Here is a 57,146-nt window from a genome sequence, read left to right as displayed (position 1 = left end):
GTGACGATCTTGTTGCCGTACACGAAGTACAGGTTCATGCCGCCGAGCTCCTCGACCCACTTGTGCTCCACGGCGTCGAGGTAGCAGACCTGGTCGCAGCCCTTGGCCGCGGCCTCGGCCTGGGCGAGCAGGGAGGCCGCGTAGTTGCCGCCGGTCTTGGCGTCGCCCATGCCGCCGGGGACGGCGCGGACGCGGTCCTCGGACGCCCAGATGGAGACGGGCTTCACGCCGCCCGGGAAGTAGGCGCCGGCCGGGGAGGCGATGACCAGGAACAGGTACTCGTTGGCGGGCTTGACGCCCAGGCCGACCTCGGTGGCGATCATGAAGGGGCGCAGGTACAGCGACTCCTCACCGCCGTGCGCCGGCACCCACGCCTTGTCCTGCTGGACGAGGAGGTCGCACGCCTCGATGAACGTCTCGACCGGCAGCTCGGGCATCGCGAGGCGCTTGGCGGAACGCTGGAAGCGCAGGGCGTTCATCTCCGGGCGGAAGGTGGCGACGGAGCCGTCGGGCCGGCGGTATGCCTTGAGGCCCTCGAAGATCTCCTGCGCGTAGTGCAGGACGTTGGTGGCCGGGTCGAGGGAGATCGGCGCGTAGGGGACGAGCTGACCGTCGTGCCAGCCCCGCCCTTCGGTCCACTTGATCGTCACCATGTGGTCGGTGAAGTGGCGGCCGAACCCGGGGTTGGCCAGGATCGCCTCCCGCTCCGCGTCGGAGAGCGGATTGGAGGAGGGCTTCAGCTCGATCGTGGGCGTCGTCATGTGTGGTTGTCCTTCACCGGTTGTCGTGACGGGCCGCGCTCGCTCCCGCACCGGCAGTGGCCGGTGCTAGGACGTCCGAGCATTCCCTCATTTCCGCGGCTCCGCGTTCGATTATGGCAAGCGGGTGAGGGATGGGGGCACCCCCACGCCTTTCGGGCTGCGGGGGTGAAACGGTGCGAATACGGCCCCAGGGGTGGCACAGGGGTGGGTCGATGGTGACACCCGGCGAGGGCATGGGAAAGCCGCCGGGTGCGTTGCGACCCGGCGGCCTCGACTCAGGGGGTGCGAGCAGGGCGGCGGGTCAGCCGGCTACTCGTACGGCGAGCGCGTCGCCGATCTCGTCGGTCGTGCGGGCGGGCTTGCCCGCGCGCTCCGCGAGGTCGACGGAGACGGCCTCCTCGATGCGGGCGGCCTCGGCCTCGTAGCCGAGGTGACGCAGCAGGAGGGCGACCGACAGAACGGTGGCCGAGGGGTCGGCCTTGCCCTGGCCCGCGATGTCGGGCGCCGAGCCGTGCACGGGCTCGAACATCGACGGGAACTCGCCGGACGGGTTGATGTTGCCGGAGGCGGCGACCCCGATGCCGCCGGAGATGGCGGCGGCGAGGTCGGTGATGATGTCGCCGAAGAGGTTGTCGGTGACGATCACGTCGAAGCGCTCGGGCTGGGTGACCAGGTAGATCGTCGCCGCGTCGACGTGCATGTACTCGGTGGTGACCTCGGGGAACTCCTCGGCCACCTTGTTGAAGATGTTCGTCCACAGGTGACCCGCGAACGTGAGCACGTTGTTCTTGTGGACCAGGGCCAGCTTCTTGCGCGGCCGCGCCTGGGCGCGGGCGAAGGCGTCCCGGACCACACGCTCGACACCGAAGGCGGTGTTCACGGACACCTCGGTGGCGACCTCGTGCGGGGTGCCCTTGCGGATGGTGCCGCCGTTGCCCGTGTACGGGCCCTCGGTGCCCTCGCGGACCACGACGAAGTCGATCTCGGGCTGGCCCGCGAGCGGGGTCGCGACGCCCGGCAGCAGCTTGGAGGGCCGCAGGTTGACGTGGTGGTCGAAGGCGAAGCGGAGCTTGAGCAGGAAGCCGCGCTCCAGCACGCCCGACGGCACCGAGGGGTCGCCGATCGCACCGAGCAGGATCGCGTCGTGCTGCTTGAGCTGCTCGAGGTCGGCGTCGGTGAGAGTCTCACCGGTGGCGTGGTAGCGCCGGGCGCCGAAGTCGTACTCCTTGGTCTCCAGCTTCACATCCTGCGGAAGGACGGCGGAGAGGACCTTCAGCCCCTGGGTCACGACCTCCTGGCCGATGCCGTCACCGGGAATCACTGCGAGATTGATGCTGCGAGACATGACGGCACCGTACTCCTTGTCCCACGCAATGACACGCGGCGTCCGCGATGCGGACATCGGCTGACCGGCGAGGTGCGGCGCGGCAGATGGCGCGGGACGCCCGGCCGCGCCGCACCTCGTGCGGGTGCGGCTCCCGGCTCATGGGTGCAGCCTCACGGGTGAGGGTGCGGGGTCGTACGAGTGAGGGCCCGGGACGCGGAGGCGGGGCTCAGTGGCCGGTCGCGCCGCCGTTGTCCCTGCGGTCGAGGGCGCGCTGGAGCGCTGCCGCGGCGTTCTTGCGGTCGGACTCGCTCGTACGGGAAACGTGACGGACTCGGCGGCGGGCGGTCGTCTCGGCCATGGGAAATCGACTCCTTCGGCATCCGGGAGTGCGGAAAGCGGGTTACGACACTCCCCCATTGCTCGACGCGTGGGAGGTGCCCCCAGCCGAGGCGTGGAGCGGTGCCGCAGGGGTTGCCTGCACGGGGCCCGGCTCACGACCGCCATTCGCTTGATCGAGCGAGACGTTCGGCTTCTACAAAAGTAAGTGAGGACCGGGCGTCTGTCTCCACAATTACTCGGACTTCCTACTATCTGAGACGGCGCAGGGGCCGTACGAGCGCGACCTGCGGAAACCGTCGCCGACGGTCAGAGGACGTCCCCGTCGCGCCAGTCGAAGACCAGCTTGCGCTTGAAGTCGAGCTCGCCCGCGGCCGCGGGGCGCACATAGGTGCAGTCCTCGTCGTCGCGCAGACGGACGACACCGCGGGGGCCGAGGCCGCACAGGCGGCCGCGCCAGAGCCGCCAGCCGCGGGCGGCGTAGAGGGGGGCGCCGTCGTCGCTGGCGGAGAGCGCGCCGAGGTCGTAGGCGCGGTCGACGATCCGCTCGATCTCCGCCATGACACGCCCGCCGAGGCCCTGGCGCCGCAGGTCGGCGCGGACGCCCACACCCTCGACGTACCCGACGCGCAGCCACCGCTTGCGATACCGGGCGCGCCGCTGGATGACGCACCCGTGTGCGGCGAGCCCCTGTTCGTCGCTGACGAGCACGTGCATCCCGCCGAGCGCGTGCTCCCAGTCGTCATCGTCGTAGTCGCCGTCGAACGCGGCGTCGAGCAGTGCGCGCACGGCCCGGAGCTCGGCGGGGTCGAGGTCGGCGGTGTGGGCGGTACGGACTCCGGCTGTCACGTGATCAGTATCACTCGCTCCGTCGCGTTCCCCCTGCCCGACGCCCCCTGCCGCTCCCTCGCGCGACGCGACCCCCTGCCGCTCCCCTGCACGACGCCCTTCCCTGCCCGACTCATGGTGTTCTTGGACATGACCCGTCACCACATGCTTGACCTCCAGTCCGATGTATCGGACCGCCATACGCCTTGACATGGACATATAGCACCTCCACTCTCACAGTCATCGGATGACTGCGACAGGGAGAGGTTCCGTATGACCGCCCGCCCACGGCTCCGCACCATCGTCCTGACCCTTTGCTCCGCACTGCTCGCCACCACCGCGTCGGCCCTCCCCGCACAGGCCGGCACGGCCGCACGGGAGGCGGCCTGGGAGGTGCGCGGCCCTCACGGCTCGCCGACGGCCGTCGTCGCGCTCGACCCGTCCGACGGGCACCCGACACTCGCCGTCGGACGCGACGGCCGCACGGTCCTGGAACCGTCGCCGGTCGGCCTGGTCACCCAGCGGACCGACTTCTCCAAGGGGCTGAGCCTGATCGGCCGCAGCAGTCGTGCGGTCTCGGAGGGGTACACGAGCACCGCGGGCAAGTCCCGGGTACGCGACGTCCGGATGACCGAGACCCGCTTCCGCTTCCGCACCGCGACGGGCGCCCGGATCGACCTGGTGACGCGGGTCGCCCCGGACGGCGTCGCTTACCGCTATGTGCTGCCGCGGAACCACGGTGACGTCCTGCGCGAGACCTCCGCCTTCACGCTCCCCGCCGGCGCGAGCGCCGTCCTCGGCGGCTACCGTGCCGACAACGAACTGCCCTTCAAGCGCTACGAGTCGGACGCGACGGCACCGGCGGGCGCGTACATGATGCAGTCCCTCTTCCGCACCGACGGCGGCTGGGCGCTGATCGCCGAGTCGGACGTCACCGGCGCCTACGCCGGGGCCCGCCTGACGCACGCGGCGGGCTCGCCGACGTACGGAGTGAGCCTCTACGACGACGCCCCGATCCACACCACCGGCGCTCTGACCACCCCCTGGCGGGCGGTCATCACCGGTGACCTGGCCACCGTCACCGGGTCCACCCTCGTGGACGACCTCGCCCCCGCCTCCCGCGTCCGCGACACCTCCTGGATCAAGCCGGGCCCTGCGCTGTGGACCTGGCTGGCCGGCGGCAAGACGGCCGGGCAGAGCCTCGCGGCGCAGGAGAAGTACGTGGACTACGCGGCCGAGCGCGGCTGGCCGTACGAAGTCGTGGACGCCGGCTGGTACTTCAGGTCCGACGCCTGGGACGTCATCGACCCGGACTGGCAGACGGACAGCTGGATGCCCGAGCTGGTGCGCCATGCGGCGGCGAAGGGCGTCGGCATCCACGTCTGGCTGCACTACACGCTCCTCACGGACCCCGCCGAGCGCGAGAAGTGGCTCGGCACGCTGGAGCGCTGGGGGGTGAAGGGAGTGAAGATCGACTTCATGGACTCGGAGTCCCAGGAGCGGATGCGCTGGTACGACGACGTCCTGGAGTCGACGGCCCGCCATCACCTCATGGTGAACTTCCACGGCTCGACGGTTCCCAAGGGCATCCAGCGCACCTGGCCGCAGGTCATGACGATGGAGGGCGTCGGCGGTGAGGAGAAGCGCAACAACACCGCGGAGCACCTGGCGTCCCTGCCGTTCACGCGGAACGTCATCGGGTCCATGGACTTCACCCCGGGCGCCTTCCACCGCCCCTACCGCCCCAACGCGGGCTCCGACGCGGGCGAGTTGGGGCTGACGGTCCTGTACGAGTCGGGCATCCAGAACCTCTCCGGCACCCCGGAGTCCTACGACGCCCGCCCCGAGGCCCGGCGCTTCCTGGAGCAGCTTCCGGCCCGCTGGGAGGAGACCCGGCTGCTGACCGGCGACCCGGCCGTTCGGCGGTGCTGGCCCGGCGCTCGGCGGACGGCCGCTGGTTCATCGGGGGCACGTTCGCCGGCGCGGCGCAGACGGCCGACGTGCCGATCCGGCTGGGGGCGGGGCCCTGGCTGGTGGAGACCCTCACGGACGGCCCCTCGGGCCTGGTGCGCGAGACGCACACGGTGCGCGGCGGCGACACCCTCGCGGTGCCGGTGGCGGCGGACGGCGGCTTCGCGGCCCTCGCCTGCCGTCCGTACGCGGGCCGTACGACGTGTGAGCGCTGAACCCCGGCCGGCCCGGCGCCCTCGTGCGGAAGACTGCTCGCACGAGGGCGCCGGGCACAGGCCGGGTCACAGCACGTCCGCGACCGCCTGACGGAATCTCCGCCCGGGCCCACCGTGGCACGGATCAGCGGATCGCCCCGGCCCGACCGCGCCGCCCACAGGTGTACGCCGTCGTCGGCGGTCACCGTCCGCTCGTCGATCATGCGACCAGTCTGCCCCGGGACGCACGCCAACGGGCCGGGTCCGCACAGGGACCCGGCCCGTTCCGGCCGTCGCGGGCGTCAGCCCATGTGCGGGTACGTGTAGTCCGTCGGCGGGACCAGCGTCTCCTTGATCGCGCGGGTCAGGGTCCAGCGCAGCAGGTTCTGCGGGGCGCCCGCCTTGTCGTTCGTGCCGGAGGCGCGGCCACCGCCGAAGGGCTGCTGGCCGACCACGGCGCCGGTCGACTTGTCGTTGATGTAGAAGTTGCCGGCCGCGTAGCGCAGCCTCTCGGCCGTGTACGCCGCCGCCGCGCGGTCGTTCGCGATGACCGAGCCGGTCAGCGCGTAGTCCGAGACCGACTCCATCTGGGTCAGCATCTCGTCGTAGCTGTCGTCCTCGTAGACGTGGACCGCGAGGATCGGGCCGAAGTACTCGGTGCGGAACACCTCGTTCTCCGGGTCGCTGCACTCGATGACGGTCGGACGGACGAAGTAGCCCACCGAGTCGTCGTAGGAGCCGCCCGCGACAATCGTGCAGGCGGGGTCCTCCTTGGCGCGGTCGATCGCGGCCTTGTTCTTGGCGAAGGCGCGCTCGTCGATGACGGCGCCGATGAAGTGCGACAGGTCGGTGACGTCACCCATGCTGATGCCGTCGACCTCGGCCGCGAACTGCTCCTTGAAGCCGTCGTTCCAGATCGACGCCGGGATGTACGCGCGGGAGGTGGCGCTGCACTTCTGGCCCTGGTACTCGAACGCACCGCGGGTGAGCGCCGTCTTCAGGACCGCACGGTCGGCCGAGGGGTGGGCCACGACGAAGTCCTTGCCGCCGGTCTCGCCGACCAGGCGCGGGTAGGAGCGGTACTTCTCGATGTTGTTGCCGACCGTCTTCCACAGGTACTGGAAGGTCTTGGTGGAACCGGTGAAGTGGATGCCCGCGAGGTCCCGGTGCTCCAGGGCGACCTTGGAGACCTCGATGCCGTCACCGGTGAGGAGGTTGATGACGCCCTTGGGAAGGCCCGCCTCCTCCAGGAGCTGCATCAGCAGGACGGCGGCGTGGGTCTGGGTCGGGGACGGCTTCCAGACCACCACGTTGCCCATCAGCGCCGGGGCCGTCGGCAGGTTGCCCGCGATCGCGGTGAAGTTGAACGGGGTGATGGCGTAGACGAAGCCCTCCAGCGGGCGGTGGTCGAGGCGGTTCCACACGCCCGGGGAGTTGGCCGGGGGCTGCTCGGCCAGGATCTGGCGGGCGTAGTGCACGTTGAAGCGCCAGAAGTCGACCAGCTCGCACGGGGTGTCGATCTCGGCCTGCTGGGCGGTCTTGGACTGGCCGAGCATGGTGGAGGCGGCCAGCGTCTCGCGCCAGGGGCCGGCCAGCAGCTCGGCGGCGCGCAGGATGATCGCGGCGCGGTCGTCGAAGGACATCGCGCGCCAGGCGGGCGCGGCGGCGAGCGCCGCGTCGATGGCGTCCTGCGCGTCCGCCTGCGTGGCGTTGCGGTAGGTGCCGAGGACGGCCTTGTGGTTGTGCGGCTGCACGACCTGGAACTCCTCGCCGCCGCCCATGCGCTGCACGCCGCCGATGGTGCAGGGCAGGTCGATCGGGTTCTCGGCCAGCTCCTTCAGCTTGGCCTCCAGGCGGGCACGCTCGGGCGAGCCGGGGGCGTAGCCGTGCACCGGCTCGTTGACGGGGGTGGGGACCTGGGTCACGGCGTCCATTAGCTACCTCTTCCGAGTGAATCCCTGGCCTCGGCCCGCTGGAGCCGAAGCCGCGTGCGTAGGTTGGGTGGCGGTCAGGGCTTGACCGTCACGAGCCCGCTGCGGCGAGCGAGTGAGAAGCCCCCATGGGGGCGGAGTCACGGGTTCCGTAACTCCTCCGGAACCGGGTCGGCCAGGCCGACCGATGAGTGGTAGCTGCCGTCACCCAGCACGCACCGGGTGCCGACAGCTGCTGCTCACCCTTTGCCGACCATCGAGCGGACGAAGAAGCGCAGGTTCGCCGGCTTCTCCGCCAGGCGGCGCATGAAGTAGCCGTACCAGTCGGTGCCGTACGCCGTGTAGACGCGCATGCGGTGGCCCTCGGCGGCCAGGCGCAGGTGCTCCTCGCTGCGGATGCCGTACAGCATCTGGAACTCGTACTCGTCCATCTTGCGCCCGGCGCGGTGGGCGAGTTCCTGGGCTACGGAGATCAGGCGCGGGTCGTGGGAGCCGATCATCGGGTATCCCTCGCCCTCCATGAGGGTCCTCAGGATGCGGACGTACGCCTTGTCGGTCTCGTGCTTGTTCTGGTACGCGACCGACGCGGGCTCCTTGTACGCCCCCTTCACGATACGCACGCGGCTGCCGCTCGCGGCGAGGCGGCGGGCGTCGGCCTCGGTGCGGAAGAGGTAGGCCTGGATGACGCAGCCCGTCTGCGGGAAGTCCTTCCGCAACTCCTCGTGGATGGCGAACATCGAGTCGAGGGTGGTGTGGTCCTCCGCGTCCAGCGTGACCGTCGTGCCGATCGCGGCGGCCGCCTCGACGACCGGGCGGACGTTCTTCAGGGCCAGCTCGTGGCCGTCCTCCAGCGCTTGGCCGAACATCGAGAGCTTCACCGACATCTCGGCGCGGGTGCCCAGCTCCAGGGGCTCCAGCCGGTCGATCAGCTCCAGGTAGGCGTCGCGCGCGGCCGCGGCCTGCTCGGCGGTCGTGATGTCCTCGCCGACGACGTCCATCGTCAGCTCCAGCCCCTTGCCGGTGAGGTCCTGGATGATCGGCACCACGTCGTCGACCGTCTCGCCCGGGATGAAGCGGTCGACGACCTGCTTGGTCACCGGGGCCGCCGAGATCAGGCGTCGCATCCGGTCGCTGCGCGACGCGGCGAGAATCACGGGACCCAGCACGGGGCACCTCCACAGAACGGGCAAGAGGCCGCGACCCGACCATTCGGGTACGGCACGGAGAACCACCGTGAAACCTAAGGATCCCCTCGATCGTCGGCCATCGACAGCTGTCACGCATCCGTGCCCTGGATCTCAGACAGATGTATGAGCGAGATGGGAAAATGGGGGAGAATGCCCGTGTGGCGGACGTTTTCAAGGCAGGGCGCGGCGATTACCAAGAGCTCGTCGACGAGATCTCCGCGCTGCTCGGCGCCCCGGCGACCCTGGAGAACCGGGACTTCGAGCTGATCGCCTTCGCCGCGTACGACAGCGAGGGCGACTTCGACGAGGCGTCCCTCGACCCCGTGCGCACCCGCTCGATCCTCACGCGCCGCTCCACGGCGGCGGTGCGGAAGTGGTTCGAGGGCTTCGGCATCGCGCGCGCCACCGGGCCGGTGCGGATTCCGCCCACTCCGGAGGCCGGCGTGTACCGGGGAAGGATCTGCCTGCCGGTACGCCATCGGGGTGTCGTCCTCGGCTATGTGTGGCTGCTGGCCGACGAGCCGGGTCCGTCCGAGGCGCAGCTGTCGGCCGCGATGGAGATCGCGGCGCGGATCGGCGACCTGCTCGCGGAGGAGGCGCAGGCGGGCGCGGAGGTGACCCGTGAGCTGCGCGCGGTGCTGACCGCGGAGCGCGGCTGGCCGCAGGACATGGCGGTGGCCGAGCTGCGGACGGCGCTGGGCCCGCGCGGCGAGGGCCTGCACACGGTGGTCTGTGTCGCGCCCTGGCCCTCGGCCGACCCGGACGACGCGCCGTCGGCCCGGACGATCCCGGCGGCCACCGCGCTGTGCACGGTGCCGTGGGGCACCACGGGTCAGAGTCTCGCGCTGCTGGTGCGGCTGCGCTCGGCGGACGTGCTGACGCCGGCGCTGACGGCGGCCACCCGGCTGCTGCGGGAGGCGGGACACCAAGGCGCGGGTTCCGCCGCGGGGGTGGCCGGCGCCCGGGGCTCCGCGGCCGGGGTGGCCGACGCCCGGCACGGCCTCGCCGAGCTGGGCGCGGCCTGGCAGGAGGCATCGGCGGCGGCCCGAGCGGCCCTGGCGGAGCCCCGGCTCGGCCCGATCGCCCAGTGGTCCGCCATCGGCCCGTACCGCCTGCTGACGTCGCTGCCACCGCAGGCGGCCCACGACCCGGCCGTCAGCGCCCTGCTGACCCCCGCCCACCGCGAACTGGCCCGCACCGCCGAGGTGTTCCTGGACTGCGCGGGCCAGGCGGGCCGGACGGCCGCCGAACTGGGCGTCCACCGCCAGACCCTGTACTACCGCCTCTCCCGCGTCGAGCAGCTCACGGGCCTGGACCTGGACGACGGCGAGGACCGCCTGCTGCTGCACATGGCTCTCAAGGGGGCGCGACTGTAGGGTCCGCCCTTACCCCTTCGGCGCGCGGGATCGGGCCGAAGCTGGTCTGCTGGGGGTGGTGGGGGAAGTCGTACCCGTTTCCGGGGAGAGCCCATGAGCACGTACCGAGTCGCGCAGGTGACCGCCGCCGGCGGTCCGTTCGAGGTCGTCGAGCGTGAGGTGCCGCAGCCTGGACCCGGCCATGTGCGGGTGGCCGTGGACGCGTGCGGGGTCTGCCACAGCGATGTCTTCTTCGTGAACGCCGGGCTGCCGGGGGTCACCTTCCCGGTGGTGCCCGGGCATGAGATCGCCGGGCGGGTCGAGGAGCTCGGCGAGGGAGTGGGGGACAGTGGCTGGCAGGTGGGAGACCGGGTGGCGGTGGGCTGGTTCGGGGGCAGCTGCGGCCACTGCACGCCGTGCCGGCAGGGCGACTTCGTCGTGTGCCAGAACCTGAAGGTGCCCGGATGGGCGTACGACGGGGGCTTCGCCGAGGCGGTGATCGCGCCGGCCGACGCCCTGGCCCGAATCCCCGACGCGCTGGCGGCGACCGACGCCGGGCCCATGGCCTGCGCGGGGGTGACCACCTTCAACGGGCTGCGGCGCAGCTCCGCCCGGCCGGGCGACCTGGTGGCCGTGCTCGGCATCGGCGGGCTCGGCCATCTGGGGGTGCAGTACGCGGCCGCCATGGGCTTCGAGACGGTGGCGATCGCCCGCGGGGCCGAGAAGGCCGAGCTCGCCAAGCAACTCGGCGCCCATCACTACGTCGACAGCACGGCGGACACCTCCGTCGCGGACGCGCTGCAGTCCCTCGGCGGCGCCAAGGTCGTCCTTGCCACGGCGGGCAACGCCGAGGCCATCACGGCGACCGTGGACGGGCTGTCGCACCGCGGCGAGCTTGTCGTCATCGGCGCGTCTGTCGATCCCATGGGGATCAGCCCGGTCCAGCTGATCCTGAGCGGCAGGGTCGTCCGCGGGCACCCGTCCGGCACCGCGCAGGACGTGCAGGACACCATGGCGTTCAGTGCCCTGCACGGGATCCGCCCGATGGTCGAGACCGTGCCCCTGGACCAGGCGGGCGAGGCGTACCAGAAGATGCTGTCCGGCGCCGCCCGCTTCCGGATGGTGCTGACCACCCGCTGACGGACGCGTCAGCCCTTCGCGGTCCCCGCGATGACGCGGCGCAGGCCCTCGGTGAGCCGGTCGGCGTCGGTCGCCGTTTCCGGGTTGAAGAGCCACTGCACCATGAGCCCTTGGAGGAGGGTCTGGTAGAAGCGGCCCTCAGTTTCGACGGTCTCCTTGTCGAGATCCGCTTCCGGGATGTCGCTGAACAGTGGCAGGAGCCCGGAGCGGCCCTGCCCCTCCGCCTCGATCATCAGCCTGCGCACCTCGGGAAGCCGGTCGCCCTGGAGGATCAGCTCGAAGCTCAGCAGGAAGATGGCTCGTGACTCGGGCAGCGCGCGGATGATGTTCCCCCAGACCTTGCGGAAGCGCTCCAACGACCCGGGGGGCTCGGACATCGCCTGCTGCGCCTCCCCACCGGGGTCGAACCGGTGCCCGGTCGCCTCGATCAGCGAGACATAGGCCTCCACCAGGAGCGCGTCCTTCGACCCGTAGTGGTAGCCGATCGACGCCAGATTGGTCCCCGACTCCTTGACGATGTCGCGCGCCGTCGTGCGCAGGAAGCCCTTCTGAAGCAGGCAGCGCTTGGCGCCCTCGAGCAGATCCTCACGGTGTCCCATGCCCACCGACCCTACCGCGATTCAGACGGCCGTCCTAGACGCTCGATTTATACGACCGTACTAGACAAGCGTTTAAGACGTCCGTACAGTCCCTGGCATGACGAATCCGACGAGCACGACCACGACCGCACCGCCCGCCGGAACCCGCGCCGGCCGCCGTGAATGGACCGCCCTCGGCGTCCTGATGCTTCCGCTGCTGCTGGTCTCGATGGACGTCTCGGTCCTCTACTTCGCGATCCCCGCGATCAGCGCGGACCTGGAGCCGAGCGGCACCCAGCAGCTGTGGATCTTCGACATCTACGCCTTCGTCCTCGCCGGGCTGCTGATGACGATGGGCTCGCTGGGCGACCGCATCGGCCGCCGCCGGCTGCTGCTGCTCGGCGCCGCCGCCTTCGGAGGCGCCTCACTGCTGGCGGCCTACGCCGACAGCGCCGAGACCCTGATAGCGGCCCGCGCCGTGCTCGGCATCGGCGGCGCAACCCTCCTGCCGTCGACGATGGCGCTGATCCGCACGATGTTCACCGACCCCGGTCAGCGCGCGAAGGCGATCGGCCTGTGGTCCGGCGTCATGACGGCCGGCATCGCGCTCGGCTCCGTGATGAGCGGCGTCCTCGTCCAGTACTTCTGGTGGGGTTCGGTCTTCCTGGTGAACCTGCCCGCGATGGCCCTGCTGCTCGTTCTCGGCCCCTTCCTGCTCCCCGAGTCGAAGAACCCCGAGCCCGGCCGCTTCGACCTGCTCAGCGTTCCGCTGTCGATGGCGGCGGTCCTGCCGGTGATCTACGGCCTGAAGGAGATCCCGGCCGAGGGCTGGCACGTCCAGTACGTGCTGGCGGTGACGGTGGGCCTGCTGTTCGCGGCGCTGTTCGTGTACCGCCAGCGCACCGCGGCCTCGCCGATGATCTCCCCGGCCCTGTTCCGCGGCCGGGGTTTCGCTCCCGCCGTGGTCCTCAACCTGATCTCTTCCTTCGGGATGATGGGCTCGGCCTTCTTCACCACGCAGTACCTGCAGTCGGTGCTCGGCAAGAGCGCGATGGAGGCGGCGCTGTGGGCGCTGCTCCCCTCAGTGCCGATCGGCATGGCGGCGCCGGTCGCCGCCCAGCTGGTGCAGAAGGGCGTCAACCGCGCCTACGTCGTCACGGCCGGGTTCACGATCGCCGCGGCCGGCTACGGAATGCTGGTCCTCGCCGGTACCGACTCCCTCTGGCTGGTGCTCGCGGCCTGCGGCGTCCTCGCCTCCGGGATCGTCGTCGCCATCTCCCAGATGACGGATCTCGCGATGAGCGCGGCCCCGGTCGAGCGGGCGGGCTCCGCGTCCTCCCTCCTGGAGACCGGCGCGGAGTTCGGCGGCGCGCTGGGGATGGCGGTCCTCGGCTCGATCGGCACGGCGGTCTACCGCCACGAGATCCCGGCCTCGGCCCCGTCCCCGGCCCACGAGACGCTGGGCGGCGCGCTCGCGGTGGCCCACGGGATGCCGGGTCGCGCGGGAGCGGAGTTGCTGGCCGCGGCGCGGGAGGCGTTCACCACCGGGATGCACGGGGCCGCGATCGCCGGGGCGGTGGTCCTGCTGGGGGCGGCGGCACTGGCGGCGACGGGTCTGCGCCGGATCCACGTACGCGACACCGAGGAGTGACACAGAGGGGAGACGAGCCGGGGCCCGGCCACCCTGAGGTGGCCGGGCCCCGGCTGTCGTGCGTGACCGCTGTCAGACCAGGTTCACCGAGCGGGCGGACGTCGCGCCGATCTCCTCCGCGACCTCCGTCAGCACGTTCTGCGGCACCGTGTCGTCGACCGTGAGGACCGCGAGAGCCTCGCCGCCGGCGATGTCACGGGCCACCTGCATGCCCGCGATGTTGATGCCTGCCTCGCCCAGGATGCGGCCGACGGTGCCGACCACACCGGGGCGGTCGGTGTAGCGGAGCACGATCATGTGGTCGGCGAGCGACAGGTCCACGTCGTAGTCGCCCACCGCCACGATCTTCTGGTGGTGCTTCGGGCCGGCCAGCGTGCCGGACACCGAGACCTCCTCGCCGTCGGCGAGCGTGCCGCGGACGGTGACCACGTTGCGGTGGTCCGTGGCCTCGGAGCTGGTGGTCAGACGCACCTCGACACCGCGCTCCTGAGCGAACAGCGGGGCGTTCACGTACGACACCGTTTCGTCCACGACGTCCTCGAACACGCCCTTGAGCGCGGACAGTTCGAGCACCTTGACGTCGTGCTGGGTGATCTCGCCGTACACCTCGACGTCGAGCCGGACCGCGACCTCGCCCGCGAGCGCGGTGAAGATGCGGCCGAGCTTCTCGGCGAGCGGCAGACCCGGCTTGACGTCCTCGGCGATGACACCGCCCTGGACGTTCACCGCGTCCGGCACCAGCTCGCCGGCGAGCGCCAGGCGCACCGACTTGGCGACCGCGATGCCCGCCTTCTCCTGCGCCTCGTCGGTGGAGGCGCCCAGGTGCGGGGTGCAGACGACCTGGTCGAGCTCGAACAGCGGGGAGTCCGTGCACGGCTCCTTCGCGTACACGTCCAGGCCGGCACCGGCGACGCGGCCCTCCTTGAGCGCCGAGTACAGCGCCTCCTCGTCGACGATCCCACCGCGCGCGGCGTTGATGATGCGCACGCTCGGCTTGACCTTGTGCAGCGCCTCGGAGCCGATCAGGCCGAGCGTCTCGGGGGTCTTCGGCAGGTGGACGGTGATGAAGTCGGAGACCTCGAGCAGCTCGTCCAGGGACAGCACCTTCACGCCCATCTGCGCGGCCCTGGCAGGCTGGACGTAGGGGTCGTAGGCGACGACCTTCATGCCGAACGCGGACATGCGCTGCGCGACCAGCGCGCCGATGCGGCCGAGGCCGACGACACCCAGGGTCTTCTCGGCCAGCTCCACGCCGGTGTACTTGCTGCGCTTCCACTCGCCGTTCTTCAGCGCCGCGTTGGCCTGCGGGATGTTGCGGGCGGTGGAAACGATCAGACCGCAGGCCAGCTCGGCCGCGGTCACGATGTTCGAGGTGGGGGCGTTGACGACCATCACGCCGGCCTTGGTGGCGGCGGAGACGTCCACGTTGTCCAGGCCGACGCCGGCTCGCGCGACGACCTTCAGCTTCCTCGCGGCGGCGATGGCCTCGGCGTCGACCTTCGTCGCGGAGCGGATCAGGATGGCGTCGACATCGGCGATCGCGGGCAGCAGCTCTGCCCGGTCGGCGCCGTTGCAGTGGCGGATCTCGAAGTCGGGGCCGAGGGCGTCGACGGTCGCGGGCGACAGCTCTTCAGCGATGAGTACGACGGGTTTCGAGCTCACGTGAGTCCTCACAAGTCCAATGCGGACGGCCGTCCCGACGGCCGCTGGCGGTGGAGGGGTGCTTGCCGCGTGGAAGACGCACGACGCTGTGGGCCTGACGCGATTGTTGTGCAGCAGTCTAGTGGCGCGGCGAGGGGCGTATTGCGCCTGCGCGGAAGGATCACCCGGACGTGGCTGGCCGGTGTGGACAACAAGAATAATGCGGCGGTGCCCCCGGCAAAGGGCACCGCCGCATCAGAGGTCACGCCTCCTCGTTCACCCACGACATGAGCTTGCGCAGCTGCTTGCCGGTGGTCTCCAGCAGGTGCTCGGAGTCCTGCTGCTTGTACTCGTTGTACTTCTTCAGACCGCCGTGGTACTCGTCCATCCAGGCCTGGGCGAAGGAGCCGTCCTGGATCTCGGCGAGGACCTTCTTCATCTCGGCCTTGGTGGCGTCGGTGATGATGCGCGGGCCGGTGACGTAGTCGCCCCACTCGGCGGTCTCGGAGATCGACCAGCGCATCTTCTCGAGGCCGCCCTCGTACATGAGGTCGACGATCAGCTTCAGCTCGTGCAGGCACTCGAAGTAGGCGATCTCCGGCTGGTAGCCGGCCTCGGTCAGCGTCTCGAAGCCCGCCTTCACCAGCGCCGCGGTGCCACCGCAGAGGACGGCCTGCTCGCCGAACAGGTCGGTCTCGGTCTCCTCGGTGAAGGTCGTCTTGATGACACCGGCGCGGGTGCCGCCGATGCCCTTCGCGTACGACAGCGCCAGGGCGAACGCGTTGCCGGAGGCGTCCTGCTCGACGGCGGCGATGCACGGAACGCCGCGGCCCTCCTCGTACTGGCGGCGCACCAGGTGGCCCGGGCCCTTCGGGGCGACCATGCAGACGTCGACGCCGGCCGGGGGCTTGATGAAGCCGAAGCGGATGTTGAAGCCGTGGCCGAAGAACAGCGCGTCGCCGTCCTTCAGGTTCGGGGCGATGGACTCCTCGTAGACCTGGGCCTGGATCGGGTCCGGCACCAGGATCATGATCACGTCGGCCTCGGCGGCGGCCTCCGCCGGGGTCACCACGCGCAGGCCCTGCTCCTCGGCCTTCGCCTTGGACTTCGAGCCCTCGTGCAGACCGACACGCACATCGACACCCGAGTCGCGCAGCGACAGCGCGTGGGCGTGGCCCTGGCTGCCGTAGCCGATGACCGCGACCTTGCGGCCCTGGATGATGGACAGGTCGGCGTCAGCGTCGTAGAACAGCTCGGCCACTTTGGGTTCTCTCCTTGAGTGCAGGTGTTGCGTCCACCGTATGACGGCGGGCGGAAGGGAAGTCTCGGGGTCTCGGAATACGGGCGGCCGGTTGTCCCCGGCCGCCCGGACACCGTCTTACGCCGACCGGTCGAGGGCCCGCAGGGACCGGTCCGTGATCGAACGGGCGCCGCGGCCGATCGCGATCGTGCCGGACTGCACCAGCTCCTTGATGCCGTACGGCTCCAGCATCTTCAGCATGGCCGACAGCTTGTCGCTGGACCCGGTGGCCTCGATGGTGACGGCCTCCGGGGAGACGTCGACCGTCTTGGCACGGAACAGCTGGACGATCTCGACGATCTGGGAACGCGTCTCGTTGTCGGCGCGCACCTTCACCAGAACGAGTTCACGCTGAACGGCCTGCGACGGCTCCAGCTCGACGATCTTCAGCACGTTGACGAGCTTGTTGAGCTGCTTCGTCACCTGCTCCAGGGGCAGGTCCTCGACGTTCACCACGATGGTGATGCGGGAGATGTCGGGGTGCTCGGTGACACCCACCGCGAGCGAGTCGATGTTGAAGCCGCGGCGGGAGAACAGGGCGGCGATCCGGGCGAGGATGCCGGGGGTGTTCTCGACCAGGACGGAGAGGGTGTGCTTGGTGGACATGGTTCTCGACTCAGCTCTCTCTCAGTCGTCCTCGTTGTCGCCGAAGTCGGGGCGGACGTCCCGAGCGGCCATGATCTCGTCGTTGGAGGTGCCGGCGGCGACCATCGGCCACACCATCGCGTCCTCGTGGACGATGAAGTCGACGACGACGGGGCGGTCGTTGATGGAGTTCGCCTCTTCGATGACCTTGTCCAGGTCGTCCGGGGACTCGCAGCGGATGGCGTAGCAGCCCATGGCCTCCGACAGCTTCACGAAGTCGGGGACGCGGGTTCCCCTGGCCGCCGGGTCGACGTCCTCGGGGCCGGAGTGCAGCACCGTGTTGGAGTACCGCTGGTTGTAGAAGAGGGTCTGCCACTGGCGGACCATCCCGAGGGCGCCGTTGTTGATGATGGCGACCTTGATCGGGATGTTGTTCAGGGCGCAGGTGGTCAGCTCCTGGTTGGTCATCTGGAAGCAGCCGTCGCCGTCGATCGCCCAGACCGTGCGGTCCGGGGCGCCGGCCTTCGCTCCCATCGCGGCCGGGACGGCGTAGCCCATGGTTCCGGCGCCGCCCGAGTTGAGCCAGGTCGCGGGCTTCTCGTACTGGATGAAGTGCGCGGCCCACATCTGGTGCTGGCCGACGCCCGCGGCGAAGATCGTGCCCTGCGGCGCGAGCTGCCCGATGCGCTCGATGACCTGCTGCGGGGAGAGCGTGCCGTTCTCGGGCAGGTCGTAGCCGAGCGGATAGGTCTCGCGCCAGCGGTTCAGATCGTTCCACCAGGCGGTGTAGTCGCCCTGGTGGCCCTCGCCGTGCTCCTTCTGCACGGCCTGGATCAGGTCGGCGATGACCTCACGGGCGTCTCCGACGATCGGCACGTCGGCAGCGCGGTTCTTGCCGATCTCGGCGGGGTCGATGTCCGCGTGGACGATCTTGGCGTACGGGGCGAAGCTGTCCAGCTTGCCGGTGACGCGGTCGTCGAAGCGGGCGCCGAGGGCGACGATCAGGTCTGCCTTCTGCAGGGCGGTGACGGCGGCCACGGAACCGTGCATACCGGGCATGCCCAGATGCTGCGGGTGGCTGTCGGGGAACGCGCCGAGCGCCATCAGGGTGGTCGTGACGGGCGCTCCGGTGAGCTCCGCGAGGACCTTCAGCTCGGCGGTGGCCTGCGACTTGAGGACGCCGCCGCCGACGTACAGGACGGGCCGCTTGGCGGAGGCGATCAGCTTGGCGGCCTCGCGGATCTGCTTGGCGTGCGGCTTGGTCACCGGGCGGTAGCCGGGCAGGTCCATCACCGGCGGCCAGGAGAAGGTGGTCCGCGCCTGGAGGGCGTCCTTGGCGATGTCGACCAGGACCGGGCCGGGGCGGCCGGTCGAGGCGATGTGGAACGCCTGCGCGATCACCCGCGGGATGTCCTCCGCCTTGGTGACCAGGAAGTTGTGCTTGGTGATCGGCATGGTGATGCCGACGATGTCCGCCTCCTGGAAGGCGTCGGTGCCGATCGCCTTGGAGGCGACCTGGCCGGTGATCGCGACCAGCGGCACCGAGTCCATGTGGGCGTCCGCGATCGGGGTCACCAGGTTCGTGGCTCCGGGCCCCGAGGTCGCCATGCAGACGCCGACCTTGCCGGTGGCCTGGGCGTAGCCGGTGGCCGCGTGGCCCGCGCCCTGCTCGTGCCGCACCAGCACGTGGCGCACCCGCGTGGAATCCATCAGCGGGTCGTACGCCGGAAGGATGGCACCACCCGGAATGCCGAATACCGTGTCGGCGCCGACCTCCTCGAGAGAGCGGATGAGGGACTGCGCACCCGTGACGTGCTCGGGCGCGGACTGCTGTCCTCCGGATCGGGGCCGCGGCTGCGGGTGATGGGCCCCGGTGGCCTGCTCGGTCATCGGCATTCTCTTCTCGATGCTGAGGGTTTTGGCGAGGTTTGGGCGTTGTTTGGCTGGTGCCTGTGCAACAAAAAACCCCTCGTGCCGTGAGGCAAGCGAGGGGAGCGCGCCGGGTGTGGTCGCTGAGTTTTCCGGTTCATGTCCGGTGGGTCCCAGCTCAGCCGACGCGCTGTCCAAGTACGAGAATTCGGGTGCGCATGGCACAGACCCTCCCCCCGGCACGGCATCACTGTCAAGTGGGTGGGACGGGAGTCTCATTATGTGAGCGTAGGGCCGCCCCGCCTCCGAAAACGGCAGGCACGCCACTGGTGTACACCCCGGCGGCCCTCCCCATGACTCGTTCACCTACGGGGCGCCCCGGTCGGCGTCGAGGCGACGACCGTGCTCAGCCCTTCGGGCCTTCGCGCTCCCCCGCTCTCGGCTTCGCCGGAACGGGGGGATCCCCATGCGCTCTCGAGACCGACGCGCTCCTTCTGCTCTCTCACTGCGCCCGCGAAGGCCGGTTCCGCCGGGCCGAGCGGCACCGGGTAGCGGTCGGCAGTGAGCGCGCGGCGCAGCCGGTACTCGTCCAGCGGGCCCGAGAATGCCATGCCCTGACCGTGTGTGCAGCCCATGGCGCGCAGAGCGACTACCTGCTCGGGCAGGTCCACCCCGTCGGCGACGGAGGTGAGGCCCAGGTCGCCGGCGATGCGCAGCAGCCCACCCGTGATCTTGTGGAGCCGTGCGGACTCGACGACCCCCTCGACGAGGTTCCGGTCCAGTTTCAGGACGTCCAGGGGGAGCCTGCGCAGCGCCGCGATGGCCGCGTAGCCGCTGCCGAGGCCGTCCAGGGCGATACGGACGCCGATCCGGCGGAGGTTGCCGAGTCTGCGTTCCAGCTCCTCCAGTGAGATGCGCGGATCGATGCCGGACAGCTCGATCAACAGAGCGCCCGAAGCCAGGCCGTGCCGGGTGAGCAGGGCCTCGATGGAACCGAGCGGCAGGGAGCGGTCGAGCAGCCGACGGGCGCTCACCCGGACGGCGACGGGCACGGCGAGCCCGTCGGCGGCGCGCTCGGCGGCCTGGCGTACGGCCTCCTCGAGGATCCAGCGGCCCAGCTCGGCGGCCTTGTCGCTGTCCTCCGGGACCCGCAGGAACTCGTCGGGTGTGAAGAGCACGCCCTGGGAGGACCGCCAGCGCGCCCGGGCGCTGACGGACGCGATCCGGCCGTCCTGCAGCGACACCACGGGTTGGTGCAGCAGGGTGAACTCGCCGCCGTCGAGCGCGGCCCGCAGGCGGGTGGCCAGCTCGGCCTTGCGGACGACGTCCTGCTGCATCTGGGGCTTGTACAGCTCGACGCGGCCCTTGCCGGCGGCCTTGGCGCGGTACATGGCGAGGTCGGCGTTGCGCAGCAGCTCGCCGGCGCCGAGGCCCGGCTCGGTGAAGGCCACGCCGATGGAGGCGGCCACCCGGACATCGTTGCCGTCGATGTCGTACGGCTGGGAGAGGGTGACCCTGAGCCGGTCGGCGAGCTCGAGGATGTGCCTCTCGCGCGCGGTGCGGTCCCGGGTGCCGTCGCCGACGATGAGGGCCGCGAACTCGTCGCCGCCGAGGCGCGCCGCGGTGTCGCCCTGCCGCACCGACTCCTGCAGCCTGCGGGCGGCCTGGACGAGCAGCTCGTCGCCGGCCTGGTGCCCGATGGTGTCGTTGACCGCCTTGAAGCCGTCGAGGTCGATGAACAGGACGGCGGTGCCGCGGTCGGTGGAGCGTCGGCCGGAGAGGGCCTGCTGGACGCGCTTGGTGAACAGGACGCGGTTGGGCAGGTCGGTGAGCGGGTCGTGCTCGGCACTGTGCTGCAGCTGGGCCTGCAGACGCACCCGCTCGGTCACGTCCCGGCTGTTGAAGATCAGGCCGCCCTGGTGGCGGTTGACGGTGGACTCCACGTTGAGCCAGCCGCCGTCGCCGGAGCGGAAACGGCACTCGATACGGGTGGTCGGTTCCTGGGTGTGGCTGACGGCGAGGAAACGCCGCACCTCGTGCACCACGCAGCCCAGGTCGTCGGGGTGGATGAGCGCGGCGAGCTCGGTTCCGACGAGTTCCTCGGCGGGCCGGCCGTAGACGCCGGCGGCGGCCGGGGAGACGTATTTCAGGATGCCGTCGGTCGCGGCGATCATGATGACGTCGCTGGAGCCCTGCACCAGGGAGCGGAAGTGGTTCTCCTGCTGCGCCAGTTCCTGGGCGAGGGTGATGTTGTCGAGCAGCATGATGCCCTGGCGCACGACGAGCGCGAGGACGACGGCGCCCGCGGTGATGAGCACCACGCGGTCGACGCTGTGGCCGTTCAGGATGTTGTAGAGGATCCCCAGCGTGCAGACGGCGGCGGCCAGGTAGGGCGTGAGGGCGGCCAGCGATCCGGCGATCGGGCGCGCGGCCCGGTACCGGTCGTGGCCGGCGTCCGGCGGGGGTGAGGCCGGGTACCGGTCGTGGGCCGGACCCTGCGGGAGCCCGGGGGCCGGGTCGTGGTCCCGGTGCCCTTCCTCGTGGCCGGTGGCCCGGGGTTCGCTCTCCCGCTGCTCCGGGACGTGTTCGTGCACCACGCGCGTGTGCTCGTCGTCCGGCTTCCGGCCCGGCCGGGCCCCGACCCAGGGGGCGTAGGCGAGGAGCAGCGAGCCGGAGAACCAGCCGGCGTCCAGCATCTGGCCCGAGTGGTAGCTGCTGTGCAGCAGCGGCGAGGTGAACAGGGCGTCGCACAGCACGGTCAGGGCGAGTGCGCCGATGGCGGTGTTGACCGCGGAGCGGTTCACCGCCGAGCGCCTGAGGTGCAGGGCGACCACCATGCTGATCAGGGCGATGTCCAGCAGCGGGTACGCGAGCGACAGCGCGGTGTGCGCCACGCTCGGCCCGTCGAACTTGGCCGCCTGCGCGAGCGCGAGGCTCCACGACAGCGTCAGCAGCGAGCCGCCGATCAGCCACGCGTCGAGCGCCAGGCATACCCAACCCGCCTTGGTGTCGGGCCTTTTGGCGAGCACGAGCAGTCCTACGATCGCGGGTGGGGCGAAGCAGAGGAAGAACAGGTCGGCACAGCTGGGCGAGGGGACGGGGCGGTCGAGAACGACCTCGTACCAGCCCCAGACGCCGTTGCCCAGCGCGGCCATGGCGGAGGAGAGGGCGAACAGCAGCCAGGCCGATCGAAAGCGGCTGCGGCGGCTGCGGGCGTACAGCAGGCAGGAGACCGACGCGGTGCCGGCCGCCGCGCTCAGCCCGAAGTCCCCCATGATCAGCGCGAGGGTCCTGGAGCCCCAGTCGACGGCGGAACCGACGGCGTATCCCGCGCACACCAGGGCCAGAACGAGTTGCGGAGCCGGGTTCGCCCGGCCGCCCGGTGCCGGACGGCGCTCCGGCAGCGCTCCCCGGGACCTCACCGGTCCCTCCCGGTCCGTGGCGCCGGGTCCCGCTGGGCCCGGCGCGCCGGGTGGGCGTGCCTCTTGCGGCCGGCGTCCCCGGGGTGGTGGCAGTGGCCGGCGTGGTGGCGACGGTTGCCGTGAGCGCTGTGACCGCGTCTGCGCGTCGCGGTCCGCCAGGGTCGCCGCCCGCGGCCGCGCCGCGTCGGGTCGTTCGTCCATAGGCCGTGCATCGCCCGTCGCCCCCCTCGTATGTCTGAAAGTTCCGTCCCCGGCGCCGAACGGTGCGCGGCGCAGCCCTGTCGGGGACGATACACCAGTCTCGTCACTCAGGGACATAGTCCCTCTACGCTCCGTGACGACCAGGCGGAATGCGGGTACGTAACGCGTTCGGGGGACTGCGGAGCGTACCGGAAGCGGACGGGGGGTGCGCCGGAAGCGGTGTGTGCGCCGGTGGTGCGACCGTCGGCGGGCGCGTGCGCGGGTGGCGGGGATGGCTCGAATCTTGCGTCCCGCCGACCGTGCGCGGAGCCTGCCCCGCGCCGGCGCCCGCGCCCGCCGGGCCGGTTCAGTCGCCGGTCGTCAGGACGAGGTTCTCGAGCGGTTCTCCCTGCGCGAAACGGTTCAGCTGAGAGCTGAGGAGACGCTTGGCGCGGGGCCAGAAAGCCGAGGTGGGGCCGCCGACATGAGGGCTGATGAGCACGCCCGGCGCATGCCAGAGGGGGTGTCCTGCGGGCAGCGGTTCGGGGTCGGTGACGTCCAGGGCGGCGGTGATGCGGCGGGACTCCAGCTCGGCCAGCAGGGCCTTGGTGTCGACGATCGGGCCACGCGCCACGTTGACGAGCAGCGCCCCGTCCTTCATCCGGGCCAGGAACTCCGCGTCGACCAGGCCTTTCGTCTCCTCGGTGAGCGGGGTGACCAGGACGACGACATCGGCGCCGGGAAGAAGTTCCGACAATCGGGAGAGAGGATGCACAAGGCCGCGCGCTGTGTTGCGCTCGCGGCGCGCGACGCGCGCCACCCGCGCGACTTCAAAGGGCGCGAGCCGGTCCTCGATGGCGGCACCGATCGCGCCGTAGCCGACGATGAGGACGGACTTGTCGGCGAGCGCGGGATGGAACCCGCTGAGCCAGCGCTCCTCCGCCTGAGCCCGTACGAAGCCGGGGATGCCGCGCAGCGAGGCGAGGATCAGGGCGAGCGCGAGCTCGGCCGTGCTCGCCTCGTGCACTCCGCGCGCGTTGCACAGCCGCACGCCCGGCACGACGGACGACAGGTGGGCGGTGATGTCGTCGACGCCTGCCGTCAGTGTCTGGATGACCTGGAGGTTCCGCATCTGCTCCAGCGGCCGGACCTTGACGTCCTGGCGCTTCATGTACGGCACGGCGTAGAACACGCAGTCCGAGGGGTCGGCGGGGAGGTCCTGCCCGCCGTCCCAGTAGCGGTAGTTCAGGCCCTCGGGGAGGCCCTCTATCTCGTCGGTGCGGAACGGAAGCCAAACGTCGTCGGTCATGGTCAGGAGGCTATGCCAAGGATCCGGTGCCGCATTGGTTAGTTTGGGGTGCCAGCAAAGGAGGACACGGCCAGGTGGAGCGCAGGACGATCGGCGCGGCGACGCTCGAAGTGGGGGCCGTGGGACTCGGGTGCATGCCGATGAGCTGGGGGTACTCCACCTCCCGGCAGCGGGGCGACGAATCGCTGCGGACGGTCCACCGGGCGCTCGACCTGGGGATGACACTGCTGGACACCGCCGACATGTACGGGCCGTTCACCAACGAGCTGCTGGTGGGCCGGGTGCTGAAGGAGCGGCGCGCCGAGGCGTTCGTGTCGACCAAGGTGGGTCTGCTGGTGGGCGAACAGCACATCGTGGCCAACGGCCGCCCCGGATATGTGAAACGGGCCTGCGACGCGTCGCTGCGCCGTCTGCAGACGGACGTCATCGATCTCTACCAGCTGCACCGCGCGGACCCGGAGGTGCCCGTCGAGGAGACCTGGGGCGCGATGGCCGACCTGGTGCGGGCGGGCAAGGTGCGGGCGCTGGGGCTGTGCGCGGTCGGGGTGCGCGGCGGGCGGCGGACCGGGACGCGACGGTACGCCGGAACGATCCGGCAGCTGGAGCGCGTGCAGCAGGTGTTCCCGGTGAGCGCGGTGCAGGCGGAGCTGTCGGTGTGGTCGCCCCAGGCTCTGGACGCGCTGCTGCCGTGGTGCGCGGCGCGTGGGGTGGGCTTCCTGGCGGCGATGCCGCTCGGCAACGGCTTCCTGACCGGCACGCTGACCCCGGGTGAGGGTTTCGAACCGGACGACCTGCGCGCCCGGCACCCCCGCTTCACGGCGGAGATGATGGCGGCGAACCAGCCGATCGTGGCGGGCCTGCGCCGGGTGGCGCACCGTCACGGCGACTCCGTCACCCCCGCCCAGGTGGCCCTGTCCTGGGTGCTGTCCCAGGGCCCCCACGTGATCCCGGTCCCGGGCGCCAAACAGCGGCGGTGGGTGACGGAGAACGCGGCGGCCTCCGTGCTGCGGCTGACCCCCGAGGACCTGACGGAACTGGCGGGACTGCCCGCGGCGCAGGGGTCGTGGGACTGAACGGATCCCGTACCGCGTGGCCGGAACGCGACGGCCGGTGGAGGGAAGGCCGGTGGAGGGAAGGCCGGCAGCGGGAACCCCGGAGGCGTCCGAGACGTGGGTAAGGGAGGAAGGCCCGTGGCGGAGGGACCTGGATGGTGCGACGTCGAGTGGTGACGGCCGTGGTGGCCGCGACCGCGCTGCTGGCGGTCGGCTGCTCCTCCGGTGGCGGAGGCACGCCGGGCGGTGGCGAGAGCTCCTCGTCCGGCTCGGCGGCGCCGTCGTCCTCCGGGCGGACCGCCGAACAGACACCGCCGGCCAAGGGGTCGGTGCGGGTGGTGCGCACGGTCGCCGATCACCTCAGGACACCCTGGGGCCTGGCTCCGCTGCCCGGTGGCGGGCTCCTGGTCTCCTCCCGGGACGACGGGACGATCATCCGGGTCGACGACAGGACCGGCCGGAAGACCCTCCTGGGCACGGTGCCCGGCGTCGCCGCCGACGGCGAGGGCGGTCTGCTGGGCATCGCGCTCTCCCCGGACCACGCCTCGGACCACATGGTCTACGCCTACCTGACGACCGACTCCGACAACCGCATCGTCCGCATGCTGTACGACCCGCGGAAACCGGCCGGTGAGCAGCTCGGCGCACCGGACACCGTGTTCAAGGGCATCCCGAAGGGCTTCATCCACAACGGCGGCCGTATCGCGTTCGGCCCCGACGGCATGTTGTACGCGGGCACCGGCGAGTCGGGCGACCGGGGTCTGGCCCAGGACCGGAACTCGCTGGGCGGCAAGATCCTGCGCATGACTCCCGAGGGCGAGCCCGCCCCCGGCAACCCCTTCGGGAACTCGGTGGTGTACTCGTACGGGCACCGCAATGTGCAGGGCCTGGCCTGGGACGACAAGCAGCGGCTGTACGCCTCCGAGTTCGGCCAGGACACCTGGGACGAGCTGAACGCGGTCAAGCCGGGCGGCAACTACGGCTGGCCGGACACCGAGGGCAGGTCGAGCGATCCCAAGTACCAGAACCCGGTCGCCCAGTGGCACACCGACGTGGCCTCCCCCAGCGGCATCGCCTACGCCGAGGGCTCGATCTGGATGGCGGGTCTGCGCGGGCAGCGGCTGTGGCGTGTCCCGCTGAGGGGCACGGAGACCTCGGCACCCCCGCAGGCCTTCCTCACCGGCGCCCACGGCCGTTTGCGCACCGTGGTCGCGGCCGGTGGCGACAAGCTGTGGGTGACGACGAGCAACACGGACGGCCGGGGCAAGCCGTCGCCGTCCGACGACCGGATCCTCGAGGTGGAGGTGTCGTAGGCCGGCGGTCCCGTTCAGTCCTTGTCACGCTCGGGCGGGGGCTCGGCGCGAGCCGGTTTCGGCAGACGTATGACCACCTTTCCCGACGCCAGGTCGACGGGGCCACGGCCCGGATCGCCGTCCGTGACGTCGAGCCGGGTCAGTTCCAGACGCTTCTGCTCATCGTGGGTGTGCTTGCGGCCCGGTGCGAACAGTTCCTCGAACATGTTGAACACGGCGCCTCCCTCGGGCCGGATGCCCGCCAGCCTAAGCCTCAGCCCGCGGCCTGGACAGGGGGCGCCTCCGCCGGGAACAACCGCAACCGGTGCGCCACCGCCGCCGCCTCGCCCCGCCCCGCGACACCGAGCTTCGCCAGGATGTTCGAGACGTGGACGCTGGCGGTCTTCGGGGAGATGAACAGCTCCTCCGCTATCTGCCGGTTGCTGCGGCCGATCGCGACCAGGCGGAGCACGTCCCGCTCCCGGTTGGTCAGCCCCAGGGACTCGGCGGGATCGAGCGCGGCCGGTTCCGGGGCTCGGCTGAGGGTGAGACGGGCGCGCCGGGCGAGCAGGGCGACCGAGTCGGCGAGCGGCCGGGCACCGAGGTGGTCGGCCACGGCCCCGGCCAGCCGCAGCAGCTCGGCGGCCCGCTCGCGGGCGTCCTCGTCGGCGCCCGGGGCCAGCAGGGACTCGGCGAGCCGGTGCCGGACCCGGGCCAGGTCGTACGGGCGGTCCAGAGCCTCGAAGGCGGTCACGGCCTCCGCCCAGACCTCCGGTGTGCCACGGCCTTCGGCGCGCAGCAGCTCGGCGCGGACCCAGCATGCGTACGCGTGCCACACCGGTACGTTCGCGGCGAGTGTCTTCGCGGTGCCGCGGATCCGCTCCAGCGTCTCCATGCGGCCCGGCTCGGCGGCGGGCAGCCCGAGTGCGTCGGCCTCGGCGGTGGCGGCGGCGAGCAGGAGCGGCCAGCCGTAGCGCTGGGTGCCGGGCGGAAACCCCCTGGTCAGTGCGGTGGCGAGGGCGGCGCGGGCGTCGGTGAGGCGGCCTTCGCCGGCGGCGATCCCGATGGTGACGTGCTCCAGCCTCAGCTCGTGCTGCGGCATGGTGTCGTGCGTGCCCAGGTAGGCGCGGGCGGCGGCCAGCTGCCGTCCCGCCTCGGCCAGGTCGCCGCGGGCGAGCGCGAGGTGCGCGTGGATCGTGGCCCGGAAGGCGCGCGGCTTGGCACTCTGGCCGACCCGCTCCGAGTTGAGCCCGGCCTCGGCGGCCTCGTCCCAGCGGCCCAGGGAGTAGAGGGAATCGCCGAGATTGCCCCACACCCAGGCCTCGGAGTCCGTCAGCCCCAGCTTCCGGGTGATCTCCAGGCCTTCGCGGAGCACCTCGACGGCCTCCCGGGAACGGCCGATGCCTTCGAGGTGGGACGGCAGGTTCACATGCAGGCGGCCCCTCACATAGGCCTCGCCGAGGGCGGCCGCCTGCTCCTTGACCTCGTAGATCTCCGCGAGCCCGGTGTCGATGTCACCCGCGTCGACCAGGAGGCCGCCCAAGGTGAGGCGGGCGTTGAGCTCGATGTCACGGGCGCCGACCATGCGCGCGTACTCCACGGCGCGCTCGGCGGCCGAAAAAGCGTCCGGGCCGGGCTCGTGCAGCATCGACCAGCCGGCGACCATGGCGAGCACCTCCGCGTGCACCTCCGAGGGCGGCAGTCCCCGTACCAGCTCCTGGGCGGTGGCGAGTTCCTTCCATCCGTCGCCGCGGCCCGTGTTCTGCACGAGCCGGGAGCGCTGCACCCAGAACCAGGCGGCCCGCAGCGGGTCGGGATCCTCCTCCAGCAGGCGCAGGGCCCGTCTGGTGATCTTCAGGGCTCGTTCCCGCTCCCCGCACAGCCGGCCCGCCACGGCCGCCTCCGCCATCAGGTCGAGGTAGCGCAGGGGTGTGGTCGCCGGGTCGCAGCCGCAGGGAGGGTAGACCTCGGCGTGGTCCACGGGCCGCAGGGCCGCCCGTACGTCGTCGGGGGCGAGGTCCCACAGCTCCATCGCCCGCTCCAGGAGCCGCAGTTGTTCGGAGTGGGCGTGCCGGCGGCGGGCCTCCACCGCGGCGTCGAGGACGGCGGGCAGGGCCTTGGCGGCGTCGTGCGCGTGGTACCAGTAGCTGGCCAGGCGGGTGGCCCGCTGGTCGGCGGGGACGAGCGTGGGGTCGGCCTCCAGGGCCTCGGCGTAGCGCCGGTTGAGACGCGAGCGCTCGCCGGGGAGCAGGTCGTCGCTGACGGCCTCGCGGACGAGGGAGTGGCGGAACCGGTAGCCGTCGCCGTCCGGGGTGGCGAGGAGGATGTTGGCGCCGACGGCGGCACGCAGGGCCTCGATGAGGTCGTCCTCGGCGAGTGAGGCGACGGCCGCGAGGAGGCGGTACTCGACGGTGGAGCCGCCCTCGGCGACGGTCCGGGCAACCCGCTGCGCGCTCTCGGGCAGCGCCTCGACACGGACGAGGAGGAGATCGCGCAGGGAGTCGGTGAGGCCGGTGCAGCAGCCGTCCTGGGCGGCCACCGCCAGCTCCTCGACGAAGAACGCGTTGCCGTCGGAGCGGGCGAAGATGTCGTCGACCTGCGCCGGGTCGGGGTCGGCGGCGAGGATGCCGGCGATCTGGCGTTCGACCTCGATGCGGTTGAACCGGCCCAGCTCGATGCGGCGGACGGTGCGCAGGCGGTCGAGCTCGGCGAGGAGGGGGCGCAGCGGGTGACGGCGGTGGATGTCGTCGGAGCGGTAGGTGGCGACGACGACCAGACGGCCACTGCGCAGCGTACGCAGGAGGTAGGCGAGCAGGTGGCGGGTGGAGGCGTCGGCCCAGTGCAGGTCCTCCAGGGCGAGGACGACGGTACGGCGGGCGGCGATCCGCTCGAGCAGACGGGCGGTGAGCTCGAAGAGGCGGGCCATGCCCTCCTCGTCGTCCCGCGGGCCGCGGCGGGCCTCGCCGAGTTCGGGCAGCAGCCGGGCGAGCTCCTCCTCCTGGCCGGCGGCGGCCTCGGCGAGTTCCTCGGGGAGCTGCCGGCGCAGGGCGCGCAGGGCCGTGGAGAACGGCGCGAAGGGCAGCCCGTCGGCGCCGATCTCGACGCACCCGCCGAGCACGACGACGACGTCGCGGCGGGCCGCGGCCGCCGTGAACTCCTCCAGCAGCCGCGTCTTGCCGACGCCCGCCTCGCCTCCGACGAGCAGCGCCTGGGGCTCCCCGGCCGCGGCGCGGGCTAGCGAGTCGTGCAACGCCCCCAACTCCTCGTCGCGGCCGACGAAAACGGGGCTGACGGACCTGGTCTCCACGCCCCCGAGCATGTCACGAGGCACTGACGGACCGGCACCGATTATCCGCACCGGGGACGGCGAGGCGGCCGCCCCCGGTGGTTCGGGGACGGCCGCCGCGGCGGGTCGGTAGAGATCGGCGTGCACCCGGAGCGCGGGGCCCGTGCCGCCGTCCCCCCAAGGCCGCGTGTTCACGCCGCACGGGTGAACACGCTCCGGCCCCGGCGGGAACTATGGGACCGGGCCTGGCGGGCCGCGTGGTCGGCGGACTGCCGGCTGCGGCGCTGGGCCCTGCGGGCGAGGCGGTAGTCGTCGGCCTCGCGGATCAGCTGGGCGGAACGGATCTTGTGCAGCTCGTACGCGAACATGTGCGTCCCCCTTGGAAGTCGTGGTGCTGCATCGCTTTCTGCGTTGCCTCAACCTTCGTTTCCGAGGGGGGTTCGCCGCATCGGGAAAGTTCCGCATCTTCGAGGCTGGCAGGGGCCTTAGATGCGAAGAGGGGGTCTTAGGTCCCCGGCGGGGGTGCCGGAGATTCCCTAAGACCCCTCATACCGCGTCCCTCAACTGGCGGACGGCAGCCCGAGCAGGATGTCCGTGTACTTCAGCACGGCCAGGAACAGGCCGATGACGCCCAGCGCGACACCGCCCCACGCGACCGACTTGACCCACGCGGCCTGCGGCTTCCCGGGCGCCCCGAACGCCGGCCGGGCCAGCACCACGACGCCCACGATCAGCGCGGCGAGCGCGAACAGGCCGCCCCACAGCGCGGTGGCGTGCCAGGCGTCGCCGTAGACCGCCTTGATCTGCTTGGCGACGCTCGCCTGGGACGAGGTCCGCAACTGGCCGATGAGCTGCTGGCGCGCTCCGGCCACGGTGCCGAGCCAGCTGCCGCTGAGCGAGACAAGGCCGAGCGCGGCGGAAACCACCGCCCCGGCGCCCTGGCCGATGCCGGAGGGGCCCTGCGGCGCGGCCTCGCCGTCAGCCTCCGCGACCTCGGCAGCCTCCGTGGCCTCGGTCTCCCTCCCGCCGGCGGCCTCAGTCGCCTCGTCGGCCCTGGTGACCTCCGCCTTCTCCTCGTCGTTCGTCGCCTCGACGCCGCTTGCGGCCTTGGCCTCGTCCACTGTCTTGGTTCCCATGCCTCGCACCGTACGGACGCTGTCTGAGAGGTCTCTTAATGATCGACTTCCGGTGATCGACTTCCGGTGATCGACTCTTGGTGATCGTCGCGGTCGTCACGCGCGTGTGCCGCACGCCATTCGGGGGCGAGCACCGACCAGACCTCGATGTCCTGACGCACACCCCGGTGCGGGTACGCCTCGCGGAGCACCCCCTCCCGGGTCATGCCGAGCCGTCGCGCCACGTTGATGCTCGGTTCGTTGGCGGACGACGCGTACCACTCCACACGGTGCATGCCGCGCTCGTCAAACGCCCAGTCGATGAGGACCCGCGCTCCACGGGTGACAAGGCCCCGCCCGGCCGCCGCGGGCTCCAGCCAGCATCCGAGCTCGCAGTTGCCGGCGGCGGCGTCGAAGACGCGGAAGAGCAGTCCGCCCACCAGCTTGCCGTCCAGCCACAGCCCGTGCAGGAAGCCGCTGTCGGAGGCGCGTTTGTCGGCGTACCCCTTGAGGATCTCCCGGGCGGAGTCCACGTCGGTGGCGTTCTCCCCGAACCGGATGTGCTGGGTGATGAACTCCCGGCCGCGGTCGAGGTGCGCGAGGAACTCCTCGGCGTGCCACAGTTCCAGGGGCCGCAGTTCCGCTCCGTCGTCACCCAGGGATATCGCGTACATCCCGCTCCTGCTCCTTGAGCAGTACGTCGACCAGGGCGTCCTCCTCGGGGCGCTGCCCAGGGATCGTCGCACGGCACTCGGGCGGTTCGATGCTGATCCGCGGCAGCCGGCGCTCCAGCCAGGAGGGCAGCCACCAGTTCGCGGCGCCGAGGAGGTGCATCAGGGCGGGGACGAGGAGGGTGCGCAGGATGAAGGCGTCCAGGGCGACGGCGGAGGCGAGCGCGATGCCGAACATGGCGATCACCCGGTCGCCGCCGAGAACGAAGGACAGGAAGACGGAGATCATGATGACGGCGGCCGAGTTGATCACCCGGCTGGTCTCGGCGAGGCCGACGCGCACGGCGCGGCGGTTGTCGCCGGTCTCCAGCCATTCCTCGTACATGCGGCTGACCAGGAACACCTGGTAGTCCATGGACAGCCCGAAGAGCACCGAGACCATGATCACGGGGAGGAAGGGCTCGATCGGGCCGGCGCTGCCGAGGCCCAGCAGCTCGCTCCCCCAGCCCCACTGGAAGATCGCGACGACCACGCCGAAGGCGGCGGCGACGGCGGCGAGGTTCATCGCGGCGGCCTTCAGCGGGATGCCGAAAGACCGGAAGGCCAGCAGGAGCAGCACACAGCCCAGGCCGATCACCACGCTCACGAACAGCGGCAGCTTGCCGACGATCACGCTCGCGAAGTCGTCGTAGCCGGCCGTCACGCCGCCCACGTACAGGTCGAGGGTGGTTCCCTTCTCGGCGCGCGGCAGCACGTCGGAGCGCAGCCGCTTCACCAGGTCGCTGGTCTGCTGGGACTGCGGGGCGGAGTCGGGTACCACGGTGAGGTACGCCGTGGTGCCGCTGCCGTTGTACGTCACCGGCGTCACGGCGGCGACGCCCTTGGTCGCGGCGAGGGTGGAGCCGAGGTTGTCCAGGGCGAGCTTGTCCTCGGCGCCGCCGACCTTGCCGACCAGGGTGAGCGGGCCGTTGACGCCGGGGCCGAAGCCCTCGGCGAGGAGGTCGTACGCCTGCCGGGTGGTCGACGACTTCGGGTCGTTGCCCTGGTCGGAGGTGCCCAGGTGGAGGGAGAGCGTGGGCAGCGCGAGCAGCGCCATGACGGCCAGGGCGACGGCGCCGAGCTTCTTGGGGTGGCGCTCGACGAACGCGGACCAGCGCGCCGCGAGCCCGGTCGGCATCTCGGGCTCGGGCCCGTGCTCGTAGAGCCTGCGCCGCTCGCGCCTGCTCAGGGCGCGCGGGCCGATGAAGGACAGCAGGGCGGGCAGCAGGGTCACGGAGGCCGCGACGGTGAGCAGCACGGTCAGGCAGGCGGCGACGGCCACGCCGTTGAGGAAGCCGAGCCTGAGGATCAGCATGCCGAGCAGCGCGATGCACACGGTGGCGCCCGCGAAGACGACGGCCCGTCCGGTGGTGTGCACGGCGTTCACGGCGGCCTCGGTCACCGGCACGCCGCGCTTGAGGCTGCGGCGGTGCCTGGTCACGATGAACAGCGCGTAGTCGATGCCGACGCCGAGCCCGATCAGCAGGCCGAGCATGGGCGCGAAGTCGGCGACGGTCATCGCGTGCCCGAGCAGGTCGATGCCGAAGTAGGCGGTGCCCACTCCGATCAGTGCGGTCGCGATGGGCAGCAGGGAGGCGGCGAGGGAGCCGAAGGCGAGGAAGAGGACCACGGCGGCGACGGCCACACCGATGGCCTCGGCGAGGTGCCCGCCCTGCGCCTCGGTGAGCGAGACGGCGCTGCCGCCGAGCTCCACCTGGAGCCCGCGGGTCTCGGCGGCCTTGGCGGCGCTGACGACGGCCTGGGCCTCGCCCTTCTTGATGTCCTGGGCCTCGTGGACGAAGGTGACCGTCGCGTACGCGGTGTGGCCGTCGCGGCTGATCGCGTCGCCACGGTTGCCCTCGTAGGGGTTGGTGACGGAGGCGACGCCGGGCAGGTCCGCGATGCGGTCCAGGGTGCGGGTCATCGTCTGCTGGACGTCGGTGTCGCGCACGCTGCCACCGGAGGTGTGCCAGACGACGGTGTCGCTGTCGCCGCCGAGGTGCGGGAAGCTCTTCTGGATCAACCGGTAGGCGCTGTCGGACTCGGTGCCGGGGGCGCCGTAGTTGTTCGAATACGCGGAGCCCGTGGCGGTTGCCGCCGCGGTGACGCCGGCGAAGGCGATCAGCCACAGCAGAACGGTGAGAAGGCGGTGGCGGACACACCAACGTGCAAGGGCTGCCACGGATCGTGCTCCCTGGGGTAACTTGTGGATCTTTGCCCGGGGACAGCCACTGAGGGAACTGAACAGCCCGCAAAGAACACCTGAGCAATCCACAACACTTTGGCAGCCGGAAAAGATCGTTTGTCACTTTCGTGGTGTTACTCACGGGAATGGGACCCAAGTCACAGGACAATCCCAGCAACTCTGTCGCCGCATAAGGTTTTTGTAAGCGAACGAGGGGCAGTACACCAGGTTGGTGTACTGCCCCTCGGGAGCGTTCCGCGCTGTCTCTCAGCCCTCGCTGACGCCGAGCTTCTGAAGGATCAGCTCCTTGACGCGGGCCGCGTCGGCCTGGCCGCGGGTGGCCTTCATGACGGCGCCGACCAGGGCTCCGGCCGCGGCCACCTTGCCGCCGCGGATCTTGTCCGCGATGGCCGGGTTGCCGGCGATGGCCTCGTCGACGGCGGCGGTCAGCGCGCCCTCGTCGGAGACGACCTTCAGACCGCGCTTCTCGACGACCTCGTCCGGGGTCCCCTCGCCCGCGAGGACGCCCTCGATGACCTGGCGGGCCAGCTTGTCGTTCAGGTCGCCCGACTCCACCAGCTTGGTCACGCGCGCCACCTGCTCAGGCGTGATCGGCAGCTCCTCCAGGGCCTTGCCCGACTCGTTGGCGTTGCGAGCCAGCTCGCCCATCCACCACTTGCGCGCGGCGGCCGCGTCGGCGCCCGCGTCGATGGTGGCGACGATCAGGTCCAGGGCACCGGCGTTCAAGATCGCCTGCATGTCGGTGGCGGAGACTCCCCACTCCTCGCGCAGCCGGTTGCGGCGCACCAGCGGCAGCTCGGGCAGCGAGGCGCGCAGCTCCTCGACCCACTCGCGCGGAGGCGCGACCGGCACCAGGTCCGGCTCGGGGAAGTACCGGTAGTCCTCGGCCTCCTCCTTGGTACGGCCGGAGGTGGTCGTGCCGGTGTCCTCGTGGAAGTGGCGCGTCTCCTGGATCACCGTGCCGCCGCTGCCGAGCACGGCGGCGTGGCGCTGGATCTCGTAGCGGCAGGCGCGCTCGACGGAGCGCAGCGAGTTGACGTTCTTGGTCTCGCTGCGGGTGCCGAACTTCTCGGCGCCCTTCGGCATCAGCGACAGGTTCACATCACAGCGCATCTGGCCCATCTCCATGCGGGCCTCGGAGACGCCGAGCGCCCGGATGAGCTCGCGCAGCTCGCGGACGTACGCCTTCGCCACCTCGGGGGCGCGCTCCCCGGCGCCGACGATCGGCTTGGTGACGATCTCGATCAGCGGGATGCCGGCGCGGTTGTAGTCCAGCAGCGAGTGCTGGGCGCCATGGATACGGCCGGTCGCGCCGCCGACGTGCGTCGACTTGCCGGTGTCCTCCTCCATGTGGGCGCGCTCGATCTCCACGCGGAAGGTGGTGCCGTCCTCCAGCTGCACGTCGAGGTAGCCGTTGAAGGCGATCGGCTCGTCGTACTGGGAGGTCTGGAAGTTCTTCGGCATGTCCGGATAGAAGTAGTTCTTCCGGGCGAAGCGGCACCACTCGGCGATCTCGCAGTTCAGCGCGAGACCGATCCTGATCGCGGACTCCACGCCGGTCGCGTTGACGACCGGGAGGGAGCCGGGCAGGCCGAGGCAGGTGGGGCAGGTCTGCGAGTTGGGCTCGGCGCCGAGCGCCGTGGAGCAGCCGCAGAACATCTTGGTCCTGGTGCCGAGTTCGACATGGACCTCGAGGCCCATGACGGGGTCGTACGACGCCAGCGCGTCCTCGTACGACACCAGGTCGGTCATGGTGGTCACGGTGAAACTTTCCCTCTCAGCCCAGCAGGACGTCGTCGTCGCCCAGGCGCTTCAGCTCCCGCACGAGCAGGGCCAGGCCGGTGACGATGGCGGCGGCGGACACGGCGGCGTCGATCAGGCGCAGCGTGTCGTGTTCGAGGCGGGCCTTCTTGACCTGCTTCGCGACACTGATCGCGCCGAACGCGGTGGTGGCCATGGACAGGTACGTACCGGACTTGGACTTCTTGAAGCCCTTGGCCTTGGACAGTGCCTTACTCACAGCGACGGAGCCTCCTCGAGAAGCGGGTGCCCCCACTTTTCCACGAAGGCGGCCTCGACGGCGGCGCCGACCTTGTAGAGACGGTCGTCCTTCATCGCCGGGGCGATGATCTGCAGGCCGACGGGGAGGTTGTCCTCGGGCGCCAGACCGCAGGGCAGCGACATGGCGGCGTTGCCGGCCAGGTTGACCGGGATGGTGCACAGGTCCGCCAGGTACATCGCCATCGGGTCGTCGGCGCGCTCACCGATCGGGAAGGCGGTGGTGGGGGTCGTGGGCGACACGATCACGTCCACCTTCTCGAACGACTTCTCGAAGTCGCGGGTGATGAGCGTACGGACCTTCTGGGCGGAGCCGTAGTACGCGTCGTAGTAGCCACTGGACAGGGCGTAGGTGCCGAGCATGATGCGGCGCTTGACCTCGGGGCCGAAGCCCTCCGCACGGGTCAGCGAGGTGACCTCCTCGGCGGAGTGCGTGCCGTCGTCACCGGTGCGCAGGCCGTAGCGCAGGCCGTCGAAGCGGGCGAGGTTGCTGGAGCACTCGCTCGGCGCGATCAGGTAGTACGCGGCCAGCGCCAGGTCGAAGGACGGGCAGTCCAGCTCGACGATCTCCGCGCCCAGCTCCTTCAGGAGCGCGACGGACTCGTCGAAGCGCTGCAGGACGCCGGCCTGGTAGCCCTCGCCCCGGAACTGCTTGACGACACCGACGCGCATGCCCTCCACGGAGCCGTTGCGCGCGGCCTCGACGACCGGCGGGACCGGGGCGTCGACGGAGGTGGAGTCCAGCGGGTCGTGGCCCGCGATGACCTCGTGCAGCAGGGCCGCGTCCAGGACCGTACGGGCGCAGGGGCCGCCCTGGTCCAGGGAGCTGGAGAAGGCGACCATGCCGTAGCGCGAGACACCGCCGTAGGTCGGCTTGACGCCGACCGTGCCGGTGACGGCCGCGGGCTGGCGGATGGAGCCGCCGGTGTCGGTGCCGATGGCCAGGGGCGCCTGGAAGGACGCGAGCGCGGCGCTCGACCCACCGCCGGAACCGCCGGGGATACGGGTGAGGTCCCACGGGTTGCCGGTCGGCCCGAACGCGCTGTTCTCCGTCGACGACCCCATGGCGAACTCGTCCATGTTGGTCTTGCCGAGGATGACGACGTCCGCTTCCTTCAGCTTCTTGGTGAGGGTGGCGTCGTACGGCGGGATCCAGCCCTCGAGGATCTTGGATCCGACCGTGGTCGGGATGCCCTCGGTGGTGAAGATGTCCTTCAGCGCGAGGGGCACACCGGCGAGCGGGCCGAGCTTCTCGCCGCGCTCCCGCTTCTCGTCGACCGCACGGGCCTGGGCGAGCGCGCCCTCACGGTCGACGTGCAGGAAGGCGTGCACCTTCTCGTCGACGGCTTCGATCCGGTCGAGGTGGGCCTCGGCGACCTCGACCGCGGTCAGCTCGCCGGAGGCGATCTTCGCGGCCGTCTCCGCGGCGGTGAGCCGGATGATGCTGTTCTTGTCCGTCATGGCGGGCTACTCCTCCCCCAGGATCTGCGGCACCTTGAAACGCTGCTGCTCCTGGGCCGGGGCGCCGGACAGCGCCTGCTCGGGGGTGAGCGACGGGCGGACCTCGTCCGGGCGCATGACGTTCGTCAGCGGCAGCGGGTGAGAGGTCGGCGGTACGTCTTGGTCGGCGACCTCGCTGACGCGGGCGACCGCGCCGATGATGTCGTCGAGCTGGCCGGCGAAGTGGTCGAGCTCTTCGGGCTTCAGCTCCAGACGCGCCAGCCGGGCGAGGTGGGCGACCTCCTCGCGCGTGATGCCAGGCATGCAGCGATCCTCTGGGGTGAGTGTGTGTGGTTGGGGCCTAGGGCCTGTCGGTCCATTCCCGTCGTCCGCCCGAAGGGCGGGCCGTGCGGCGCCGGTGCGTGCGAACGCGGCGAGCGTGCGTGCCAGGCGTCGCACGGCTGGCGGGAATGTGTCGACAGGTCCTAATCCTATGGGGCGGGGGCCGGTCGCCGTGAAACGGTTTGCCTGGCCCGCCCCTCGGCTTCGGCGCCGGGGCGGGCGCCCGCCCCTCAGCCTCGGCGCCCTTCCCAGGCCTCGCTGCGCAGAAAGTGGTTGTCGTACAGGTCCTGTACCTCCAGCAGGCTCTCCGGGGTGGCCTCGCCGAGGGCGATGCGCTGGAGGTGACGGAAGTACTCGAAGCGCTCGACGCCCGGGGTGATGACGATGAGCAGGTCGGCGTCCGCACCGGGCACGGCGGCGAAGGCGTGCGGCTTGCCGGGCGGGACGATGACGAGGTCGCCGGGTCCGGCGGTGACGATGTCCTCCCCGGAGAGGATGTCGGCGGCGCCGTCGAGCAGGAAGAACATCTCGGCGGAGTTGTCGTGCCAGTGCGGCTTGGCGCCGTCGGCGCCCGCCGCGAGGGTGACGCGCTGCGTGGACAGCGCCCCACCGGTCCGGCTGCTGTCGGCCAGCAGCCGGATCGTGGCGGGGGCACGGCCGACCACCTCGGCCTCCGCCTCCCGGACGATCACGGACTCGTCGAACTTCGGGACGAACATCGACATGGGTGACTCCCTGGTGTCGGTACGGGCGTGATCAGACGGCGAAGAGCAGACCGGCGCCGATGAGGACAACGACCGCGGTGGCGAAGTGGATCCCGAAGGCCACGGCCTTCGTGCCGCCGTGACGCAGGACTGTCAGCGTGTCGAAGAGCGGCACGAGTGCCACGGCGAGCATGAACCAGGCCTCGGCACGGGCACCGGCGAACGCCAGCAGCGCCAGGCCCACGACGCCGTGGACGCCGTCCCTGAAGCCCTTGACGGTCAGGTAGGCGCCGGCGTCGCCGTCCGGCCGGGCGGGAACTCCGTAGCCGGCCGCGGCGGGGCCGGGCTGGAACAGGAACCGGTACCCGAGGAACAGGCAGAACAGGTCGAGCACGACGGCCAGGGTCTACGCGGCGATCAGCCGAGCCGCCCGGGGTCGTCCGCGGTGGCCGCGGGCAGCGCGGCCCTGGGGCGCTGCCACCCCCGTACTCCTCGGGCCCGCAGCCACGCCGTCGTCTCCTCCGCCGGCATCGCCGCCGCGACGAGCCATCCCTGCACCGCGTCGCAGCCCAGGTCCCGCAGCCGCTCCCATGTCTCGTCGTCCTCGACGCCCTCCGCGACGACGAGCAGGCCCAGCGAGTGCGCGAGGTCCACCGTGCAGCGCACGATCTCGGCGTCCTCCGCGTCCACCGCGAGCCGCGCCACGAACGACCGGTCGATCTTCAGCTCGCTCACCGGCAGCCGCCGCAGATGCACGAGCGACGAGTAGCCCGTGCCGAAGTCGTCCAGCGACATCTTCACGCCGTGCCCGGCCAGCCCGGCCAGGGTGTCCGCGGCCCGCTGGGGGTCCTCCAGGAGCACGTGTTCCGTGATCTCCAGCTGGAGCGCCCCCGGCGGGACCCCGTGTCGTGCCAGCCGCGCCGCGACCGACCCGGCGAACCCCGGCGTGTGGACGTCGCGCGGCGAGACGTTCACCGCGACCGGCACCGTGAGCCCCTGCGCCCGCCACCGCGCCACCTGCTCGAGCGCCGTCTCCAGCACGTACTCCGTCAGGTGCGGCATCAGCCCGGACGACTCCGCGATCGCGATGAACTCGTCCGGCGGCACCTTCCCGCGCTCGGGATGCACCCACCGCACGAGCGCCTCGAGCCCGGCGACCTGCCCGTCGAAGCGCACCTTCGGCTGGTAGTGCAACTGCACCTCGTGCGCGTCCAGCGCGCGCCGCAGATCACCCAGCAGCCCGAGCCGGTCGGGTGTGTTCGAGTCCCGCTTGGACTCGTACACCTCCACCCCGGTGCGGTCCCGTTTCGCTTGGTACATCGCCACGTCCGCCCGCCGCAGCAGCCCCTCCGCGTCCAGCGCGTGGTCGGGGAAGACGGCGACCCCGGCGCTGGCCTCCAGGACGAGCGTGAGCCCGTCCAGATCGAGCGGCGAACTGAGCGCGGCGACCAGGTTGCGGGCCGCCCTCGCCGCGGACGTCGTGGAGTCCGCGACCGGGAGTAAGACCGCGAACTCGTCGCCCCCGAGCCGCGCGGCCTCCGCCCCGCGCGGCAGGGCCAGCCGCAGCCGCTCGGCTATCTGCAGCAGCAGCCGGTCGCCCGCGAGATGGCCGAGCGTGTCGTTCACGGACCGGAAACGGTCGAGGTCGATCAGCATCAGGGCGGCCCGTGCGCCGATCCGCTCGGCGTCGTCGAGGGCCGTCCAGGTGCGCTCCAGCAGCCACTGCCGGTTGGGCAGCCCGGTCAGCCGGTCGCGCAGCCGCTCCTCGGCACGGGCACGCGCTATCCACAGGGTGGAGTCCAGGGCGATGAGCGGGATGGAGAACAGCGGCAGCAGGACCGGCACCGCGACGGCGACGACGCAGACCAGCGGGGCGATGCCCAGCAGCGCGACGGCGACGAGTCCGTGCCGGACCAGGGCGGTGCGGGCGACGGTGGGCAGGCCGCCGGCGCGCGGCGCGTGCAGGTACCACAGGAGCAGCCGGGTCACGGCGAGGTACGCGGTGGCGACGAGGACGACCTGGGGGACGGCGTAGAGGGTCCAGGTGCCCGGGTCCCAGGGCGTCTCGACGGTCGGCACCCGCCCGAAGGCGGCCAGTACGAGAGCTCCGGCGCCGATGCCGAGGAGGTCGACCGCGCCGTGCAGTATGCCCTGCCGCCAGCGGCCCAGCCGGGCTGTTCCGACCAGGACGACGACGGTGAGGCTGACCATCACGGCGGGCACCCAGCCGTACAGCAGCAGGACGGCGAGGGTGAGGGCGGCGCCCGAGCCCGTGCCGCCCCACCAGCGGGAGCGGCCGAGCATGACCAGGTGGCCGACGATGATGCCGGTGAGCACGGCCAGGGACCAGCCGACGGCGCCGGACGGGAACAGCGCGTGGTGATCGCCGAACGCGCGGTAGAAGCCGGCGCCGAGGACGAACCCGGCGGCCGCGACCACCACCGTGGGCAGGGCGGGCCACGACATGTGCCGCTGCCCGTCGCGGCCGGGCAGTCCGGAGGAACTCCCGTCGGCGAGCGCGCCGGTGCCGGGCGGCAGGGCCGGCAGCGAGGTCGTGCCCGGGGTGCTCCCCGCCGGGACTCCGGCGCCGGGGCCGGAGGGCGCCCCCGGCAGGACCCGTGGCAGGGCACGCGGGCCGCCCGTACCCGCGTGCCCGGACGGCCGCACGATCCGGCACCCCGCCCGCCAGGCGCCGGACACCCGGCGCAGGCGCAGCCGTGAGTCCGGGGCGGCGCTCTTGGTCGGTTCCATTCCCGTCCCTCTCACAGCCGGTGCCCTCGCCACGCGGCCCGATTGCCCGACGAACCGTCAACGGCACCGCGACTGAAAACCCACCACGCGTCCGGGCACGGCAGGCGCACAGCTCAACAGTAGGCCGCAGAAGGCTTTCACGGGCAGCGGTCGTGGACGGTTGCCCGAATGCGACCCGGTCACCCGTATGCATCTGGTATGCGCCGAACGGGTGACCTTCAACCGCTACTCCCCGGTGGGAAGCGCGACTTCCGCGGCTGCTTCCGGCCCTCGTTCCAACAGGACGGCGAAACCGTCCTCATCCAGCACGGGGACCTTCAGCTGCATGGCCTTGTCGTACTTCGATCCAGGATTCTCGCCCACCACGACGAAGGACGTCTTCTTGGAGACAGAACCGGTCACCTTGGCGCCGCGGCTCTGCAGCGCCTCCTTCGCGCCGTCCCGTGTGTACTGCGCGAGCGTTCCGGTGACGACCACCGTGAGCCCCTCCAGCGGACGCGGCCCCTCGTCCTCGCCGGAGCCCTCCTCCTCCATACGGACGCCCGCGGCCTTCCACTTGCGGATGATGTCGCGGTGCCAGTCCTCGGTGAACCACTGCTTGAGGGAAGCGGCGATGATGGGCCCGACCCCGTCGGTGGCCGCCAGCTCCTCTTCGCTCGCCTGGTCGATCCGTTCGATCGACCGGAACTCGCGGGCCAGCGCCTCGGCGGCCACCGGGCCGACGTGACGGATCGACAGTCCGGTGAGGACGCGGGCGAGCGGGCGCTCCTTGGCGGCCGCAATGTTCTCCAGCATCGCGAGCGCGTTCTTCTTCGGCTCACCCTGCTGGTTGGCGAAGACCGTGACGATCTTCTCCTCGCCGGTCTTCGGGTCTCGCTTGGGCAGGCCGCTGTCCTGGTCGAGGACGTACGCCTTGATGGGCAGCAGCTGTTCGACGGTGAGGTCGAACAGGTCGCCCTCGTCCTTCAGCGGCGGCTCGGCAGGCTCCAGGGGCTGGGTGAGGGCGGCGGCGGCGACGTATCCGAAGTGCTCGATGTCCAGCGCCTTGCGGCCCGCGAGGTAGAACAGACGCTCGCGCAGCTGAGCAGGACAGGAACGCGCGTTCGGGCAACGTAGATCGACGTCACCCTCCTTCATGGGCCGCAGCGGTGTGCCGCACTCGGGGCACTCGGACGGCATCACGAACTCCCGCTCGGTGCCGTCGCGGAGGTCGACGACCGGGCCGAGGATCTCCGGGATGACGTCACCGGCCTTGCGCAGCACCACGGTGTCGCCGATGAGCACACCCTTGGCCTTGACCACGTCCTGGTTGTGCAGGGTGGCGAACTCGACCTCCGAGCCGGCCACCGTCACCGGCTCGACCTGGGCGTACGGCGTGACCCGGCCCGTACGGCCCACACCCACACGGATGTTGATGAGCTTGGTGTTGACCTCCTCCGGCGCGTACTTGTACGCGATCGCCCAGCGCGGGGCGCGGGAGGTGGAGCCGAGGCGGCCCTGGAGCGGGATCTCGTCGAGCTTGACGACGACTCCGTCGATCTCGTGCTCCACGGAGTGGCGGTTCTCCCCGAAGTAGGCGATGAACTGCCGTACGCCGTCGAGGTCGTCGACCACCTTGTTGTGCCGGGCGGTGGGCAGGCCCCAGGACTTCAGCAGGTCGTACGCCTCGGAGAGGCGGGTGAGGCCGTCCTTGAAGCCCTTCAGGGCGCCGATGCCGTGGACCACCATGTGCAGCGGACGGGTGGCGGTGATGCGCGGGTCCTTCTGGCGCAGGGAACCGGCCGCCGCGTTGCGCGGGTTGGCGAACGGCTTGTCGCCGGCCGCCACCAGCCGGGCGTTGAGCTCCTCGAACTTCTCCATCGGGAAGTAGACCTCGCCGCGGATCTCCACGAGGTCGGGGACGTGGTCGCCCTTGAGGCGGTCCGGGATCTCCGCGATCGTACGCACGTTCGGGGTGATGTCCTCGCCGGTGCGGCCGTCGCCACGGGTCGCCGCGCGCGTGAGGCGGCCGTGCTCATAGGTGAGGTTGACCGCGAGGCCGTCGACCTTCAGCTCGCACAGGAAGTGGTACGCGGAGGTGCCGACCTCCTTGGCGACGCGGTCGGCCCAGGCGGCGAGCTCCTCGTCGTCGAACGCGTTGTCCAGGGAGAGCATGCGTTCGCGGTGCTGGACGGCCGTGAACTCCGTCTCGTATGCCCCCGCGACCTTCTGGGTGGGCGAATCCGGGGTGCGCAGCTCCGGGTACTGCTCCTCCAGCGCTTCGAGGGAGCGCAGGAGCTGGTCGAACTCCGCGTCGCTGATGACGGGAGCGTCCTTCACGTAGTACCGGAAGCGGTGCTCCTCGATCTGCTCGGCGAGCTGCGCGTGCTGCTCCCGGGCCTCGGCGGGCACCGTCGTCTCCGCTTGCTTGTCGCCGGCCACCGTGTTGTCCTCCCGTTACTCTGGGTTGTCCGCGAGGGATCTCGCCGCCCGGACGCAGTGGGCGAGCGCCCTGCGCGCGTAGTCCGGGGAGGCGCCCGCGAGCCCGCACGTCGGCGTGACCGTGACCGCCTCCGCGAGAAGCCCCGGATTCAGCCCCAGCCTGCGCCACAGCGTCCTGACACCCATGACGCTACCGGCAGGGTCTGACAATGGGCCGTCCGTGGACGGCACTACCCCGGCGAACAGCCGTGTACCCCCTTCCACGGCCTGCCCGATCGCCTCGTCGTCACGCTCGGTGAGCAGGGAGAAGTCGAAGGAGACCGCGGCGGCACCGGCCCTGCGCAGGAGGGCGAACGGAACGTCCGGGGCGCAGGAGTGCACCACGACCGGGCCGTCCGAGTGCACGCCGACCACGTCGCGCAGCGTGGCCTCGACGATCTGCCGGTCGACGGCGCGGTGGGTGCGGTACCCGCTCGCGGTCTTCACCCGGCCGCGCAGGACTGCGGTGAGGGACGGCTCGTCGAGCTGGAGGACGAGCCGGGCGCCGGGGACACGCCTCTTCATCTCGTCGAGGTGGAGCCGCAGGCCCTCGGCGAGCGAGCCGGCGAGGTCGCGGCAGGCGCCCGGGTCGGAGAGGGCGGCCTCGCCGTTCTTCAGCTCCAGCGCGGCGGCGAGCGTCCAGGGGCCCACCGCCTGCACCTTCAGCGGCCCCTCGTAGTCCTGGGTGAACTCCTCGAGCGCGTCGAGGTCCTCGCCGAGCCAGGAGCGGGCCCGCCGGGTGTCCCGGCCCGGCCGGTCCCCGATCCGCCAGCCGCTCGGCTCCACGCGCGCGTACAGGTCGACGAGCATCCCCGCGGTCCGCCCGATCATGTCCGCGCCGGGCCCCCGCGCGGGCAGCTCGGCCAGAAACGGAAAGTCCTCGAAGCTCCCGGTGACGGTCTTGGCCGCCTCCCGGGCGTCCCCACCGGGCATGGACCCCACGCCGGTGGCGGCCCCGAAGGTGAACTGGCTGTTCTCACTCACCCCGGCAGCCTATGCAATCGGCCGGTACGGTCACCGCCCCGGCCGCACCGTCACGTCGTTGACCTCCGCGTCCCTCGGCAGGTCCAGGCACATCAGGACCGTCGTCGCCACCGACTCGGGATCGATCCACCGGGACGGGTCGTACTGCCTGCCCTCCTGCTGGTGGACCTTCGCCTGCATCGGGCTCGCCGTGCGGCCGGGGTAGACCGAGGTGACCCGGACGCCGTTGCCGTGCTCCTCCTCGCGCAGGGAGTCCGCGAGGGCCTTCAGGCCGTGCTTGGAGGCCGCGTACGCCGACCACTCCGCGTGGGCGTTCAGGCCCGCCCCCGAGTTCACGAACACCGCATGGCCGCGTGCGGCGCGCAGCTGCGGCAGGAAGAGGCGGGTCAGCTCGGCGGGCGCGATCAGGTTGACGTTCAGCTGGTGGTGCCACGACTTCGGGGTCAGCTCGCCCACCCGGCCCAGGTCGACCACGCCCGCGATGTGCAGCAGGGAGTCCACCCGGTCCGGCAGGCTCTGGTGCGAGAGGGCCCAGGACAGCCTGTCGGGCTCCGCGAGGTCGCCCACCAGCGTCCGCGCCCCGGGGAACGCCGCCGCCAGTTCCTTCGCCCGCCCCGCGTCGCGCGCGTGCAGCAGCAGGTCGTCCCCGCGCGCGTGCAGGCGGCGGGCGACGGCCGCGCCGATGCCGGAGCCCGCACCGGTGATCACATGAGTAGCCATGCCCGCCATGCTCGCACCACCGTGTCACTGGATCCCCAGCGACTCCTCCAGGTACGCCAGCGCCCCCACCGGCTCCTCGGCGAAGAACACCAGGTCCGCGAGGGGCCTGGGCAGGAAACCCTCGTCCTCCATGCGCCGGAACTGCTCCTTCAGGCCGTCGTAGAAGCCCGCCGTGTTCAGCAGGACCACCGGCTTGTCGGTGTGCCCGTGCTTCTTCAGCTCCAGGATCTCGGTCGCCTCGTCCAGGGTCCCCGTGCCACCCACCATGATCACGACGGCGTCGGCCTTCTCCAGGAGCAGCTTCTTGCGCTCGGCGAGGTCCCTGGCGACCACCATCTCGTCGACGCCCTCCCTCGCCTTGTGCGAGAGGAACTCGACGGAGACGCCCATCAGCCGGCCGCCGGCCTCGTGCACCCCGTCCGCCACCACCTTCATCAGCCCGACGTCCGAGCCGCCCCACACCAGGGTGTGCCCGCCCTTGCCGAGCAGTTCGGCGAACTCGCGGGCGGGCCGGGTGTAGGTCTCGGAGAGGTCGGCGGCGGAGAGAAAGACGCAGATGTTCATGCCGACCACCGTACGCGGGAAGAACCGGGTGCCCGCGAGCGCTGTTCCGGTATGGCCGAAGGACACACGATCACCATCGAGCAGGGCGACCGGCACGTGCGCGTGGTGCACGGCGGACAGATCCTGGCGGACAGCGACCGCCCCCTGGTACTGCGCGAGACCGGCTGTCCGGTGCGGTACTACCTCCCCGTCGAGGACGTCCGGATGGACCTCCTGACACCCTCGGACACCCACACGGTCTGCCCCTTCAAGGGGACGGCGTCGTACTGGTCCCTGCCGGACGCGCCGGACCTCGTCTGGGCGTATCCGGACCCCAAGCCGGACGTCGCCCGGATCAAGGACCACCTCTGCTTCTACGAAGTCGAGGTGTCTTGACCGATTAGCGCCGCGGTCTGCGGCAGTCTCGAAAGCATGGACAAGCAGACCATCTCGCGCGACGGGACCCCCATCGCCTACGAACGCTCCGGTAAGGGCCCGGCGGTCGTCCTCGTGAGCGGCGCGATGTCCACGGGCGCCACGGTGGCGCCCCTGGCCGCACGCCTCTCGGACCGTTTCAGCGTCATCGTGTACGACCGCCGGGGCCGGGGCTCGAGTGGCGACACGGCGCCGTACGCGGTCGACCGCGAGGTCGAGGACCTGGCGGCGCTCATCGAGGCCGCGGGCGGCGAGGCGTCGCTGTACGGCGTCTCGTCGGGCGGCGCGCTCGTGCTGCGGGCGGCTGCGAGCGGGCTGCCGGTGCGTCAGGTCGCGGTGTACGAGGTGCCGTTCGCCGACTACGGGGAGGGCGGCGCCGAAGAGCGCGCGGAGTACACCCGGAATCTCACCGAGGCGCTCGCGGCCGGGCGGCGCGGGGACGCGGTGGAGCTGTTCCTGAGGCTCACCGGCCTGGCCGAGGCGGTGATCACGACCGCCCGCCAGTCCCCCATGTGGGCGGACATGGAGGCGATCGCGCACACCCTCGCCTACGACGACGCCGTGATGGGCGAGGGGCTGGTGCCCCGGGAGCGGCTGGCCTCGATCACCGTGCCGGTCCTGGCCGTCGCGGGCGACGCGAGCCCTCCGTGGCTGCGCAGGGCGGCCGAGGCGATCGCCGAGGCGGCGCCCCGAGGCACGCACCGCACGCTGGAGGGCCAGACCCACATGGTGGATCCCGAGGTGCTCGCGCCGGTGCTGGCGGAGTTCTTCGACCGGTAGCCGCCGGGGACCGCGGGCTACGCCACCGCGGTGGTCGCCCGCACCGTGGACGCGATCGTCGCCGAGCCCACCACGCGCGTGCCGTCGTACAGGACGATGGCCTGGCCGGGGGCCACACCGCGCACCGGCTCGGCGAAGCGGACCCTCAGTTCGCCGTCGGCCAGTTCCGCGGTCACCTCGGTCTCGCCGCCGTGGGCGCGGAGCTGGGCCGTGTAGGTGCCGGGGCCGGCCGGGGCGGTTCCGCACCAGCGGGGCTTGATGGCGGTCAGGGCGGAGACGTCCAGGGCGGACGCGGGACCGACGGTCACCGTGTTCGTGACCGGGGAGATGTCCAGGACGTAGCGCGGCTTGCCGTCCGGGGCGGGGGTGCCGATCCTGAGGCCCTTGCGCTGGCCGATCGTGAAGCCGTACGCGCCGTCGTGCGTCCCCAGCCTGGCGCCGGACTCGTCGACGATGTCGCCCTCGGCCTTGCCGAGCCGGCGGGCGAGGAAGCCCTGGGTGTCGCCGTCGGCGATGAAGCAGATGTCGTGCGAGTCGGGCTTCTTGGCGACCGCGAGGCCGCGGCGCTCGGCCTCGGCGCGGATCTCGTCCTTGGTGGTGAGCGTGTCGCCGAGCGGGAACATGGCGTGCGCGAGCTGCTGCTCGTCGAGCACGCCGAGGACGTACGACTGGTCCTTCGCCATGTCGGAGGCGCGGTGCAGCTCGCGGGAGCCGTCGGGCAGCGTCACGATCTTCGCGTAGTGGCCGGTGCAGACCGCGTCGAAGCCCAGCGCCAGCGCCTTGTCGAGCAGCGCCGCGAACTTGATCTTCTCGTTGCAGCGCAGGCACGGGTTCGGGGTGCGTCCGGCCTCGTACTCGGCGACGAAGTCCTCGACCACGTCCTCGCGGAACCTGTCGGCGAGGTCCCAGACGTAGAACGGGATGCCGATGACGTCCGCGGCGCGGCGGGCGTCGCGCGAGTCCTCGATGGTGCAACAGCCGCGCGCGCCCGTGCGGAACGACTGCGGGTTCGCGGACAGCGCGAGGTGGACGCCGGTCACTTCGTGGCCCGCCTCGGCGGCGCGGGCGGCGGCGACGGCGGAGTCGACCCCGCCGGACATGGCGGCGAGGACGCGGAGGGGGCGCTGCGGGGTGTCAGTCATAGCTCTTCAAGGGTACGGGGCCGTGGGAACCGCTGTGGGCGAGTATCCGTTGACGATCACAGCGGGGATCACCTGGGGGATCACATGACGGACAAGGACGCCGACCGGCGGCTCGGGCGGCGGGCGCTGCTCCTCGGTGGCACGGCGGCCGCCGTGGGCACGGCCGTGCTGGCGCGGCAGGAGCTGGCGCATGTGTGGTGGCGGCTGCCCGGCGTCGAGAAGCCGCGGGTGGAGGGCGCGGTCGACTTCCCCGGTGCCCGGTGGCTGGCCGCGTCGCCGGCGAACCTGCGGCGCGCGGACCGGCCGGACGACTACGGCATAGACCGTGTGATCATCCATGTCACCCAGGGCGGCTACAGCAGCGCGGTGAAGGTGTTCCAGGACCCCGGGCACGGTGCGGCGGCCCACTACATCGTGCGCCGGGACGGCCGGGTCACGCAGATGGTCCGCGAGCTGGACGTGGCGTTCCACGCGGGCAACCGGGAGTACAACGAGCGCAGCGTCGGCATCGAGCACGAGGGGTTCGTGGAGCAGGCGTCGTCCTTCACCGACGCGATGTACGCGGCGTCGGCGCGGCTGACGGCGGCGGTCTGCGGGCGGTACGGGATACCCGTGGACCGTGAGCACATAATCGGGCACGCCCAGGTGCCGGGGACGGACCACACGGATCCGGGGCCGCACTGGGACTGGGGGCGGTACATGGGGCTCGTGCGGCGGGAGCGGACGGCATCGGCCCGTTAGGGCCCGGAGGCTCCGGGTCAGGTCAGTCCCGCCGTGCGCGCGCGCTCCACCGCGGGGCCGATCGCCTTCGCGACCGCCTCCACGTCGGCCTCCGTGGACGTGTGGCCGAACGAGAAGCGCAGGGTGCCGCGGGCGAGGTCCGGGTCGGCGCCGGTGGCGAGCAGGACATGGCTCGGCTGGGCCACCCCTGCCGTGCAGGCGGAGCCCGTGGAGCACTCGATGCCCTGTGCGTCCAGCAGCAGGAGCAGGGAGTCGCCCTCGCAGCCGGGGAACGTGAAGTGGGCGTTGGCCGGGAGCCGGTCCACCGGGTCGCCGCCCAGGATCGCGTCCGGGACCGCCTTGCGGACCTCCTCGATCAGGTCGTCGCGCAGGGCGCCGATCTCGCGGGCGAACCACTCGCGTTGCTCGGCGGCGAGCCGTCCGGCGACCGCGAAGGAGGCGATGGCGGGCACGTCCAGGGTGCCGGAGCGCACATGGCGTTCCTGGCCGCCGCCGTGCAGCACCGGGACGGGGCTGTACTGGCGGCCGAGGACCAGCGCGCCGATGCCGTACGGGCCGCCGATCTTGTGGCCGGAGACCGTCATCGCGGCGAGGCCGGAGGCCTCGAAGTCGACGGGGACCTGGCCGAAGGCCTGGACGGCGTCCGCGTGCAGCGGGACGTCGAACTCGCCTGCGGTCTCGGCCAGTTCGCGGACCGGCATGACGGTGCCGATCTCGTTGTTGGCCCACATCACGGTGGCGAGGGCGACGTCGTCGGGGTCGCGGGCGATGGCCTCGCGCAGGGCCTCGGGGTGGACGCGGCCGTAGGAGTCGACGGGCAGGTACTCGACGGTGGCACCCTCGTGTTCGCCGAGCCAGTGGACGGCGTCCAGGACGGCGTGGTGTTCCACGGGGCTGGCGAGGACCCGGGTGCGGGCCGGGTCGGCGGCCCGGCGGGCCCAGAACAGGCCCTTCACGGCGAGGTTGTCGGCCTCGGTTCCGCCGGAGGTGAAGACCACCTCACTGGGGCGGGCGCCGAGGGCTTCTGCGAGGGTCTCGCGGGCCTCTTCGACGGTTCGCCTGGCGAGGCGGCCCGATGCGTGCAGCGAGGAGGCGTTGCCCGTGACTCCGAGGTGCGCGGTCAGGGCCTCTGCCGCCTCGGGGAGCATCGGGGTGGTCGCGGCGTGGTCGAGGTATGCCATGGTGACGCCAATTCTAGGCCCCACCTCTTCGGCGGCCGGTGCGGGCGGGCCTCGGCGCAGCCGCACCCGGCTTGGTGACGGCGCCGGTCAGAAGCTCCAGGACACCGTGTGGTCCATCTGCATGAACGTCACCAGGAGCACCAGGTCCGCCACGCCCAGGCCGAGGCCCAGCAGGGCGCGGCCCCGGCGGGTCGTGCCGCGCCACAGGGCCACCGCGGCCAGGACGATGGCGATCGGGCCCAGCACGAGGTTCAGGACGAGCAGGCCGAGCAGGCCGAGGATGAAGGACGCCACGGCCATGCCGTTCGCGTCGCGCATCCCGGTACGGCGGGCCGGAGCGGCGGTGTCCTCGCCGCGTGCGGCGTTCTCCTTGGTTCGTACGGCGGTGAGTTGCATGACGGTCAGCTCCCGAGAGTCGAAGGACGTACGGCGGTTCTAGTGGGCCGACGTGTGCCGACGGCGCCCGTGCCGCTCGCGGACCGCGAAGACCAGGAGCCATACGGCGATGACGGCCGCGGCGACGAGGGTGAAGGAGAGCGGGGCGTGGGCCACGGTGCCCAGGACGGTGCCCAGCAGCAGGAGCGCGGCGACGAGGAACAGCATGGGACGAGATCCCCCTTCGGGATGCGTCTCGTTACGTTTCGGTGAACGGTTGTAGTTACAGTTGTTCACTGACTTCCCAGTCTAGCGCGTGGCATGGCTTTCCAATTCCAGAGAACAGTTGTTAACTGCATGGCATGAGTCACACCCTCGGCATCCGGCAGGTCCAGAAGCAGAAGACCCGGCAGGCGCTGCTGGACGCGGCGCTCGGTCTGCTGGAGGAGCAGAGTCTGAGCAGCCTGGGGCTGCGCGAGGTCACCCGTGCGGTCGGCGTCGCGCCGACCGCCTTCTACCGGCATTTCCGGTCGACCGCGGATCTCGGCGTGGCGCTGGTCGAGGAGGCCCTCGGCAGCCTCCACCCGATGATCGGGTCAACGGTCTCCGCGACCGGCGACAGCGACGAACGCATCGAGCGCGCCGTCGGCCTGATCGCCCGTCATGTGGACGCGTACCCCGCACACGTACGGTTTATCGCCCGCGAACGGCACGGCGGTGTCCAGCCGGTGCGGGAGGCGATACGCAGGCAACTCGCCCGGTTCGCCGAGGAGGTGAAGGTCGCCCTGGCCGAGCATCCCGAGTCCGCGGGGTGGAGCGACGAGGACCTGCTGATGCTCGCCGGTCTGTACGTCGACCAGATGCTGATGACCGCGTCCCAGTTCCTGGAGGCCATGGAGGGCGCTGCCGAGGACCGGGAACGGGTGGCCCGGCTCGCCGTCCAGCGGATGCGGCTGATCAGCATCGGCCGCCACCACTGGAAGGCGTGACGCGCGGGCGACAGCCCCGCCGAACCACCTTGCTCACCTGCGTATTCGTGCCGGGGCTCAGCCCTCACGCCGGTACAGGGCCGTGACGGAGGCCGCCGCCCGCGCCAGTTCCTCGCGGGCCTCGGGCGGGTCCAGGACCTCCAACCGGTCGGCGAACATCAGCAGTTGGCGCACCTCGCGGACGAACCCGTACGAAAGCCGGGCGGTCACCCAGGGGCTCTCGCCGTCGTCCTCGGGAAGGGCGACGAGCGCGGAGGCGGCCAGCCGCTGGAACATGTCCAGAATGGCGCGGCGCACCCGGACCGTCACCTCGAAGCCGTCCGGCCGCTCCTCGACCTGCCGGCGCAGCACGTCCCAGACGTCGGCGAGTTCGACACCGGGGCGCCGCCGCACCGGGTCCGGCAGCAGGGTCGCCGAGCGCACCCGGTCCGCTCGGAACAGCCGGGGGGTGCCGCGGCGGTCGGCGACCAGGTACCAGACGCCGGCCTTCGAGACGAGCCCGTACGGGTCCACGGTGTACGTGCGCGGTGCGGTGGCTCCGCTGTGCCGGTAGCGCAGCCTGAGGCGGCGGTCGGCGAACACCGCGTCCTGGAGGGTGTCCAGGTCGACGGCGGACTGCGGGCCGCCCTTCCAGCGTGTGGCGTCGACCAGGATGCGGCGGCTGGTGGCCTCGGCGGCCGGGCGGTGCGGGGCGGGGAGCGCCGCCATCACCTTGCGCAGCGCGGAGCCGAGGGCGGCGTCCAGGCCGAGCGCGGCGTGCGCGCCCTGGGCGGCCAGGATGAACAGGGCGCGGGACTCGTCGGCGGTCAGGCCCGTGACGTCCGTACGGAATCCGGCGAGCAGTTCGATGCCGCCATGCCGTCCGCGCTCCGCGTACACCGGGACGCCGGAGGCCGAGAGGGCCTCGATGTCGCGGTAGATGGTGCGCACCGACACCTCGAGCCGCTCGGCGAGTTCGTGGGCGGGGACGCGGCCGCGGGTCTGGAGCAGCAGGAGTATCGACAGCAGGCGGTCCGACTTCACGGGCGACAGGATCGCGGGTAGGGGGACCGGGGCGCAAATGTTGACGGAAACTGTCAGGTTATGGCGCGACCCTGTCTGCGTCCCTCGAGGACCCGAACAGAACGGAGAGGACCGCCATGACCACGGATACCGCCAGGACCAGCGACACCGCGACGACCACCCACACCGCCACGACCACCGACAACGTGATCGACCCCCGCCCCGTGTACGCCCGCGCCGCCGAGCAGGCCGCCGCACTGATCGAGACCGTACGGCCCGGGCGGCTCGAGGGTCCGACGCCGTGCACGGAGTTCGACGTACGGACGCTGCTGTCGCACATCGTCGGCGGCACCCTGCGGATCGCACAGGTCGGCGCGGGCGGCGACGGGCTGGCCGTGCGCCCGTTCGTGGACGGCGTCCCGGACGACGGCTGGGCCGCCGCGTACGACGAGGCCAGGTCCGCGGTGCGGCGGGGCTGGGCGGACGACGGCCGGCTGGACGCGGCGGTGCGCGTGCCGTGGGGGGAGGCGCCGGGGCGCAACGCGCTGTCCGGTTATGTGATGGAGTGCGTGGCCCACACCTGGGATCTCTGGCAGGCCCTGGGGCGGCCCGGTGACCTGGACCCCGAACTGGCGGAGTTCGCGCTCGCGGTGGCCCGCCTCGTCCTGCCGGAGGTGGAACGGGGTGACGACGTGCCGTTCGCGTCGGCGGTTCCGGTCCCCGAGGGGGCGGACGCCTACGCGCGCCTGGCGGCGTGGCTCGGTCGTCGGCCGCTGGACGGGTAGGGCGGGGGGTGCGCGGCGGGTGCGGCGGGGATGGGTTTCGCCCCCGCCGCCCTTACCCGTTCCCATCCCCAGGGGCTTCGCCCCTTCGACCCCACCAGGGGCTCCGCCCCTGGGACCCCGGCGGGGACTCCGTCCCCCACCCCCTGGCGGGGCTCCGCCCCTGCGCCCCGGCTCCACCGCCCGCCCGGACCCGGCACAGCTCCGCCCAGCGCCCCGGCTCCACCGCCCGCCCGGACCCGGCACAGCTCCGCGCCCGCGGACCCGGCGTGGGCCGCCTCACGGGCCGTTTGGCCTGCGGTACGGCGGTTCAGGGGTTCGGGTCAGGTCAGTTTGACGCGGGCCAATTGGCGGGACTGGGCGACCAGGCGGTCGTCGGTGTCCCAGACCTCCGCGTCCTCCTCCAGGAAGCCGCCGGCCAGGTTGCGTGTGGTGATCGAGACGCGCAGTGGGCCCGGAGCCGGGCGGGAGCGTACGTGTACGGTCAGCTCGATCGTCGGTACCCAGCCGGAGATTCCCAGCTCGAAGGCGGTGGGCGGCAGCGCGTCCACCGCGAGCAGCAGGGACAGGGGGTCGGCGTCCCGGCCATCGGCGAGGCCGAACCAGGCCCGCATCTCGCCCTTCCCCGAGGGCGCGCCGAGCGCCCAGCCCAGGGTCGCGGGGTCCAGCTTGAGCATCAGCCGGTCCGTGATGGCCGAGCTGCCGGGGACCGGCGCCGGGCCGTCCTCGGGGCCGAAGCACTGCTCCAGGGGCGGCATCGCGGGCGGCCGCGCGCTCGTACGGACGTCGTCGGGAAGGGAGTCCAGGTCGCCGTAAGAGGCGAGGACGCGGATGCGCTCCACCTCGTGGCCCTCCTCGTCGTACTGGAAGAGGGACGCCTGGCCCGTGGAGAGGGTGCGGCCGGTGCGCACCACGTCCGTGCGCACGACCGCCGGGCCCGGCTGGGAGGCGGTCAGGTAGTGCGCCGAGACGGTGAACGGGTCCGGGTGCGGCAGGGCGTCCGCGAGGGCGCGGCCCAGGACCGCCAGCAGATAGCCGCCGTTGACGGCGTTGATGATCGTCCAGCCCGCGGAGAGGTCGATGTCGTAGACGCCGGGTTCCCGCCGGGTGACGGCGGTGTCGCGGTCGAACTCGCTGTCGCCGATCGTGGCCCGCGCGGCCGGTGCGGTAGCTGCTTCTGGCATGCCAGAACCGTACAACAGGAAATTACTAAGCAGTAGCTTTTAGGTGTGTCGAGTAGATGACGTCCCGCCGGACCTCAGGACGAATTTCGGCCGTTCTCCGGTGAGGTTTTGGCAATTTCTCGGTAAGTGTCCCCACTCGTCCGTGACCGACGGCCCGCTGTCTCCCTCTCAGAAGACGTACAGCCCGTTCCGCCCGTTCACAGGAAGAGCCGCATAGCCGATGAGCCTGACCGGGACGCCGTTCCTCATCACGTCGATCGTCCTCTTGGCGGTCGCCCTCATCCTGCCTCTGCTCCTGTGGTCGCGACTGCGGGGCCCGATGGTGCTGCGCCAGGCCGTCCGGGTGCTCATGCTCGTGTTCGCCCAGGCGACGGCGGTCACCCTCGTCTTCGTCCTGGTGAACAACGCCAACAGCCTCTACGACAACTGGTCCGACCTGTTCGGCACGGGCGACCACGTGCAGCAGGCCGCCGATCTCGGCAAGGACGGTACGGGCGGCATCCAGGTCAAGGCTCTGCCCAAGGTCAAACAGACATTCACGCCGGCCGACGGCCCGGGCATGCACGCGGCCGGCGGGGTGGAGGTCACCCAGCTCAAGGGCCGGGTCTCCGGCGTCGACGCCGAGGTCTACGTGTGGCTGCCGCCGCAGTACAACGACCCCGCCTACAAGGACAAGAAGTTCCCGGTGGTGGAGCTGCTGTCCGGCTACCCGGGCTCGGCCAAGGCCTGGTTCGGCTCGCTGAAGGTGCACGAGCAGCTGCTGCCGCTGATGAAGAGCGGGCAGGTGGAGCCGTTCATCCTGGTGTCGCCGCGCACCAACCTCATCGCCAAGGTCGACACCGGCTGCGCGAACATCCCGGGCGCCGTGAACGCCGACACCTGGCTCAGCATCGACGTGCCCAAGATGATCACGGACAACTTCCGCGCCCAGGCCGCCCCGGACGGCTGGGCGGCCGCCGGGTACTCCGCAGGAGCGCACTGCGCCGCGAAGCTCGTGGTCGCGCACCCCGACCGCTACCGGGCAGCGATCAGCCTGTCCGGGTACAACGACCCGATCGGCGAGCGCAGCTCGCTGGCCGCGCGGAGCGTCGCGCTGCGCCGGGCGAACAACCCGTACTTCATCCTGAAGGGCTACCGCACCCCGCCGCGGATCTCGCTCTACCTGTCCGGCGAGGACGGCGACGGCTACCAGGCGGCCGCCGCGCTGCAGGCGATCGCGAAACCGCCGACGCTGGTGCGCGCGGTGCGGATCCCGCGCAGCGCCGGCGGGCACAGCATGGCCCTGTGGCGGCCGCAGATCCCGACGGTGTTCACCTGGCTGAGCCAGCAGATGACCGGCCAGGCCACGGGGAGTCTTCCTCAGCCACATTGGACCGCCGGTTCCAAGCGCGCGGAGCTCGCCAGTGGTACCTCATCGCCATCAGGCGTAGTACGAAAGCGGTGACGACCGCGAGCCCCGAGGTGAACGGGGTCAGCGCGTCGAAACGTATGCAGAGCGCGATCATGGTGGCCCCGACGATCGCCGGGACCGCGTAGAGGTCGCGGTCCCAGCGCAGCAGCGAGGGCACCTCGTTGGCGAGGACGTCGCGCAGGACACCGCCGCCCACGGCCGTCGCGAGGCCGAGGGCGGCGGACGCGGTCAGGCCGAGTCCGTAGTCGTACGCCTTCGTCGTCCCCGCGACGCAGAACAGCCCGAGACCGGCCGCGTCGAAGACGTTGACGGCGACCTGGATGCGCTCCACCTGCGGATGGAGGAAGACCACCAGAAGAGCGGCGAGCAGCGGGGTCAGGAAGTACCCCAGATCCGTGAACGCGGCCGGCGGCACGGCGCCGATGACCACGTCCCGGAACAGCCCTCCGCCCAGCGCGGTGACCTCGGCCAGCACGGCGATGCCGAAGACGTCGAAGTTCTTGCGGACGGCCAGCAGCGCGCCGGAGATCGCGAAGACGAAGATGCCGACGAGGTCCAGCGTGTGCTGGACGGAGGGGCTGAACAATTGCTGGAGCACCCTTATATTCTCACCCATCCATGAGGGTGCACCTTACAAAGCAAGGCGAACACGCGATTGCGCCGAGGTTACAGTGACGGCTTGCCCGTGGTGAAGATCCACTTCTGGAACAGGTCGTCGAGTCGCTGCCCCGAGATCCTCTCCGCGAGCCGGATGAAGTCGCCGGTGTTCGCGTTGCCGTAGCGGTGGAGCCCGGTCCAGGCGGGCAGCAGCTCGAAGAACGCCCTGTCACCGATGCGCTCGCGCAGCGCCTGGAGCGTCATCGCCCCGCGCTGGTAGACCGCGGAGGCGAACATGGTGTCGCGCTGCGGATCGGCCACCTTGACCTGCCAGAAGGCGTTGTCGGCGGGGCGGGCGTCGTACGCCGCGACGAAGGAGTCGTGCGCCGAGCGGGTGCCCTTGTGCTCGGCCCACAGCCACTGGGCGTAGGTCGCGAAGCCCTCGTTGAGCCAGATGTCCTTCCAGTGCGCCACCGAGACCGAGTCGCCGAACCACTGGTGGGCCAGCTCGTGCACGATCGTCGTCTCGTTGCGGACGGCCGAGTACGCGGGCTTCGACTGCACCTCCAGGGAGAAGCCCGCCTCGGGCATGTCGTCGACGATGGCTCCGGTCTCCTCGAAGGGGTACGGGCCGAAGACCTTCGACCAGTAGTCGGTGGCCTCGGCGGTGACGGCGTACACGTCGACGCTGTTGCTGTTCTTCAGGACCGGATCGATGGCGACGTAGATCGGGATCCCGGACGGCGTCTTCCCGGTCCGCACGTCGAACTTGCCGATGGTCGCCGTCGCCAGGTAGGTGGCCATCGGCTTGGACTCCCGCCAGTGGGTGACGGTCTGGTCCCCCTTGTCGTACGTCGATATGAGCCGCCCGTTGGAGACCGCGGTCAGGCCCTTGGGCGCCTTGATGCGGATGTCATAAGTGGCCTTGTCGGAGGGGTGGTCGCTGGACGGGAACCAGGTGGAGGCGGCGTTGGGCTCGCAGGCGACGAAGACGCCGTCGGCGGTCTTCATCCACCCGTACTTGGAGCCGAACACGATGGGGCCGCCGAGGGGCTGCGGGATGCCGCCGTAGGTGACGGCGACCGTGAAGTCCCGGCCCTTGGGCAGAACGCCGCGCGGGGTGATGCGGATCTCGTCGCCCTGGCGCGTGAACCGGGCGGGTCTGCCGTTCACCTCGACCCTCGTGACCTGAAGCTGCTGCAGGTCCAGGTCGAAGGAGGTCAGGCTCTGGGTGGCACGGGCCGTGATCGTCGTACGGCCGTCGAGGCGGCCGGTGTCCGGGGCGTACGCCACGTCGAG

48 protein-coding genes and 2 pseudogenes (2 of these 50 cut by a window edge) are annotated in these 57,146 nt (G+C 71.4%); 12 read left to right on the top strand and 38 right to left on the bottom strand.

The annotated features are described in order from the left end of the window. The 4 genes from ACFYZE_RS26375 to ACFYZE_RS26360 all read right to left on the bottom strand — a co-directional run. Window positions 1-761, bottom strand: partial view of a branched-chain amino acid aminotransferase gene (locus ACFYZE_RS26375; RefSeq protein ID WP_200422561.1) — the 5' portion only. Its footprint begins 328 nt before the window's first position; the window shows 761 of its 1,089 coding nt (coding positions 1-761); its start codon is at window positions 759-761; its stop codon lies off the left edge, out of view. Between the two features lie 301 nt (window positions 762-1,062). Next, window positions 1,063-2,106 (bottom strand): 3-isopropylmalate dehydrogenase, encoded by a 1,044-nt coding sequence (locus ACFYZE_RS26370; RefSeq protein WP_388998864.1) that lies wholly within the window; start codon window positions 2,104-2,106, stop codon window positions 1,063-1,065. 208 nt (window positions 2,107-2,314) lie between these two features. Then, entirely contained in the window at window positions 2,315-2,446 is a 132-nt protein-coding gene (locus tag ACFYZE_RS26365) for a hypothetical protein (protein WP_103838047.1), read from the bottom strand. Window positions 2,447-2,733: 287 nt separating this feature from the next. Continuing rightward, on the bottom strand, window positions 2,734-3,273 hold the full coding sequence (locus tag ACFYZE_RS26360; protein WP_388998861.1) for a GNAT family N-acetyltransferase: 540 nt from the start codon (window positions 3,271-3,273) through the stop codon (window positions 2,734-2,736). 252 nt (window positions 3,274-3,525) lie between these two features. On the opposite strand from ACFYZE_RS26360, the pseudogene ACFYZE_RS26355 reads away from it, so the two are divergent. Continuing rightward, window positions 3,526-5,438 (top strand): annotated as a pseudogene (locus tag ACFYZE_RS26355) (glycoside hydrolase family 97 catalytic domain-containing protein). Window positions 5,439-5,719: 281 nt separating this feature from the next. Here ACFYZE_RS26355 and pruA read toward each other — a convergent pair. Both pruA and ACFYZE_RS26345 read right to left on the bottom strand, forming a co-directional pair. After that, window positions 5,720-7,351 (bottom strand): L-glutamate gamma-semialdehyde dehydrogenase, encoded by a 1,632-nt coding sequence (pruA, locus tag ACFYZE_RS26350; RefSeq protein WP_388998858.1) that lies wholly within the window; start codon window positions 7,349-7,351, stop codon window positions 5,720-5,722. A 236-nt stretch (window positions 7,352-7,587) separates the two neighbouring features. Further along, window positions 7,588-8,514, bottom strand: coding sequence for a proline dehydrogenase family protein (locus ACFYZE_RS26345; RefSeq protein ID WP_388998855.1), 927 nt, complete (start codon window positions 8,512-8,514; stop codon window positions 7,588-7,590). 161 nt (window positions 8,515-8,675) lie between these two features. Here ACFYZE_RS26345 and ACFYZE_RS26340 point away from each other — a divergent pair, with 161 nt between their 5' ends. Then, window positions 8,676-9,911, top strand: a complete 1,236-nt coding sequence (locus ACFYZE_RS26340) for a PucR family transcriptional regulator (protein ID WP_388998851.1) — start codon at window positions 8,676-8,678, stop codon at window positions 9,909-9,911. Window positions 9,912-10,004: 93 nt separating this feature from the next. Beyond that, on the top strand, window positions 10,005-11,030 hold the full coding sequence (locus tag ACFYZE_RS26335) for an alcohol dehydrogenase (protein WP_388998848.1): 1,026 nt from the start codon (window positions 10,005-10,007) through the stop codon (window positions 11,028-11,030). 8 nt (window positions 11,031-11,038) lie between these two features. On the opposite strand, the gene ACFYZE_RS26330 is transcribed toward ACFYZE_RS26335, so the two are convergent. Further along, window positions 11,039-11,629, bottom strand: a complete 591-nt coding sequence (locus tag ACFYZE_RS26330; RefSeq protein ID WP_388998845.1) for a TetR/AcrR family transcriptional regulator — start codon at window positions 11,627-11,629, stop codon at window positions 11,039-11,041. 97 nt (window positions 11,630-11,726) lie between these two features. Between ACFYZE_RS26330 and ACFYZE_RS26325 the strand changes: the two genes are divergently transcribed. Continuing rightward, the gene (locus ACFYZE_RS26325; RefSeq protein WP_388998842.1) at window positions 11,727-13,259 is read left to right on the top strand and encodes an MFS transporter; all 1,533 of its coding nucleotides are present in this window, start codon (window positions 11,727-11,729) and stop codon (window positions 13,257-13,259) included. 72 nt (window positions 13,260-13,331) lie between these two features. On the opposite strand, the gene serA is transcribed toward ACFYZE_RS26325, so the two are convergent. From serA to ACFYZE_RS26295, 6 genes are all read right to left on the bottom strand, one after another. Continuing rightward, the gene (serA, locus tag ACFYZE_RS26320) at window positions 13,332-14,921 is read right to left on the bottom strand and encodes a phosphoglycerate dehydrogenase (RefSeq protein WP_388998839.1); all 1,590 of its coding nucleotides are present in this window, start codon (window positions 14,919-14,921) and stop codon (window positions 13,332-13,334) included. A gap of 241 nt (window positions 14,922-15,162) precedes the next feature. Further along, the gene (ilvC, locus tag ACFYZE_RS26315; protein ID WP_388998836.1) at window positions 15,163-16,161 is read right to left on the bottom strand and encodes a ketol-acid reductoisomerase; all 999 of its coding nucleotides are present in this window, start codon (window positions 16,159-16,161) and stop codon (window positions 15,163-15,165) included. A gap of 117 nt (window positions 16,162-16,278) precedes the next feature. Continuing rightward, complete coding sequence (gene ilvN / locus ACFYZE_RS26310) at window positions 16,279-16,806, bottom strand: acetolactate synthase small subunit (RefSeq protein WP_103838036.1); 528 nt, start codon at window positions 16,804-16,806, stop codon at window positions 16,279-16,281. 21 nt (window positions 16,807-16,827) lie between these two features. After that, entirely contained in the window at window positions 16,828-18,675 is a 1,848-nt protein-coding gene (locus ACFYZE_RS26305) for an acetolactate synthase large subunit (protein ID WP_388998833.1), read from the bottom strand. A gap of 341 nt (window positions 18,676-19,016) precedes the next feature. After that, a complete protein-coding gene (locus ACFYZE_RS26300) occupies window positions 19,017-22,076 on the bottom strand; it encodes a putative bifunctional diguanylate cyclase/phosphodiesterase (RefSeq protein WP_388998830.1) in 3,060 nt (1,019 codons plus the stop codon). A 547-nt stretch (window positions 22,077-22,623) separates the two neighbouring features. Continuing rightward, window positions 22,624-23,565 carry a 2-hydroxyacid dehydrogenase gene (locus tag ACFYZE_RS26295; protein ID WP_388998827.1) on the bottom strand — a complete coding sequence of 314 codons (942 nt, stop codon included), beginning with the start codon at window positions 23,563-23,565 and terminating at the stop codon, window positions 22,624-22,626. A 74-nt stretch (window positions 23,566-23,639) separates the two neighbouring features. Between ACFYZE_RS26295 and ACFYZE_RS26290 the strand changes: the two genes are divergently transcribed. Beyond that, window positions 23,640-24,638 carry an aldo/keto reductase gene (locus ACFYZE_RS26290; RefSeq protein ID WP_388998824.1) on the top strand — a complete coding sequence of 333 codons (999 nt, stop codon included), beginning with the start codon at window positions 23,640-23,642 and terminating at the stop codon, window positions 24,636-24,638. A 134-nt stretch (window positions 24,639-24,772) separates the two neighbouring features. Beyond that, a complete protein-coding gene (locus ACFYZE_RS26285) occupies window positions 24,773-25,930 on the top strand; it encodes a PQQ-dependent sugar dehydrogenase (protein WP_388998821.1) in 1,158 nt (385 codons plus the stop codon). 14 nt (window positions 25,931-25,944) lie between these two features. Here ACFYZE_RS26285 and ACFYZE_RS26280 read toward each other — a convergent pair whose 3' ends face one another. From ACFYZE_RS26280 to ACFYZE_RS26200, 17 genes are all read right to left on the bottom strand, one after another. Further along, entirely contained in the window at window positions 25,945-26,136 is a 192-nt protein-coding gene (locus ACFYZE_RS26280; protein WP_388998985.1) for a DUF6191 domain-containing protein, read from the bottom strand. Between the two features lie 47 nt (window positions 26,137-26,183). After that, the gene (locus ACFYZE_RS26275; RefSeq protein WP_388998818.1) at window positions 26,184-29,228 is read right to left on the bottom strand and encodes an AAA family ATPase; all 3,045 of its coding nucleotides are present in this window, start codon (window positions 29,226-29,228) and stop codon (window positions 26,184-26,186) included. Window positions 29,229-29,386: 158 nt separating this feature from the next. Further along, window positions 29,387-29,563, bottom strand: a complete 177-nt coding sequence (locus ACFYZE_RS26270; RefSeq protein ID WP_388998815.1) for a hypothetical protein — start codon at window positions 29,561-29,563, stop codon at window positions 29,387-29,389. A gap of 192 nt (window positions 29,564-29,755) precedes the next feature. Next, complete coding sequence (locus ACFYZE_RS26265; protein ID WP_388998812.1) at window positions 29,756-30,331, bottom strand: hypothetical protein; 576 nt, start codon at window positions 30,329-30,331, stop codon at window positions 29,756-29,758. Between the two features lie 35 nt (window positions 30,332-30,366). Beyond that, on the bottom strand, window positions 30,367-30,984 hold the full coding sequence (locus ACFYZE_RS26260) for a GNAT family N-acetyltransferase (RefSeq protein ID WP_388998809.1): 618 nt from the start codon (window positions 30,982-30,984) through the stop codon (window positions 30,367-30,369). Further along, window positions 30,962-33,202 carry an MMPL family transporter gene (locus ACFYZE_RS26255; protein ID WP_388998806.1) on the bottom strand — a complete coding sequence of 747 codons (2,241 nt, stop codon included), beginning with the start codon at window positions 33,200-33,202 and terminating at the stop codon, window positions 30,962-30,964. The genes ACFYZE_RS26260 and ACFYZE_RS26255 overlap by 23 nt, the downstream gene beginning before the upstream one ends. Before the next feature lie 270 nt (window positions 33,203-33,472). Then, the gene (gene gatB, locus ACFYZE_RS26250; protein WP_388998803.1) at window positions 33,473-34,987 is read right to left on the bottom strand and encodes an Asp-tRNA(Asn)/Glu-tRNA(Gln) amidotransferase subunit GatB; all 1,515 of its coding nucleotides are present in this window, start codon (window positions 34,985-34,987) and stop codon (window positions 33,473-33,475) included. A 16-nt stretch (window positions 34,988-35,003) separates the two neighbouring features. Next, on the bottom strand, window positions 35,004-35,246 hold the full coding sequence (locus ACFYZE_RS26245) for a hypothetical protein (RefSeq protein ID WP_103838024.1): 243 nt from the start codon (window positions 35,244-35,246) through the stop codon (window positions 35,004-35,006). Next, the gene (gatA, locus tag ACFYZE_RS26240) at window positions 35,243-36,745 is read right to left on the bottom strand and encodes an Asp-tRNA(Asn)/Glu-tRNA(Gln) amidotransferase subunit GatA (RefSeq protein WP_388998800.1); all 1,503 of its coding nucleotides are present in this window, start codon (window positions 36,743-36,745) and stop codon (window positions 35,243-35,245) included. Before gatA ends, ACFYZE_RS26245 begins: the two co-directional genes overlap by 4 nt. Before the next feature lie 6 nt (window positions 36,746-36,751). Continuing rightward, entirely contained in the window at window positions 36,752-37,048 is a 297-nt protein-coding gene (gene gatC / locus ACFYZE_RS26235; RefSeq protein WP_004925108.1) for an Asp-tRNA(Asn)/Glu-tRNA(Gln) amidotransferase subunit GatC, read from the bottom strand. 248 nt (window positions 37,049-37,296) lie between these two features. Then, window positions 37,297-37,791, bottom strand: a complete 495-nt coding sequence (locus ACFYZE_RS26230; RefSeq protein ID WP_388998797.1) for a cupin domain-containing protein — start codon at window positions 37,789-37,791, stop codon at window positions 37,297-37,299. Window positions 37,792-37,822: 31 nt separating this feature from the next. Continuing rightward, a complete protein-coding gene (locus tag ACFYZE_RS26225) occupies window positions 37,823-38,173 on the bottom strand; it encodes a DUF4267 domain-containing protein (protein WP_388998982.1) in 351 nt (116 codons plus the stop codon). A gap of 14 nt (window positions 38,174-38,187) precedes the next feature. After that, window positions 38,188-40,521 carry a putative bifunctional diguanylate cyclase/phosphodiesterase gene (locus tag ACFYZE_RS26220; protein WP_388998794.1) on the bottom strand — a complete coding sequence of 778 codons (2,334 nt, stop codon included), beginning with the start codon at window positions 40,519-40,521 and terminating at the stop codon, window positions 38,188-38,190. A 225-nt stretch (window positions 40,522-40,746) separates the two neighbouring features. Beyond that, a complete protein-coding gene (gene ligA, locus ACFYZE_RS26215; protein ID WP_388998791.1) occupies window positions 40,747-42,942 on the bottom strand; it encodes an NAD-dependent DNA ligase LigA in 2,196 nt (731 codons plus the stop codon). A 15-nt stretch (window positions 42,943-42,957) separates the two neighbouring features. After that, complete coding sequence (locus ACFYZE_RS26210) at window positions 42,958-43,965, bottom strand: methionine synthase (RefSeq protein WP_388998788.1); 1,008 nt, start codon at window positions 43,963-43,965, stop codon at window positions 42,958-42,960. Between the two features lie 30 nt (window positions 43,966-43,995). Continuing rightward, window positions 43,996-44,694, bottom strand: coding sequence for an SDR family oxidoreductase (locus ACFYZE_RS26205; protein WP_388998786.1), 699 nt, complete (start codon window positions 44,692-44,694; stop codon window positions 43,996-43,998). Window positions 44,695-44,709: 15 nt separating this feature from the next. After that, window positions 44,710-45,249: a TIGR00730 family Rossman fold protein gene (locus ACFYZE_RS26200; protein WP_388998979.1), complete on the bottom strand. Its 540-nt coding sequence runs from the start codon at window positions 45,247-45,249 to the stop codon at window positions 44,710-44,712. 51 nt (window positions 45,250-45,300) lie between these two features. Here ACFYZE_RS26200 and ACFYZE_RS26195 point away from each other — a divergent pair, with 51 nt between their 5' ends. Continuing rightward, window positions 45,301-45,624, top strand: a complete 324-nt coding sequence (locus ACFYZE_RS26195; protein WP_388998784.1) for a DUF427 domain-containing protein — start codon at window positions 45,301-45,303, stop codon at window positions 45,622-45,624. 36 nt (window positions 45,625-45,660) lie between these two features. Then, complete coding sequence (locus tag ACFYZE_RS26190; protein WP_388998781.1) at window positions 45,661-46,443, top strand: alpha/beta fold hydrolase; 783 nt, start codon at window positions 45,661-45,663, stop codon at window positions 46,441-46,443. 17 nt (window positions 46,444-46,460) lie between these two features. Here ACFYZE_RS26190 and mnmA read toward each other — a convergent pair whose 3' ends face one another. Then, on the bottom strand, window positions 46,461-47,585 hold the full coding sequence (gene mnmA / locus ACFYZE_RS26185; RefSeq protein WP_388998778.1) for a tRNA 2-thiouridine(34) synthase MnmA: 1,125 nt from the start codon (window positions 47,583-47,585) through the stop codon (window positions 46,461-46,463). Window positions 47,586-47,669: 84 nt separating this feature from the next. On the opposite strand from mnmA, the gene ACFYZE_RS26180 reads away from it, so the two are divergent. Beyond that, on the top strand, window positions 47,670-48,326 hold the full coding sequence (locus ACFYZE_RS26180) for an N-acetylmuramoyl-L-alanine amidase (protein ID WP_388998775.1): 657 nt from the start codon (window positions 47,670-47,672) through the stop codon (window positions 48,324-48,326). Window positions 48,327-48,343: 17 nt separating this feature from the next. Here ACFYZE_RS26180 and ACFYZE_RS26175 read toward each other — a convergent pair whose 3' ends face one another. The 3 genes from ACFYZE_RS26175 to ACFYZE_RS26165 all read right to left on the bottom strand — a co-directional run bounded on the left by ACFYZE_RS26175 (window position 48,344) and on the right by ACFYZE_RS26165 (window position 50,110). After that, window positions 48,344-49,507: a cysteine desulfurase family protein gene (locus tag ACFYZE_RS26175; RefSeq protein ID WP_388998772.1), complete on the bottom strand. Its 1,164-nt coding sequence runs from the start codon at window positions 49,505-49,507 to the stop codon at window positions 48,344-48,346. Window positions 49,508-49,594: 87 nt separating this feature from the next. After that, window positions 49,595-49,903, bottom strand: a complete 309-nt coding sequence (locus tag ACFYZE_RS26170; RefSeq protein WP_388998770.1) for a DUF4190 domain-containing protein — start codon at window positions 49,901-49,903, stop codon at window positions 49,595-49,597. A gap of 39 nt (window positions 49,904-49,942) precedes the next feature. Next, window positions 49,943-50,110, bottom strand: a complete 168-nt coding sequence (locus ACFYZE_RS26165) for a hypothetical protein (protein WP_388998767.1) — start codon at window positions 50,108-50,110, stop codon at window positions 49,943-49,945. Window positions 50,111-50,244: 134 nt separating this feature from the next. On the opposite strand from ACFYZE_RS26165, the gene ACFYZE_RS26160 reads away from it, so the two are divergent. Then, entirely contained in the window at window positions 50,245-50,871 is a 627-nt protein-coding gene (locus ACFYZE_RS26160; RefSeq protein WP_388998764.1) for a TetR family transcriptional regulator, read from the top strand. Between the two features lie 57 nt (window positions 50,872-50,928). On the opposite strand, the gene ACFYZE_RS26155 is transcribed toward ACFYZE_RS26160, so the two are convergent. After that, a complete protein-coding gene (locus tag ACFYZE_RS26155) occupies window positions 50,929-51,894 on the bottom strand; it encodes a helix-turn-helix transcriptional regulator (protein ID WP_388998761.1) in 966 nt (321 codons plus the stop codon). A 116-nt stretch (window positions 51,895-52,010) separates the two neighbouring features. Here ACFYZE_RS26155 and ACFYZE_RS26150 point away from each other — a divergent pair, with 116 nt between their 5' ends. Continuing rightward, window positions 52,011-52,658, top strand: coding sequence for a TIGR03086 family metal-binding protein (locus ACFYZE_RS26150; RefSeq protein ID WP_388998759.1), 648 nt, complete (start codon window positions 52,011-52,013; stop codon window positions 52,656-52,658). A gap of 320 nt (window positions 52,659-52,978) precedes the next feature. Here the strand turns inward: ACFYZE_RS26150 and ACFYZE_RS26145 are convergent, their stop codons facing one another. Further along, complete coding sequence (locus ACFYZE_RS26145; RefSeq protein WP_388998757.1) at window positions 52,979-53,839, bottom strand: thioesterase family protein; 861 nt, start codon at window positions 53,837-53,839, stop codon at window positions 52,979-52,981. A 220-nt stretch (window positions 53,840-54,059) separates the two neighbouring features. Here ACFYZE_RS26145 and ACFYZE_RS26140 point away from each other — a divergent pair. After that, window positions 54,060-54,860: pseudogene (locus ACFYZE_RS26140) on the top strand (alpha/beta hydrolase); the annotation flags it as partial. A gap of 289 nt (window positions 54,861-55,149) precedes the next feature. Here the strand turns inward: ACFYZE_RS26140 and ACFYZE_RS26135 are convergent. Next, the gene (locus ACFYZE_RS26135) at window positions 55,150-55,848 is read right to left on the bottom strand and encodes a trimeric intracellular cation channel family protein (protein WP_388998976.1); all 699 of its coding nucleotides are present in this window, start codon (window positions 55,846-55,848) and stop codon (window positions 55,150-55,152) included. Between the two features lie 68 nt (window positions 55,849-55,916). After that, window positions 55,917-57,146 carry the 3' portion of a M1 family metallopeptidase gene (locus ACFYZE_RS26130; RefSeq protein ID WP_388998754.1) on the bottom strand. The gene runs 171 nt beyond the window's last position, so only the last 1,230 of its 1,401 coding nucleotides appear in the window; its start codon lies beyond the right edge, outside the window; it ends in the stop codon at window positions 55,917-55,919.

The sequence above is a fragment of the Streptomyces sp. NPDC001796 genome, from assembly GCF_042892355.1.
Lineage (GTDB): Bacteria > Actinomycetota > Actinomycetes > Streptomycetales > Streptomycetaceae > Streptomyces.
Note: the sequence above shows the minus strand (reverse complement) of the source record. Positions and strands in the feature narration are given on the sequence as shown.

Coding starts and splice junctions, on each gene's coding strand:
- ACFYZE_RS26205 (WP_388998786.1), bottom strand. CDS start 44,694: ATGGCGGGCATGGCTACTCATGTGATCACCGGTGCGGGCTCCGGCATC.
- ACFYZE_RS26150 (WP_388998759.1), top strand. CDS start 52,011: ATGACCACGGATACCGCCAGGACCAGCGACACCGCGACGACCACCCAC.
- ACFYZE_RS26180 (WP_388998775.1), top strand. CDS start 47,670: ATGACGGACAAGGACGCCGACCGGCGGCTCGGGCGGCGGGCGCTGCTC.
- ACFYZE_RS26195 (WP_388998784.1), top strand. CDS start 45,301: ATGGCCGAAGGACACACGATCACCATCGAGCAGGGCGACCGGCACGTG.
- ACFYZE_RS26280 (WP_388998985.1), bottom strand. CDS start 26,136: ATGTTCGAGGAACTGTTCGCACCGGGCCGCAAGCACACCCACGATGAG.
- ACFYZE_RS26145 (WP_388998757.1), bottom strand. CDS start 53,839: ATGCCAGAAGCAGCTACCGCACCGGCCGCGCGGGCCACGATCGGCGAC.
- ACFYZE_RS26200 (WP_388998979.1), bottom strand. CDS start 45,249: ATGAACATCTGCGTCTTTCTCTCCGCCGCCGACCTCTCCGAGACCTAC.
- ACFYZE_RS26160 (WP_388998764.1), top strand. CDS start 50,245: ATGAGTCACACCCTCGGCATCCGGCAGGTCCAGAAGCAGAAGACCCGG.
- mnmA (WP_388998778.1), bottom strand. CDS start 47,585: ATGACTGACACCCCGCAGCGCCCCCTCCGCGTCCTCGCCGCCATGTCC.
- ACFYZE_RS26305 (WP_388998833.1), bottom strand. CDS start 18,675: ATGACCGAGCAGGCCACCGGGGCCCATCACCCGCAGCCGCGGCCCCGA.
- ACFYZE_RS26265 (WP_388998812.1), bottom strand. CDS start 30,331: ATGGGAACCAAGACAGTGGACGAGGCCAAGGCCGCAAGCGGCGTCGAG.
- ACFYZE_RS26370 (WP_388998864.1), bottom strand. CDS start 2,106: ATGTCTCGCAGCATCAATCTCGCAGTGATTCCCGGTGACGGCATCGGC.
- pruA (WP_388998858.1), bottom strand. CDS start 7,351: ATGGACGCCGTGACCCAGGTCCCCACCCCCGTCAACGAGCCGGTGCAC.
- ACFYZE_RS26260 (WP_388998809.1), bottom strand. CDS start 30,984: ATGTACGCGATATCCCTGGGTGACGACGGAGCGGAACTGCGGCCCCTG.
- ACFYZE_RS26335 (WP_388998848.1), top strand. CDS start 10,005: ATGAGCACGTACCGAGTCGCGCAGGTGACCGCCGCCGGCGGTCCGTTC.
- ACFYZE_RS26230 (WP_388998797.1), bottom strand. CDS start 37,791: ATGTCGATGTTCGTCCCGAAGTTCGACGAGTCCGTGATCGTCCGGGAG.
- ACFYZE_RS26325 (WP_388998842.1), top strand. CDS start 11,727: ATGACGAATCCGACGAGCACGACCACGACCGCACCGCCCGCCGGAACC.
- ACFYZE_RS26165 (WP_388998767.1), bottom strand. CDS start 50,110: ATGCTGTTCCTCGTCGCCGCGCTCCTGCTGCTGGGCACCGTCCTGGGC.
- ilvN (WP_103838036.1), bottom strand. CDS start 16,806: ATGTCCACCAAGCACACCCTCTCCGTCCTGGTCGAGAACACCCCCGGC.
- ACFYZE_RS26275 (WP_388998818.1), bottom strand. CDS start 29,228: ATGCTCGGGGGCGTGGAGACCAGGTCCGTCAGCCCCGTTTTCGTCGGC.
- ACFYZE_RS26295 (WP_388998827.1), bottom strand. CDS start 23,565: ATGACCGACGACGTTTGGCTTCCGTTCCGCACCGACGAGATAGAGGGC.
- gatA (WP_388998800.1), bottom strand. CDS start 36,745: ATGACGGACAAGAACAGCATCATCCGGCTCACCGCCGCGGAGACGGCC.
- gatC (WP_004925108.1), bottom strand. CDS start 37,048: ATGCCTGGCATCACGCGCGAGGAGGTCGCCCACCTCGCCCGGCTGGCG.
- ACFYZE_RS26190 (WP_388998781.1), top strand. CDS start 45,661: ATGGACAAGCAGACCATCTCGCGCGACGGGACCCCCATCGCCTACGAA.
- ACFYZE_RS26340 (WP_388998851.1), top strand. CDS start 8,676: ATGGGGGAGAATGCCCGTGTGGCGGACGTTTTCAAGGCAGGGCGCGGC.
- ACFYZE_RS26175 (WP_388998772.1), bottom strand. CDS start 49,507: ATGGCATACCTCGACCACGCCGCGACCACCCCGATGCTCCCCGAGGCG.
- ACFYZE_RS26285 (WP_388998821.1), top strand. CDS start 24,773: ATGGTGCGACGTCGAGTGGTGACGGCCGTGGTGGCCGCGACCGCGCTG.
- ACFYZE_RS26330 (WP_388998845.1), bottom strand. CDS start 11,629: ATGGGACACCGTGAGGATCTGCTCGAGGGCGCCAAGCGCTGCCTGCTT.
- ACFYZE_RS26365 (WP_103838047.1), bottom strand. CDS start 2,446: ATGGCCGAGACGACCGCCCGCCGCCGAGTCCGTCACGTTTCCCGTACG.
- ACFYZE_RS26170 (WP_388998770.1), bottom strand. CDS start 49,903: ATGCAACTCACCGCCGTACGAACCAAGGAGAACGCCGCACGCGGCGAG.
- ACFYZE_RS26220 (WP_388998794.1), bottom strand. CDS start 40,521: ATGGAACCGACCAAGAGCGCCGCCCCGGACTCACGGCTGCGCCTGCGC.
- ACFYZE_RS26270 (WP_388998815.1), bottom strand. CDS start 29,563: ATGTTCGCGTACGAGCTGCACAAGATCCGTTCCGCCCAGCTGATCCGC.